Origin of the sequence: Allobosea spartocytisi (assembly GCF_014764685.1) — a bacterium.
Lineage (GTDB): Bacteria > Pseudomonadota > Alphaproteobacteria > Rhizobiales > Beijerinckiaceae > Allobosea > Allobosea spartocytisi.
In genome coordinates this window covers 55,170-110,825 of the sequence record NZ_JACXWY010000005.1, presented here as the reverse complement: position 1 = coordinate 110,825, position 55,656 = coordinate 55,170, and the positions used below count along the sequence as shown (strand labels likewise).

The following is a 55,656-nucleotide window of genomic DNA, read 5'->3' as shown; positions in this document are numbered from 1 at the left end:
TGATGAAGGTGAAGAACGGCACATCCGCCGCGCGCGGCATGGCGTAGTCCATGAAGGAGCCGGTCATGAGCTGGCCGGCCTCGTCATAAGCGGTCATCTCGTAGATCGCCTGCCCGATGCCCTGCACGACCCCGCCATGCAACTGCCCCTCGACGATCATCGGGTTCACCAGCGTGCCGAAATCGTTGACCATGACATAGCCGGCAATCTCGACCTGCCCGGTGTCCGGATCGATCTCGACCTCGGCGATATGGCAGCCATTGGGATAGGCCGAAGGCGCGGCCTTGAAGACATGGTCGACATCCAGCGTCCCGGGGAGATCATCGGGCAGGGATGCTGCCGTCCTCACCCTTGCGGCCAGCTCCATGATGCCGATCGAGCGGTCGGTTCCGGCGATGCCGAAGCGGCCCTCGGCGAATTCGATGTCGGGGAGGCCGGCCTCCAGGAAATGGGCGGCCAGCAGCTTGCCCTTCTCGACGACCTTCTCGCTCGCCTCGATGATCGCCGAGCCGCTCGCCATGATCGATTTCGAGCCGCCGGTGCCGCCGCCGGCGATCAGCCTGTCGCTGTCGCCCTGTACGAGGCGGATCTTGTCGAAGGGCACGCCGAGCTCGCTCGTCAGCACCTGGGCGAAGGGCGTCCAATGGCCCTGGCCGTAATCGAGCGTGCCGGTGACGATGGTGACGGTTCCGTCCGGCTCGAAATGGATGCCGCCCATCTCGTTGCTTGGCGGTGCGGTGACCTCGAGATAGCAGCCGATGCCGCGACCGCGCAGTTTCCCGGCCTTGCGGCTGGCGCGTTCGCGGGCCCGGTAGCCCTTCCAGTCGGCCGCCTCCAGCGCCCGGGCGAAGAGCGCCGGGAAATCGCCGCTGTCATATTGCGTCCCGATCGGCGTGGTCCAGGGCAGCTTGTCCGTGGGGATCAGGTTGCGCTGCCGGAGCACGGCCTTGTCGATCTTCATCTCGCGGGCGGCGGCATCGATCAGCCGCTCCATGAAATAATTGCCCTCGGGGCGCCCGGCGCCGCGATAGGCCGCGATCGGCACGGTATTGGTGACGGCGCAGCGGGTCGCGACCTCGACAAGCGGCGTGCGGTACATGCCGACGCTGTTCTTGCCGATGTTGAGCGTCGCCATCATCGGCCCGACCGAGGAGAGATAGCCGCCCATATTGCCGAAGCCGGTGAAGCGCGTCGCCAGGAAGCGGCCGCGCGCATCGAGCGCAAGCTCGGCCGCGAAGGCCATGTCCCGGCCGTGATGGTCGGAGACGAAGCTCTCCGCGCGCTGGTCGGTCCATTTCACCGGCTTCTTCAGCAGCCGCGCCGCGTGCAGCAGCACGACATATTCGGGAAACACCGAGGCCTTCATGCCGAAGGAGCCGCCGACATGGCCGGTGACGAGCCGCATCCACCCTGCGGGAACACCCATCGCCGCGGCGAGGTTGTTGCGCATGCCGAAGGCACCCTGGCTCGGGGCATGAAGCGTGTAGCGGCCGGTCTTGCGATCATAGGCGCCGATCGCGGCACGGGGCTCGATCGGGTTCACCACGATGCGGTTGTTGACGATCCGCAGCTTCGTGACATGCGCGGCCTTGGCGAAGGCCTCGGCGACCTTGGCGGCGTCGCCGAAATGATAGTCGAGGACGAGGTTGCCGGGGACGTCGTCGAAGAGCTGCGGCGCGCCGGGCTCAAGCGCCTCCTCTGCCGAGGTGACGGCCGGGAGGATGTCGATATCGAGTGCCACCGCCTCGGCCGCGTCGCGGGCCTGCGCGGGCGTGCGGGCCACGACCATCGCCACGGGGTCGCCGACATAGCGGACCTTGTCGATGGCCAGCGCCTTCCGCACCGGCTTCCTCAACGGCGTTCCGTCGCGGCTGGTCATGTCGAGCTGGCATTTCAGCGTGCCGTAGCCCTGGCCTTCGAGATCATCGGCCGTGTAGACCGCGACGACGCCCTTCATGGCCCGCGCCGCCGAGACGTCGATCTCGCGGATGATGCCATGGGCATGCGGGCTGCGAACGAAGGCGGCGTGAAGCTGCCCCTCCAGAGAGAGGTCGTCGGTGTAGCGCCCCTCGCCCCGGACGAGGACCGCATCCTCGTTGCGCGGCAGCGACTGGCCGATTCCGACCGGGGTGGCGGAGTGGGCGGCTTGGGACACGCGCATGTTCATGACTGGGTACCGCGATCGAAACAGAACGCGGCTACACTGGCGCAAAAGCGCGGCGCGCGCTTTGCAGATGCGGCATGGCCGATACCCGCTCGCGGATCGCGGCGCCGTGCTTCGAGGTGCCCGGCTGGGGCTTATTTCTCGACGAAGGCCTTTTCGATGACGTAGTCGCCGGCCTCGCCGTGATTGCCTTCCTCAAGGCCGCGCTCGGCGAAGATCGTCTTGAGGTCGGCCAGCATCTGCGGCGAGCCGCAGAGCATGAAGCGGTCGCCCTCAGGATCGAAGCCGGGCTGGCCGATATCGGTATAGAGCTGGCCCGAAGTCATCAGGTCGGTGATGCGGCCGCGGTTGCGGAAGGGCTCACGCGTCACCGTCGGGTAATAGATCAGCTGCCCGCGGATCATCTCGCCGAGGAACTCGTCCTGCGGCAGATGCTGGGTGATGCGCTCGCCATAGGCCAGCTCCGCGACCTGACGGCAACCATGGACCAGCACGACCTTCTCATAGCGCTCATAGGTCTCGGGGTCGCGGATCAGCGACAGGAACGGCGCCAGCCCGGTGCCGGTGCCGAGCAGGAAGAGCCGCTTGCCGTCCTTGAGGTTGTCGAGCACCAGCGTGCCCGTCGCCTTCTTGCCGACGATGATGGGATCGCCGACCTTGAGGTTCTGCAGGCGCGAGGTCAGCGGGCCGTCCGCCACCTTGATCGAGAAAAACTCCAGCGTCTCGTCGTAATTCGTGCTGGCGACGCTGTAGGCCCGCAGCAGCGGACGCTCGCCTACCTTCAGCCCGATCATCGTGAACTGCCCGTTCTTGAACCGGAACGTCGTGTCGCGCGTCGTCGTGAAGCTGAACAGCGTATCCGTCCAGTGATGCACGCTCAGGACCTGTTCCTCGTAGAAATGGCTCATCGCATCGTCCTTGAAAGTCCGGCGGCGGGCTGTTTAGCGGGTTTGAGCGCCGGCCGCCAGCAGCGGATAAGCAGAAAACGCGAGCGAAATCAAAATCTTCTCTTTCTTTCTAGCCGGCGGCCCCTGATCGGAACAATCTGGCGCGCGCAGAGCTTTCCGGAGAATTTTCTTCTTGCCCGAAAAGCCCTCGGTCGGCACGGGCAGCGAGACGGCCATCCATCACGGCCGAGGCCTGAGCGGCGGCAGGGGCAAAGCCCGGCGCCGGCAGCGCCGAGACAGGCGCGGGTTTCGCCATGCGGCCGGTGCAGGATCCTTTTCCGGAAAGCCGGGTGGACGTTCGCCCGGACTCAGGCTCAATTGCGGCCATGAATGCTCCCGTCTCCGTTCCCCGCATCGCCGATTTCACCTGCGAGAAAAGGCCCGCCACCGGCTCGCGCGGCATGGTCGTCACCAACCATCCGCTGGCCTCGGCGGCGGGCTCGCAGATGCTGCTGGCGGGCGGCAATGCCGTCGATGCGGCGGTCGCGGCGCTCTTCGCGCTGACCGTGGCCGAGCCGATGATGGTCGGCATCCTCGGCGGGGGCTTGAGCCATATCCGGCTCGCCGATGGCAGCCATCGCGTCATCGACAACCTCTCGACCGCGCCGGGCCGCGCCACGCCCGACATGTATGACTGCCTCTCCGACGAGATCGGCAAGCAGCGCGATACGCGCGACCGCGAGAACGTCGTCGGTGCGAAGGCGGTCGCGGTTCCCGGCGCGCTCAAGGGCTGGTGCGAGGCGTTGGAGCGCTTCGGCAGCCTGCCGCTGGCGGATGTATTGCAGCCGGCGATCGCGCTCGCCGCGCGCGGCTTCACCGTCACGCCCTATCTCTCGAACTGCATCACGGACAATGCCGGCGACCTCGCCCGCGATCCCGGCCTCGCCGCGATGCTGCTGCCGGGCGGAACTCCGCTCCAGCCCGGCGCGAAGCTGGTCCAGGGCGATTATGCGGAAAGCCTGCGGCTCATCGCCAAGGAAGGGCCGGCGGCGCTCTATGGTGGCGCGCTGGGAGAGGCGCTGACCGGCTACATGGCTGAGCAGGGCGGCCTGATCGATGCGGACGACCTCGCCGGCTACAGGACGCAGACGCGCGAGCCGATCCGGGGCTCCTATCGCGGCTACGAGATCATCGGCCCGCCGCCGCCTTCCTCGTCGGGCGTGCATATCGCCGAGATGCTCAACATCCTCGAGGGCTACGACATCGGCGCGCTCGGCTTCGGCTCGACCGACGCGGTGCATCTGCTGGCGGAGGCGCTGAAGATCGCCTTCGCCGACCGTGCCGTGGCGACGGCCGATCCCGCCTTCGTCAAGGTTCCCGTCGAGAGGCTGATCGACAAGGGCTATGCGGCCGAACGGCGCGCGCTGGTCGAGATGGACCGGGCGAAAAGCTGGACGGCGGGACTTTCAGGCGGGGAATCCGCCGACACCACCCATGTCACCGTGGCGGATGCGCAGGGCAATGTCGTCAGCGCGACGCAGACGATCAACGGTTTGTTCGGCGCCTGCGTCCAGATCCCCGGCACGGGGATGATCGCCAACAACTACATGTACAATTTCGATCCCCATCCCGGCCGGGCGCTCTCGATCGCGCCGGGCAAGCGCGTCTTCACCTCGATGGCGCCGATGATGGTGCTGCGGGAGGGCCGGATCGCCTATGCGCTCGGCTTGCCCGGCGCGCTGCGCATCTTCCCCTCGGCCCTGCAGGCGATCGTCAACCTGATCGACCATCGCATGAGCCTGCAGGAGGCGGTCGAGGCGCCGCGCGTCTGGACCGAAGGCGGCGTGCTCGAACTGGAAGAAGCGATCCCCGAAGCGGTGGCGCAGGCGCTGATCGCGCGCGGCCACAAGGTCGTGCGTTCGCCGCGCGTCGCCGGCGGCATGAACGCCATCGCCTTCAATGCGGACGGCACGCTGACCGGCGCCGCCTGCTGGCGGGCCGACGGCACGCCGGTCGCGATCTCGGGCGGGCTGGCGCGCGCAGGAGCGCGTTTCAGTATCTAGAATTTCTGCTTTGGGAGCAGGTCATCCCGGGTGAAGCCCGGGATGACGGCGCGGTTCCGCGCGAAATCTACACGGTCAGTGCAGCCCGCCGACGCCGACATAGCGTTCGAGGACATCGCCATCGGCGCGCAGGGCCGCCGAGGTGCCGGACCAGACGATCCGGCCGCGTTCGAGGATGATGACGTCCTCGGCAAAGTCGAGCGCGCTTTCGAGCCGTTGCTCGACGAAGAGGATCGTCATCGCGCCGCTGGCCGCGAGCTGCGTGAAGGCCGCCATCAGCATGTCGCAAATCACCGGGGCGAGGCCCTCAAGCGGCTCGTCGAGCAGCAGGATCGAGGGCTGGCCGAGGATGGTGCGGGCCGTCGCCAGCATCTGCTGCTCGCCGCCGGAGAGTTGCGAGCCGAGATTGCGGCGGCGCTCCTGCAGGCGCGGGAACAGCGCATAGGCTTCCTCGATCGCCTGTCGCGGGCGGCCCTTGAGGCCGACGAAGAGGTTCTCCTCGACGGTGAGGCCCTTGAAGATCTCGCGGGTCTGCGGCACCAGCCCGATGCCGCCGAGCGCGCGCCCGGTGGTGCGCAGGGCCGTCACGTCCTGGCCCGCCAGGCTGATGCTGCCGGCGTAGTGGCGGGTCAGCCCCATCAGCGTCGCCAGCAGCGTGGTCTTGCCCATGCCGTTGCGCCCGAGGATCGAGAGGCGCCCGCCGGCCGGCACGGAGAAGGACACATCCTCCAGCACATGGGTCTGGCCGTAGCCGGCGCTGAGATTCCGGACCTCAAGCTCAGCGGCCGGCATGGGCGTAGCTCCCCAGATAGGCTTCGCGGACTTTCTCGTCCCTGGCGACATCGGCCGGCAGGCCCTGGAAGATCAATTCGCCGGCCGCCAGCACCACCACGCGCCGGGCGAAGCGGAAGACCAGATCCATGTCGTGCTCGATCATCAATACGGCAAGCGAGGCCGGCAGCCGCTCCAGCGCCCGCTCGATCAATGGCGTGTCGGAGGAGGGCACGCCGGCAGCCGGCTCGTCGAGCAGCAGCACCTTCGGGCGCTGCGCCATGGCGATGGCGATCTCGAGCAGGCGCTGCTGGCCATAGGCGATCTCGACAACCTTGCGGCGCGCGACATCGGTCAGGCCGAGCGTGGCGAGGATGTCGGCGGCTTCGTCCATGGCCGCGCCGTTGCCGTGGAAGCGCGCGAGGATGCGGGTCGCATGTCCCTGCCTTTGCAGGATCGCCATGACGACATGCTCTTCCGGGGTCATGTCGGGGAAGAGACGCGTCACCTGGAAGGTGCGCACCAGCCCGCGCCTGACCCGTGCGACGGCGCCGAGGCGCGTGATGTCCTCGCCCATCAGATGGACCGTGCCGGCACTCGGAGGGATGCGCCCGGTGACGAGGTTGACGAAGGTCGTCTTGCCGGCGCCGTTCGGGCCGATCAAGGCGAGCCGCTCGCCCTCGGTCATGGCGATGGAGAGGTCGTGATTGACCTTGAGCCCGCCAAAGGATTTCGACAGATGGTCGACCGCGAAGACCGTGCTCATGGCCCGGCCCTCCGCTGGCCACGCGTCAGGATGCGGGCGGCCTCGTCGAGCGTGCCGGAGAGGCCGCGGGGGGCGAAGAGCACGATGGCGATCAGCAGTGCGCCGACCAGCGTCATCCAGTGGAACGGATTGATCGCCGCGACGACATGCTCGACCGCCATGAAGACGACGGTGCCGATCAGCGCGCCATAGAGATTGCCGAGCCCGCCGAGCACCAGCATGACCAGCGCATTGGCGGATAATTCGAAGCTCAGGCTGTCCAACCCCACCACCTGGGTCGCGATGGCGCCGAGCGCGCCGCCCATGCCGGCGACGGCGCCGGAGATCACGAACATCCTGAGCAGCACCGGGAAGGCGGAGATGCCGAGCGCGCTGATCCGCAGCGGATCTTCCTTGAGGCCGCGGCAGACCATGCCGAAGGGCGAGCGGACGATGAGCTTCAGCGCAACGAAGACGACGAGCAGCAGGCCGAGCCCGAAGAGATAGGCGGCGCGGCCCCAGAGATCGAATTCGAACAGGCCGAAGAGCGGGGCGGGGACCATGCCGGCGAGGCCGTCGCTGCCGCCGGTCAGCCAAGCGAGCTTGTTCGCCGCCTCGTGCAGGAGCTGGACGATGGCGATGGAGAGGACGAGCTGCGGCAGGCCGTGCGCCCGCAGCATCACCGCGCCCATGAGCAGGCCGGTGACGGCGCCGGCCGCGGCCCCGACCAGGATCAGCAGGAAAGGCTCGGTCACGCCGTTGAGGCAGGCGATGCCGGCGGCATAGGCGCCGGCGCCGTAGAGCGCGGCCTGGCCGAGCGAGGCGATGCCGCAATAGCCGACGATCAGGTCGAGCGAGAGCACGAGCAGGGCGACCGAGATGACGCGGGTCAGGAAGGCGAGATTGTCGGGGAAGAGCCAGTAGCCCGCGAGCCCGGCAAGCGCGATCAGGGCGAAGCCGGCGAGATCGCGGCCGAGGCTGCGGACAGGCGTTGCGGCAGCGGATGGGGCGGGAGCCTGTGCCATCACTGGGCCCGTCCCATCAGGCCGCGCGGGAAGGCACAGACCACGAGGATCACCGCGAGATAGAAGAAGAAATTGCCGAAATCCGGCATGAGATAGCGCCCGGTGACGTCGATGGCGCCGAGCAGCAGGCAGGCGACGAGCGCGCCGGGAATCGAGCCGGCGCCGCCGACGGAGACCACGACCAGGAAGGTCACCATGTAGCGCAGGGCGTAATAGGGCTCGATCGGCAGGAATTCGGCGCCGACCACCCCGCCGAAGGCGGCAAGCCCGATGGCGAGCGCGAAACTCGCCGCATAGATCAATTCGGTGCGCACGCCGAGCGCGCGCGACATCGGCGCGTTCTCGACGGCGGCGCGCAGGTGGATGCCGAAGCCGGTGCGCTCGATCAGGAACCAGAGCCCGCCCGCGACGACAAGCCCGCTCGCGATGACGAAGAGCCGGTGGCCGGCGATGCTGCGGAAGCCGAGATCGATCGGTTGCGCCAGTTCCGCCGGCAGGGGAATCGTCTTCAGCGTCGGGCCGAAGAAGTAATTGGTGATGCCGATGACGCAGAAGGTGATGCCGATGGTCATCAGCACCTGCGAGAGCTCGCTGCGGTCATAGATGCGGCGGAAGAGCAGCCGTTCGAGCGGCACCGCGATCAGCACCGTGCCGACGACGGCCAGCACGATGCCGAAGCCGTAGCCCAGGCCGAGATTGCGCACGGCATAGGAGGCGATGTAGCCGCCGATCATGGCGAAGGCGCCATGGGCGAGATTGACCAGCCGCATCAGCCCCATCGTCAGCGACAGGCCGATGCAGATGATGAACAGCGCCATGCCATAGGCGAAGGCGTCCAGGGCGATGCTCAGCGCGGTCTGCATGCGGGTTGCGGGCCTCGTCGGAGTTCAGTCGGAAACGCGCCGTCATTCCGGACAAGCCGCAAAGCGGCGCCGATCCGGAATCCATCATAGCGCTCAGCGCCCTCCGATGGATTCCGGGTCTCCGCTTCGCTGCGCCCGGAATGACGGCGCAGCAGACGAGGAGACTGGCTCTACTTCGCCAGCCCGGGGTCCTTCTGCTCGGGGAAGCTCTGGATCTCCTTGTTGATCCAGTTGCCCTTGGCGTCCTTGGCGACCTCGCGCAGATAGATCGTCTGGGTGATGTGGCGGGTCTCGGGGTCGATCTTGACCGGCCCGCGCGGGCTTTCCCAGGCGAGGCCCTTGACCGCCTCGACCGCCTTCTCGGCATCCTGCTTGCCGGCGGTGGCGGCGATCATCTTCGCGATGACATACATGCCGTCATAGGCGCCGACCGCCGGGAAGGTGAGCTGCCCGGGGCCGCCGATCGCCTTTTCGCCGGCCTCCACGAACTTCCGGTTGGCCTCGGAATCGTGCGAGGTGGCGTAGTGGAAACCGGTGATCATGCCGGCGGCGGCTTCGCCCAGTGCCGGCAGATCGGATTCCTGCGTCAGGTCGCCGGTGGCGAAGAGCTTGACGCCGGCCTGCTTCAGCCCGGTGTCGTTGAAGGACTTGACGAAGCCGAGCGTCGGCGGGCCCGAGGGCAGGAAGGCGAAGACGCCCTGCGCGCCGGCATCGCGGATGCGCTGCATGATCGGGCTGAACTCGGTGGTGTTGAGCGGCATGCGGATGGTCTCGACGACCTGCCCGCCAGCCGCCTCGACCGCCTTCTTGAACGCTCCCTCGGCATCGACGCCGGGGCCGTAATCGGTGACGGCGGAGACGAATTTCTTGATGCCGCGATCGACGGCGGCCTTGCCCAGCGGCGTCGTGGTCTGCCCGGTGGTGAAGGAGGTCCGCACGACCAGCGGCGAGGAGGTCATGATCGCAGAGGTCGCGGCGTTGAAGATCACCAGCGGCACATTGCCCTGCTTCAGCAACGGCGTGATCGCCAGCGCGTCCGGCGTGAAATAGACGCCGCCGAGATATTGCACCTTGTCCTTGACGATCAGCTCCTGCGCCAGCGCGCGAGCCTGCTGCGGGTTGGCGGTGGGCAGGTCGCGATAGACGATCTCGATCTCGTTGCCGGCGACCGACTTGCCGTTCTGGGCGAGCCAGGCCTCGACGCCGGCCTGGAAGTTCTTGCCCTGCAGGGCGAAGGGGCCGGAGAACGGCCCGATGATCCCGATCTTGATCGTTTCGGCAGCGGCCGCGCCGCCAAGGCCGAACGTACCGGCCAGTGCCAGCGCGCCCGCCAGCCCGGTGAAATTCCGTCTGCTGATCTTCATCGTCATCCCTCCCGTATCCGTCCCCTGAACTTGACTGTCTCGATCGCCCCGGTTGGCTCCGGTGTCTTTCGTCTTGGCGGCCTTATCGGCGGTGGCCCTGTGGGCTAGGCCATGCCCGCTTCGGCCTAGTAAGGCAAGCCGACATAATTCTCCGCCATCGCCGTCGCAGCAGCGGGCGAACTCACGAGATAGTCGAGCTCCGCCTGCTGCATGCGTTCCTCGAAAGCGCTGCGCTCCGGAAAGCGATGCAGCAGCCCGGTCATCCACCAGGAGAAGCGCTCGGCCTTCCAGATGCGGGCGAGGGCACGGGCGGAATAGGCTTCGATCCCGGCGTCCGAACCGTCATTGTAATGCTCGCGCAGGGCATCGAAGAGATAGCGCACGTCGCTGGCCGCGAGGTTGAGGCCCTTGGCGCCGGTCGGCGGGACGATATGGGCGGCATCGCCCGCGAGGAACAGGCGGCCGAAGCGCATGGGCTCGGCGACGAAGCTGCGCAGCGGCGCGATGCTCTTTTCCAGCGAGGGGCCGGTCTGCACGGCGTCTGCGACCTCGGCGGGAAGCCTGCGGCGCAATTCGTCGAAGAAGGCCTCGTCCGACCAGTTCTCGACACGCTCCTCCAGCGGCACCTGGACATAGTAGCGGCTGCGCTGCGCCGAGCGCATCGAGCAGAGCGCGAAGCCGCGCTCGTGGCGGGCATAGACCAATTCATGCGCCGCCGGCGGGCGGTCGACGAGCAGGCCGAGCCAGCCGAAGGGATAGACGCGCTCGAAGCTGGTCAGTGCGCCCTCTGGAATCGAGCGGCGGGAGACGCCGTGATAGCCATCGCAGCCGGCGATGAAGTCGCAACGTAATTCCTGCACCTCGCCATTCACCCGGAAGGTCACGCGGGGCGCGGCCGTGTCGATATCGTGCAGCGCGACGTCCTCGGCCTCGTAGATCGTCGTGCGGCCGAGGGCCTGGCGCGCCTCGGCGAGATCATGCGTGACCTCGGTCTGGCCATAGACCGTCACGGTCTTGCCGCCGCTCAGATGCTTCAGGTCGATGCGGTGGAGCGTGCCGTCGAAGGCGAAATTGACGCCGTCATGCACCTGCCCCTCGCGGTCGAGGCGCCCGGCGACGCCGGCCTCGCGCAGCATGTCGACCATGCCCTGTTCGAGGACGCCGGCGCGGATGCGGGAGAGCACATAGTCGAGGCTGCGGCGTTCCAGGATGACATTATCGATCCCGGCGCGCGACAGGAGCTGGCCGAGGAGAAGCCCGGCCGGGCCGGCGCCGATGATGGCGACCTGCGTGCGCATTTCCGCGTCCTCCCAAGGCGATGACGGTCTTGAGCCGACATTCCGCGCCCCAAGCTATGCGCCATGACGACACTTGACGGAATGGAGGATTCGCGCAGTGTCTTGGACAAATCGATCACGAGGACGCATGCCGGCCACGGTCCCCGCCTACTGGCTCTATGCCGAACGCCTGACGGATCGCTTTCCCGATGCGCTTCATATCGAGCCGATCGTCGCCCGCAGCGCGCTGCATGGCTGGACGATCCAGCCGCATTTCCACCACCAGCTCTTCCAGTTCTTCCTCGTCGTCGGCGGGGGCGGGCGGACCCGAATCGATGGGCGCGACCGCGAGCTCAAGCCGGGCTCGGCGCTGCTGCTGCCGCCGGCGACGATCCACGAGTTCCATTTCGTCGTCGACACGGAGGGTTTCGTCGCCAGCGTCGCCGAGACATCGCTGAAGCGGCTCTTCGACGCCGAGCCCGAGGCGCGCTCCCTCCTCGCCACGCCGGCCTTGCTGCAGGCCGAGCCGGAGAGCGTGGAGGCGCAGTCGCTGGAGACGCTGATGCGGCTGGCGATGAGCGAGTTCGGCGCCAACCGGCCGAACCGGGAGTTCGCGCTGGCGGCCTATGCCGATCTGCTCGCCTCCTGGTTCTCGCGCGCGGCGCGCGGCCTGCGGGCCGGCGGAGAGCCGGCGAAGGATCTGCGCGCCGGGCTGGTGCGGCGCTTCATCGAGCGGGTCGAAATCCGCTTCCAGAGCCATGAGCCGCTGACGGAACATGCCCGCGCGCTGGGCGTCTCCGTGCCGCATCTGTCGCGCAGCTGCCGCGAGGTGCTCGGCCATTCGGCGGCCCGCGTCATCCAGGACCGATTGATGATCGAGGCGCGGCGCGACCTCGTCTACACCTCGCTGACGGTCGCCCAGATCTCGTTCCGGCTGGGGTTCTCCGACCCGGCCTATTTCTCGCGCTTCTTCGCCAAGCGGGCGGGGATTTCGCCGTCGGATTATCGGGCCAACGCTTAGCCCTGGGCTTACCCGCCGCGGTGCAGCAGCGCCGCGACCAAGTTCTCGCTCTCGCCGATATCGCCGCCGAGCGCGGCGGCCTCGAGATTGCGGGCGATGGCGGCCTCGTCGATCTCCAGCCCTTCCGCGACCGTGGCCATGGCTTCCGTGGCGCCGGCCGCCAGCAGGAAGAGTTCGGCCAGGGCCGGCCCCTCGGCCTGCCAGCCGCCCAGCCCGCGTTCCTCTTCGGCCGGCAGCCCCGCGAGGATGCCGGCGACGAGGCCGGGCGCACGCAGGCAAGCGGAGAGCACGATCTGGCAGCCGGTCGGGTTGCGCTTGTGAGCCATGGCGGAGGAGCCGCCGCGGCCGGGAACGGCCGGCTCGCGCGCTTCGCCGACGCCGTTCTGCGCCAGCAGGGAGACATCGCGCGCCATCTTGCCGAGCGCGCCGACGAGGATCGCCAGCGCTGCCGCGATCCCGGCGATGCCGCCGCGGCGCGCCTGCCAGGGGGGCGCATCGGGCAGGCTGAGCGCCGCGGCGAGACGTGCCGAGACCGCCGCGCCCTTGCCGGCGAGACCGGCGCGCGTGCCGGCGGCGCCACCGAACTGAAGGACGGCGCCTTGCTCGACCTCGTCTTGCAGCCGCGCCACCGCCGCGACGATGCCGGCCTGCCATTGCGCGATGCGCAGGCCGAAGCCGATCGGCAAGGCATCCTGCAACAGGGTGCGGCCGATGGCGGGGGTTCCGGCATGGCGGCGCGCCAGGGCGGCGAGGGCGTTCGCGGTTCTCCCGAGATCGGCTTGCAGCAGGGCATGGCCGTCGCGGATCTGGCGGACCAGGACGATATCGGCGACGTCCTGGCTGGTGGCACCTTTGTGCAGGGCCTTGGCCGCGGCTTCGGGCAATTCCTTGCGCAGGCGCGCCACGAGCGGGATGGCGAGCGTGCCGGCGAGGGCGGCCTCGGTGGCGAGCGCGGCAGGGTCGATGGCGATGCTGCCGCACAGCATCGCGATGGCTTCCGCCTCGGCCTTGCCGATCAGCCCTTCGGCCGCCTCGGCGCGGGCAAGCTCGGCCTCGAAGGCCAGCGCGTGCCGCAGCGTCGCGGCATCCTCGAAGACGGCGAGCATCGCGTCGGTGGTCGCGGGCCGGGTGCGCAGCAAATGACTCATGCGAGGCTTTTCCCTTTCGCGCGGCCATCGCGACCCGCGGCGGCCTTCTTGGCAGGGAGCGGCCGTTCGCTCAAGCGCCGGCATCTGCCGGCGTCCGCGTCCACCTGCTCGCGTTGGAAGACAGCTATTCGAAGAGATCGGGATTGAGCTGCTCGATCTCGGGCAGCGCCCGCAGCAATTCGTTGAGATGATGCCGCATCGCGGCCTCGCCCGCCGCAGCGTCGCGGTTGTCGATCGCGGCGACGATGGCCTGATGCTGCGCGATCAGCTCCTGCATCGCGTTGGGGCTCTGCAGGCTGAGATGGCAGGCGCGGTCCATATGGGCCTTGAGGTTGGAAACCAGCGTCCAGGCCATCGGGCAGCCGGCGCCTTCGGCGAGCGCCACGTGGAAACGCTCGTCGAAGCGCTGAAAGGCGGTGTGGTCGCCATTGGCCACCGCCCGCTGCTGCGCCTCCAGGCAATGATCGACGATCTGCCGGCTCGTCAGGTTGAAGCTGTCGCAGGCGCGCCGGACCACGGCGGTCTCGATCGCCTCGCGCAGGAAGCGGGCCTCCATCATCTTCTGGACCGAGATCTTGACGACGACCGTGCCGCGCTGCGGCAGGACCTCGACGAATTTCTGCCGGCTGAGCGCGATCAGCGCCTCGCGGACCGGCTGGCGCGAGACGCCGTAGCGGGTGGCGATCTCCTGCTCCGAGAGGCGCGAGCCCGGCTTCAGCTCGAGCGCGACGATGGCGCGCAGAAGCTCCTTCTCGAGCCGGTTGGCGCTCGACCCTGTCTGACCCTCGGCGAAACTCACGAAAGCAGCCTCCAAATCGCTTGCAATCGAAGCGGTATGGGATAATCTACCATACCAGTGTCGGTAACGGTATCCCAAAGTATGAATTTTACCGCGACGATCGCACGATCATTCCACGAAGCGCGCCGCGAGGCACGGCCTCTCGCGGCTTTTCCCGGCGAATTGCCTAGCAATCTCGCGGAAGCCTATGCCGTGCAGGAGGCGGCGATCGCGCTGTGGCCCGAGCCCGTGCGCGGCTGGAAGGTCGCGGCGATCCATCCCGATTTGCGCGCCCGCTTGGGCGCCGCACGGATGGCGGGGCCGGCTTTTGGCGCTGGCGTCCGCCGCGTCGCGCCGGGGGAGACGGCCGAGGTCGGCGTGATCCGCGGCGGCTTCATCGCGGTCGAGACCGAGATCGGCATCGTCCTCGGGGCGGATATCGCGCCGCGCCCGCAAACCTGGACAGCGGAAGAGCTGATGCCCTTCATCGGCGGGGTGCATGTCGCGATGGAGATCGCCGGCTCGCCGCTGCCGAGCATCAACGAGATCGGGCCGCAGGCCATCATCTCCGATTTCGGCAACAATACCGGCATCGCCGTCGGCGCTTCGCTGGGGATCGAGCAGGGTCTTTCCGATTTCGAGACGCAGATGCGGATCGATGGCGAGGTCATCGGCCGCGGCCGCAGCCACGGCCCGAATGGTGGGCCGCTCGATGCCTTGCTCTTCCTCGTCAACCATCTGGCGAGCCGTGGACGCGGCCTCGCCAAGGGCGATGTCGTCTCCGCCGGGGCGACGACGGGCGTCCATCCCATCGCCATCGGCCAGGTCGCGGAAGCGATCTGCGCCGGGGCTCCACCCCTGTCCGTCAGGCTGATCGAAAGGCAACCGGCCAGCTAGCGGCAGTCCGCCTCAACCAAAGAAGAACCGGCCCGAAAACGGGCCTTGCCAGGGAGAGAACATCATGATTGCACGTCGCATCTTACTTGCCGGCGCCGCCGCGCTGGCGGTTTCGGTCGCAACCGCCACGGCGGCGCTCGCCCAGGGCGTGACGCTTCGTTCCGCCGACATCCATCCGACCGACTACCCGACCGTCGAGGCGGTCCGCTACATGGGCAAGCTGCTCGAGGACCGCACCCAGGGGCGCATCAAGATCAACGTCTTCCACTCGGCCCAGCTCGGCCAGGAGAAGGACACGATCGACCAGACCCGCTTCGGCGTCATCGACATCAACCGCATCAACATGGCGCCGTTCAACAACCTGATCCCGGCGACCAACATTCCCTCCCTGCCCTTCATCTTCCGTTCGGTCGACCATATGCGGAAGGCGATGGACGGACCGATCGGCGACAACCTGCTGAAGGAGTTCGAGAAGCACGACTTGATCGGGCTCGCGCTCTACGATTCCGGCTCCCGCTCGTTCTATAATTCCAAGCGCCCGATCAACACGCCGGCTGACATGAAGGGCATGAAGATCCGCGTCCAGCAATCCGACATGTTCGTCGCGCTGGTCTCGGCGCTCGGGGCCAACGCCACGCCGATGCCCTTCGGCGAGGTCTATTCCGCGCTCCAGACCGGCGTCATCGACGGCGCCGAGAACAACTGGCCGTCCTATGAATCGACCCGCCATTTCGAGGTCTCGAAGTTCTATTCCGTGACCGAGCACTCGCTCTCGCCGGAAGCGCTGGTGATGTCGAAGAAGAGCTTCGACAAGTTCAACGCGGCCGATCAGGCGATCATCAAGGCCGCCGCCAAGGAATCGGTGCTCAAAATGCGCGAGCTCTGGGATGCGCGGGAGAAGGCGTCCGAGACCAAGGTCAAGGCCGGCGGCGCCCAGATCAATCAGGTCGAGAAGAAGCCCTTCATCGACGCGATGAAGCCGGTCTACGACAAGTTCGTCACCGATCCGAAGCTGAAGGAGATGGTGGCCGCGATCCAGGCGGTGAACTGAGCCTCGTTCAGACGGGGCGGCTTTCGGGCCGCTCCGTCTTCGGCCCCTTGCCAGCAGCCCGGGCAGATTCCATGCGCGCTTTCACCGCTTTCCTGACACGCCTCGACGCCAAGCTCAGCCTGTTCGCGCTGATCGCGGCCGGGGCCGGGCTCGTCCTGATGACCGTGATGGTCGCCTGGGGCGTGTTCGGCCGCTATGTGCTCAACGACACGCCGATCTGGGTCGAGGCCGGATCGCTGTTCCTGATGTCCTGGTTCATCCTGCTCGGCGCCGCGGTCGGCGTGCGCGAGAGCGACCATCTCGGCTTCGAGGTCGGGCTGGTGATGTCGCCGCCGCCCTTGCGCGCCGCGCTGATCGTGCTGGGCGAGGGGTTGGTCTGCGCCTTCGGGCTCGCCATGCTCGGCTATGGCTGGCAGCTCGCGGCCGGCACCTGGGCCGACCGCATGCCGATCATCGGCATATCCCGCGGCTGGGACTATGTGCCGATCGCGGCAGGCGGCGCCCTGATCACGCTGTTCGCGCTGGAGAAGCTCCTGCTCTTCACCACCGGCGAGGAACAGGCCCCGCTCGGCTTCGTCCATTTCGGCGAAAGCCAGGAGGCCTGAGCCATGGAACTCTGGATTCTCTTCGGCGTCTTCGCGGTTCTGCTGCTGATCGGCGTACCCGTGGCCTTCTGCCTCGGCATCGCCTCGGTCGCGACCGTCGCCTATATGGGCCTGCCGCCGGTCGTCGTCTTCCAGCAGATGAATTCCGGCATGAACGCCTTCGCCATGATGGCGATCCCGTTCTTCATCTATGCCGGCGATTTGATGATCCGCGGCGGCATCGCCGAGCGGCTGATCCAGATGGCAGCGAGCCTCGTTGGCCATTTGCGCGGCGGTCTGGGCCAGGTGAACGTGGTGACCTGCACGCTGTTCGGCGGCATCTCCGGCTCGGCCGTGGCCGATGCTTCCGCCGTCGGCGGGCTGATGATCCCGCAGATGAAGAAGCGCGGCTATGACGCCGACTATGCCGTCAACGTCACCGCCAACGCGGCGATAATCGCGCTCCTGATCCCGCCTTCGCACAACATGATCATCTATTCGCTCTCGGCGGGCGGCAATCTCTCGATCGCGGACCTGTTCACGGCCGGCGTCGTGCCGGGCCTCTTGCTCTGCGCCGCGCTGATGGTCGCGGCCTGGGCGGTCGCGGTGAGGCGCGGCTATCCGCGCGAGCCCTTTCCGGGCTTTGCGACCGTCGGCCGCTATGTCGTGCTGGCGCTGCCCGGCATCCTGCTGATCGGCATTATCTTCGGCGGCGTCCGCTCAGGCGTCTTCACGGCGACGGAATCCTCCTGCGTCGCCGTCGTCTACGCGATCCTCGTCACCATCTTCGTCTATCGCCAGCTCACCTGGACCGCCTTCGTCGAAGCGACTTTGGGCGCGGTGCGCACCACGGCGATGGTATTGCTGGTGATCGGCACGGCCGGCGCCTTCGGCTGGCTGATGGCCTTCCTGCAGGTGCCGCAGGCGACCATCGCCGCGATGAAGGCGGTCTCGGACAACCCGATCACGATCCTGCTGATGGTCAACCTGATCCTGCTGGTGCTCGGCACTTTCATGGACATGGCGCCGATGATCATCATCTGCACGCCGATCTTCCTGCCGGTGGTGAAGGCCTTCGGCGTCGATCCCGTGCATTTCGGCGTGATCCTGATCCTCAACGCCGGCATCGGCCTCAACACGCCGCCGGTCGGCTCGGTGCAGTTCGTCGCCTGCGCCATCGGCCGCATTTCCATCGGCGAGTCCATGCGCACGATCTGGCCGTTCTACGGCGCCAGCATCGCCGTGCTCCTGCTCGTCACCTATGTGCCCGGCCTGTCGCTCTGGCTGCCGCGCCTGTTCCACTGAAGGACCGACCATGACCATCGAGATTCGCCAGGTTTCCCACCCCGAGGCCGTCAAGGGCTTCGACACGGCGGAGCTGCGGCGCCACTTCCTGATCGAGACGCTGTTCGTTCCCGGCGAGACCAAGCTAACCTACAGCCATCTCGACCGCGTCATCGTCGGCGGCGCCATGCCGACGAACAAGCCCGTCGTGCTGCCGACGCCCAAGGCGGTCGGCACCGATGCCTTCCTGAAGCGGCGCGAGCTCGGCATCGTCAATGTCGGCGGCCCCGGCAAGGTCTCCGTCGGCGGGAAGGACTACCCGCTCGCCAAACGCGATGCGCTCTATGTCGGCAAGGAAGCGGGCGAGGTCGCCTTCGCCAGCGACGATGCCGGCAACCCCGCCAAGTTCTACCTGCTTTCGACCCCGGCCCATGCCGTGCACCCGACCAAGGTGATCCGGGAGGCCGATGCCAAGACGATCGCGCTCGGCGAGCAGGCCACGGCCAACAAGCGTGTCATCCGCCAGTACATCATCCCCGGTGTCTGCGAGACCTGCCAGCTCGTCATGGGCGTGACCACGCTCGACGAAGGCAGCATCTGGAACACCATGCCGGCGCATGTCCATGACCGGCGCTGCGAGATCTATCTCTATTTCGACGTTCCCACGGATGCCCGCGTCTTCCATCTGATGGGCGAGCCGCAGGAGACACGCCATCTCGTCGTCGCCAACGAGCAGGCGATCCTGTCGCCCGGCTGGTCGATCCATTCGGGCGTGGCTACCCGGGCCTATTCCTTCATCTGGGGCATGGGCGGCGACAATGTTGACTATACCGACATGGACATGGTCGCCACCGGGGATCTGCGCTGATGCGCTCACCGTTTGATTTGGGCGGCCGGACCGCGATCGTCACCGGGGCCAATACGGGCCTCGGCCAGGCGATCGCGGTCGCGCTCGCCCAGGCCGGCGCCGGTATCGTCGCGGTCGGCCGCTCGAGCATGGCGGAGACGAAGGTGCTGGTCGGGGCGACCGGTCAGCCCTTCCACGAGATCGCTGCCGACCTCGCGACGCTGGAGCCGATTGCGCGGATCGTGGAAGAGGCCGAGGCGGCGGCGAAGGCCAACGGCTCGCGCCTCGACATCCTCGTCAACAATGCCGGCATCATCCGCCGTGCGGACGCGCTCGATTTCACCGAGGCCGATTGGGATGCGGTGATGGATGTGAACCTCAAGTCGACCTTCTTCCTGACTCAAGGGGTGGCGAAACGCATGCTCGCCGACGGCAAGGGCGGCAAGGTCATCAACATCGCCTCGCTGCTCTCCTTCCAGGGTGGCATCCGCATCCCCTCCTATACGGCGTCGAAGAGCGGGCTTGCGGGGCTGACGCGGTTGCTCGCCTGCGAATGGGCGGGCAAGGGCATCAACGTCAACGCCATCGCGCCGGGCTATTTCGTGACGAACAACACGGAGGCGCTGCGGGCCGATCCGGTACGCAACGAGGCGATCCTCGCGCGTATCCCGGCCGGACACTGGGGCCAGCCGCAGGAACTCGGCGGAGCGGCGGTGTTCCTCGCCTCGGACGCTGCGGCCTATGTCCATGGCGTCGTCCTGCCCGTCGATGGCGGCTGGCTGGCGCGCTGACGCGATGCGCGGATGCCGCGGATCGCTCAACGCGTTCCGCGGAACCCGCGTCCGTCTTGATCGATGACGGGCATGGCGACATGCTCCGCCTCCTTGTCCCATCGCATTGTCTTGACGCGAGCCGGTGTCCGCTTCGCCGCGACGATGCTTCGGGATCGGTTGGCGGGGCTCCGGAGATGGCGATGAGAGGGACAACGATGCGCGGGCTGGTGCTGGCCGCGATCCTGGCAGCGAGCGCGCCATCGCCCGCATGGCCGGCCGAGCCGGGCAAGGGCGAGTTCCTGCAGGACTACATCACCTGCGAGCTCTGGATGAAGCGGGAGGCGACGGATGCGGAGATGCATGCCGCCATCGGCCGCTGGCTGGTCGATGCCTTGCGCCAGCAATCACCCAGGCGGCTGCCTCATCTCTCGGACGAGGTCATCATCGACGCCGTCGAGCGGCACTGCGCCGCCCAGCCCGGTCACAAGCTGAGCGTCGCCGCCTTCCTGGCAGGCCACCGCCTGCCCGACTAGATCGCCGCGCGTCCTGACGGGCGTGACGCGGCGATCGATCTTCTCGTCATCGCACCGGATTCTGCCGGAGAGCGGACACCGCTTTCCGGCCCGGTGCGACAGAGGCCGTGACGAAGGGCCTCTGCGGGCATCTCACCAGCGATCGTCGTAATAATGACGGCGATAGCCATAGGCGGGCGCCCAGGGCGGCGGGCCGCCATAGCGTCGACCATAGCCATAGCCGCGGCCATAGCCATAGCCGTCGCCACGGCCATAATAGCGCTGGCGCGCCATGGTCTCCTGCATGATCATCAACCGCTCGCGCTTCGCCTCGGTCATCGCGAAGTGAAGCGGCTGCCGGTCGAGCTGCTGGGCCAGGACCTGCGGCAGCGCTTCGTCTGCCCGGGCCATCGGCGCCGCCGCCATGACCGAAGCGGCGCCAAGGATGGCCGCTGCCAAAACTGAATACCGACGCATGGGAATCTCCCTTTCTGCTGTCGGGCATTAAAGCCCTTGGTATTGGAACGCAGGCTGAACGAAATCGTTCGCCTTCGTTCATCTGCCATGATGCGACGCCAGGGCGCTCGGCGCCGCGTGGAGGGGTGAGGGCAGGGCTTCCCGGAGCGCGGCAAACGCCTTCAGCCGCTGTTGTCGGTCCCGCCGGTGCGGCTGGTGGCGGACTGGCTTCTGGCGGCGTTGTCGAGGCACTGCGCCATCTCGGAGGTGCCCCATTTGAACTTCGAGCACTGGGCGGTTCCCACGGTGAGGTCGCGGGCGGGGTGATCGGACTGGGGCGTGCTGTTGCAGCCGGTCAGAGCCAAGGTGATGATGGCGAGCGCCAGTCGCATTGGATTCCTCCTTGCCGTTAGGGCCGGCGATTAGGCCGCCTGCGCCGGATCGATTCAACCCCCGTCGATTGTCGCAGGGGTGCGCTGGCTTCGATCTCTGTCGCGATCTAGGCCGCCGAGCGCCTCCGCCCGTCCCTGAGCAGCGCCAGCGCGGCATCGACCAGCGCGTCGCCATATCCGGCGCGGGCGTGGTCCTCGGTCATGATCTCGTTGAGCAGATCGGTCGCGATCAGGGCGGCCGGCCGCTGCGCCGGATCGCCGAAGCCGCCGCCGCCGGGCGTCGCGATGCGAATGGTCTCGCCGGCATCGACGAGAAGCTGGGCGATCTTCGAGGGCAGCGCCTGCTGGCGCCCGGTTCCGGGGTTGCGGGTGACGCGGCCCTTTCCACCGGTCAGGCCGCCTTCCGCGCCGGGCGCCCCGGCCTTGTGCCGGTCGGAGCGGGCTTCGAGATTCGTCCTGTCGTGCAGAGCGCGCACGGTGCGGGCGATACCCATGCCGCCACGCCACCGGCCGCAGCCGGCCGAGTCCTGGACGAAGGCGTATTCCTCGACATGGAGCGGGAATTCGTTCTCCAGCGCCTCGGTCGGGAGGTTGAGCGAATTGGTCACATGGACATGGATTCCGTCCATGCCGTCGCCGTCGCAGCGGGCGCCGCCGCCGCCGCCGACCGTCTCGCCGCAGATGTAGAAGCTGCCATTCTCCGGGCGGTGGCCGGAGACGCTGAAGGAGGGCAGCACGTCATAGGCCGAGGCGATGCGCGTGGCGGGATCCACCAGCGGCTGGAAGGCGCCGAAGATCGCGCCGGCCAGGCGCTGGCAGGCGATGGTGCGCGAGCCCACCGGGGCGGGCGAGCGCGGATTGACGATGCTGCCTTCCGGCGCGCGCAGGACGATCGAATCCATCATGCCGGAATTCGCCATCAGCTCGGGATCGAGCAGCGCCTTGACGCAGTAATAGGCCGTGGCCCGCAGGGCGTTCGGGGCAATGTTGATCGCTCCGCGCGCCTCCGGCCCGCTGCCGGCGAAGTCGATCACCAGCTTGCCGTTCTCGACGCTGACGGCGGCGCAAAGCGGCACCATCTCGCCATCGGGCAGGCCGTCATCGTCGAGCCAGGCGGTGAAGCGGCTGGGCGGGCCTTCCGCGAGGCCGGCGATGCGCAGGTCCAGCCGCCGCTTGGTATAGGCGAGCAGGTCGCGGATGCGCGCCTTGAAACCGTCGACGCCCATGCGGCGCACCAGTTCCAGCGCGGCGTCGCAGCCGCGCTCATTGGTGGCGACCTGGACGCGCAGGTCGAGCAGGCGCTCCTCCGGCAGGCGCGAATTCAGCGCGATCAGGTTGAGGAGGTCCTCGTCGACCTCGCCCTGGCGGCTGACCCGCATCGCCGGGATGCGCAGGCCCTCCTCGAAGATCGAGCGCGCCGTCGGCGAGACCGAGCCGGGCACGGCGCCGCCGACATCGGTATGGTGGCCGATATTGACCACGAAGGCGATCAGCTCCTCGCCGTGGAACACCGGCGTCGCGATGGCGATGTCGGGGAGATGCGTGCCGCCGGCCGCGTAGGGGTCGTTCGAGATGAAGGCGTCGCCCGGGCGGATTTCGGCGCGCGGATAGCGTGCCAGCAAGGCTTCGACGACGCCCATCAGCGAGCCGAGATGGACCGGGATATGCGTCCCCTGTGCGACCAGCCGGCCCTGCCCGTCGAACAGCCCGACGGAGAAGTCGCGGCGTTCCTTGATCTGCGCCGAGAAGGACGAGCGCATCATGTTGATCGCCATGGTCTCGGTGATCGAGAGCAGGCGATTGGCGAAGACCTCCATCGCGATCGCATCGAAACCTGCGATCGACGGGGCGGCTTTGACGGGCATCGGCATGGTCGGATCCTCAACGCTCGAGCGCGATATGGATATTGCCGAGGCCGTCGACCTCGGCTCTCTGGCTGGGGAGGATGACCGTCGTGCCGCTCATCTCCTCGACGATCGCCGGCCCCGCGAACGGGATGCCGGCGGGCAGGAGTGCGCGCCGGTAGATCGGCGTCTCGACCCAGCCGCGATCAGGACCGAAATAGACCTGGCGCGTCTCGATCCGCGCGGCGTCGAGCGAGGTGCCGGTCGCTGGTGCCGCGCTTTCGCCCTTTCTGACATGGCAGACCGCCTTGAGCCGGACATTGACCACCTCGATGTCGCGCCCGTCCAGGCTGTAGCCGAACTGGTCGGCATGGGCGCGGTGGAACCGGCCGACGAAATCGTCGAGCAGGTCGCTCCGCAGATCGTCGAGCGGCACGGGGATGTAGTGGCTCTGGCCGCGATAGCGCGCATCGAGCGTGAAGAGCAGCTCCTGGCCGGAATGCGGGATCGCCTCCGTTGCCAGCCAGGCGCGGCCGGCCTCGGAGAGTTCGGCGCCGAGCGCGACGAGGTCGGCCCAGCTCTCCGAGTTCACGCGGATCAGGGCCGTGCGCACATAGTCGCGGCTGAGATCGGAGAGCAGGACGCCGCGCGCGCAAAGCGTGCCGGGCTCCTGCGGAACGACGATCTTGTCGAGGCCGCATTCCTCCGCGACGTCGGCGGCATGCAAGGGGCCGGCGCCGCCGAAGGCGAAGAGCGTGAAGGCGCCGAGATCATGCCCGTGTTCGATCGACACGGAGCGGATCGCCCGGCTCATATTGGCGGTGGCGATGCTGACGATGCCGTAGGCGGCTTCCTCGACCGAAAGCCCGAGCGGGTCGGCGATCTGGCTGCGGATCGCCGCATAGGCGAGGCCGCGATCGACCTTCATCCGCCCTTCGAGCAGGGCCACCGGGTTCAGCCGGCCGAGCACGATATTGGCGTCGGTCAGCGTGATCTCGGTGCCCCCACGCAGATAGGAGATCGGCCCCGGCATGGCGCCCGCGCTCATCGGCCCGACCTTCAACGCCCCGGCATCGTCCAGCCGCGCGATGCTGCCGCCGCCGGCGCCGATGACATGGATGTCGACCATCGGCATCCGCACCGGGTGGCCGGCGACCAGCCGGCTCGAGGTGAACTGCGCCCGGCCGCCGGTGATCAGCGAGACGTCGGTGCTGGTGCCGCCGACATCGAAGGTGATGATCTCGCTCTCGCCGATCTCGGCGCCGATCCGGGCCGAGCCGATCACGCCTGCCGCCGGCCCCGACAGGCAGGTGAGCACCGGCAATTCCTCGACGGTCTGCACCGGCAGGAGCCCGCCATTGGAATGGAAGGTCAGCGGCTCGACGCGGATGCCGCAGGCCGCGATCTTCTCGCGCAGGCGATGCAGGTATTTCTGGGTGCGCGGGCCGACATAGGCGTTCAGGACCGTGGTCGAGAAGCGCTCATATTCGCGGAACTCGGCGACGACCTCGGAGGAGATGCTGACATAGAGATCCGGCGCGACGCGTGCGATCAGGTCGCGGACCGCGCGCTCATGCGCCGGGTTGCGGTAGGAGTGCAGAAAGCCGACGGCGATGGCCTTCACGCCGCTGTCCCGCAGCTGGACGACGAGTGTCTCCACCGCCTCGAGATCGGGCGCGGTCAGTGGCGTTCCGGTCTTGTCGAGGCGTTCCTCGACCTCGACCCGGCGATGCCTCTCGACCAGCTCCTCGGGCTTGCGCACCGACCAGTCGAAGAGCGAGGGCCGGGTCTGGCGCCCGATGGCGAGGACGTCGCGGAAACCCCGGGTGGTCAGGAGCCCGGTCGGCACGCCGCGGCGCTCGATCACCATGTTCGTGGCGACGGTCGTGCCATGGCCGACATAGCCGACATCGTCCGGCGAGACCGCGTTGAGCTCCAACATCTCGACGATGCCCGAGGCGATGGCGCGCGAAGGATCGTCCGGCGTCGAAGGCACCTTGTGGAAGGCGGTCGGGCCGCCTTCGGTATCGACCATCACGAAGTCGGTGAAGGTTCCGCCCACATCCACGCCGATGCGATACATGCCGCCATTACCCTTCATGGTCATCCGGTCGGCCCGACGGTGTCGCGGGCCGGAGCGCTTTCGCGCCGAGATCGGCGATTGCGGCGTCGAGCGAGAGGCGGCCGCCAAGGGGCCGATCTTTCCGGAATTGGCCCTGCAACGTCCCAGCCATCTGTTCCGCCGTGTTGACGACGCTAGGGACGGGTATGGTATTATGTCCAATAGAAATTCGGCAGCACTCTATTCCTAAGGTTATAGTATGCCGCGTGCGATCAATCTTCGTCAGATCGAGATCTTCAAGGCGCTGATCGAGCACGGCACGGTCAGCCGGGCCGCCGAGGCGCTCTATATCTCGCAGCCGGCTGCCAGCAAGCTCCTGATGCAGCTCGAAAAAGACAACGGCCTCAAGCTCTTCGACCGTTACAAGGGGCGGCTGTTCCCGACGGCGCAGGGCTTGCGCCTGCATGAGGAGGTCGCGCGGATCTTCGTCGGGATGCGCCAGGTCGAAAGCGCGATCGGTCTGATCAAGCGCGAGGATCAGGGGCGGCTGGTGATCGGGGCCATCCCCGCTTTGAGCGGCGCCTATATGCAGCGCACGACGATGAGCTTCCTCAAGCGCAATCCCAATGTCTATTGCATGGTCAAGTCGCCGAGCTCGCAATGGATTCCCGAATACGTGCTGACGCGCGTGCTGGACATCGGGATCGTCACGGCCCGCGCCGCGAACCCCTACATCGTCACCGAACCGCTCTTCGAGCATCCGCTGCTCTGCATCATGCCGATGGACCATCCGCTCGCGGCGCTGAAGGTCATCCGGCCGGAGAACCTGCACGACGTTCCCTTCGTCGCCTTCAACACCGAGACCTATACCGGGCAGAAGGTCGCGAGCATGTTCGAGAGCTACAATGTCCGGACCCATGTCGTCCTGACCGCCGACTCCAATTCGACCCTCTGCCATTTCGTCGCGGCGGGGCTCGGGGTCTCGCTGGTGCATCCGCTCTTCATCGCGGGCGTGGAGAAGCAGGTCGTGGTGCGCCCGTTCGAGCCGACCATCCCGCTGGATTTTCTGGTCTGCTTCGCGCGCGACGCCCGCAACGTCCCGCTGATCGCGGACTTCGCCAACGAAGCCAAGGCGACGGCGACGAGCTTCATCGACGATCTGGCGAAGAGCTGGGCCTGACGCCGGCCTTCGGTTGCCGCGGCGGCGCGCGCCGCATGCGGTCAGTGCCGGTCGGCGCGCGGATCGAGCCAGTCGCGCAGCCAGTCGCCCAAGAGATTGACGCTGAGCACGGTGAGCATCAGGGCGAGGCCGGGCAGGGTGATGATCCACCAGGCGCTGGCGATATAGGTGCGCCCGTCGGCGAGCATCCGGCCCCAGCTCGGCGAGGGCGGCTGGATGCCGAGGCCGAGGAAGCTCAGGCCGGCTTCGAGCACGATGGTGCGCGCGAGTTCCAGCGTCGCGACGACGAAGACCGGCGTCAGGACGTTGGGCAGGATGTGGCGCAGCAGCAGGCGGGCATGGCCTGCGCCCATGGCGAGCGCCGCCTGGACGAATTCGCGTTCCCGGACCGTCAGGACTTGCGCCCGGACGATGCGGGCATAGCGGACCCAGCTGGTCAGGGCGAGCACGGCGATCAGGTTGTGCAGGCTGGGGCCGAGCGCGGCGACGACCAGAAGTGCCAGCAACATCAGCGGGAAGGCGAGCTGAATGTCGACCAGCCGCATCAGGATGCGGTCGTACCAGCCGCCGAAATAGCCGGCGACGAGGCCCAGAAACACGCCGACCATGCCGCCGAGGATCACGGCCGAGCCCGCGATCGTCAGGGTGACGCGGCTGCCGGCGATGATGCGGCTCAGGATGTCGCGGCCGAGCTGGTCGGTGCCGAAGGGGTGGGCGCCCAGCCCGGCCCAGGAGAGCGTCGGCGCCATCATCCGGGCCTTCAGGTCGCCGCGCGTCGGGTCGGGCAGGCCGAGCCAGGGCCCGGCGAGCGCCAGCACAAGCAGGAGCACCAGCAAGGCGGCGCCGAGCAGGCCCAGCCAGTTCGCGCGCTGGCGATGCAGGAACGAGAGCAGCCTCATGATTCCTGCCGGATGCGCGGGTCGATCAGGGTGTAGAGCAGGTCGACCAGGAGATTGACCAGGACGAAGATGGTGGCGACCACGGCGACGCCGGCCTGGACGACCGGGAAATCCTTGGTCTCGATCGCCTGCACGATCAATCGCCCGACGCCCGGCCAGGCGAAGACGGTCTCGGTCACGGCGGCGCCGCCGAGAAGCTCGCCTGCGAGGATCCCGGTCATGGTGATGACCGGGATCAGCGAGTTGCGGCCGACATGCCAGATATAGACGCGGCGGGGGCTAAGGCCCTTCGCATAGGCCGTGCGGACATAGTCGTCGCGCATCACGTCGAGCATGGAGGAGCGCAGCAGGCGCGCGATGCTGGCCGTGGTGAAGCAGGCCAATGTCACCGAGGGCAGGACAAGGTTCTGCCATTCGCCGTAGCCGCCTGTCGGGAACCAGCCGAGCTGCACCGCGAAGAGCAGGATCAGCATGATGCCGAGCCAGAAGGAGGGCGTCGCCTGGCCGAGCAGCGCCACGAGCAGGACCAGCCCCTCGATCGCGGATCCCCGATAGATCGCGGCGAGCGCGCCGGCCATGCCGCCGATCAGCACGCCGATCGCCAGCGCGCAGCCGGCGAGCAGGGCCGTGGCCGGCAGCCTTTCGAGCACGACGTCGAGCGCCGGGCGCGCGAACTGGAAGGACTGGCCGAAATCGCCCTTCAGCGCATGGAGGAGGAAGGTCAGATATTGCTGCAGCAGCGACTGGTCGAGCCCGAGCTGCGTGCGCAGCTCGTGCATTTGCGCTTCCGTCGCGCCGATCGGCAGCAGCAGCACGGCGGGGTCGCCGAGCAGCCGCGAGACGACGAAGACGATCGTGACCACGCCCCAGATCGCGATCAGGCCTTCGCCGAGGCGGGAGGTCAGGTGGCGCGGCATCCGGCGGCCTCCATCGTCAGACGATCCTCAGAGCTTCAGCCCGTAGATTTCCACGGCCGCCTCGCGCGAGATCCGCTCCTCGCGCAGATCGCGCTCGACCAGCGCGCGGTCGCGCTTTTTCGGATCGCCGAAGCCGCCGCCGCCGGCCGCGACCATGCCGACCCATTCGCCCGGCTGCAGGATGCCGGCGCGGCGGTCGAGCGGCTTGGCGCCGGGCGAGAGCTCGACGCGCGCGGTCAGGCCGTCCTGGCCACCCTTGAGGCCGAAGGGCGGCACGATGCTGTTGGTGCCGCCGGCCGAGATGCGGGCGGTGTGGTCGAGCATCTCGACGCGCCGCCTGAGCGTCATGCCGCCGCGATACTCGCCCGCGCCGCCGGAATCCTGCACCAGCTCGTAGCACTTCACCATGACGGGGTGCTCGATCTCGAGCGCCTCGATCGGCAGGTTGGCCGTGTTGGTCGTGTTCACCTGCACGCCGTCGAGCCCGTCCTTGTTGGCGCGCGCGCCCATGCCGCCGCCATGCATCTCGTTATAGACGTAGAAGCGGCCGGTGCGCGGATGGATTCCGCTGGTGGTCAGGAGCGTGCCGCCGGTCGAGGCGGCGGCGATGCGCTCTGGCACGACATCGGCGAGCGCGGCGAAGATCATGTCGACGAGGCGCTGGCCGATATCGGTGCGGCTGTAGACGGCGGCCGGCGGCGTCGAGTTCAGCACGGAGCCCAGCGGCGCGGAGACATGGATCGGCCGGTGGAAGCCGGAATTGGCCGGCAGATCGGGATCGACGATCGCCTTCACGGCGAAATACACCGTCGCCAGCAGCGCCGTATAGACCATGTTGATGGGCGCGCGGACCTGTTCGGGCGCATCGGGGAAGTCGATGAAGATCTCGTCGCCCTTGACCTCGATCACCACCTTCAGGTCCATCACGCCATCGATCAGGTTGCTGTCGAAGTCGTGGCGGAAGCTGTAGGTGCCGTCCGGAATCTGGGCGATGCCGGCGCGGGTGCGCCGCTCGGTATAGTCCAGCACCTGCGCGCCGGCGGCGCGCACCGTCTCGGCGCCGTATTTGTCGCAGAGCGCCTGGTAGCGCTGCACGCCGAGGCGATTGGCCGCCATCTGGGCGCGGAAGTCGTTGATGCGCTCGCGCGGCACCTGGCAGTTCAGCAGGATGAGCTGCATCAGGTCTTCCTGGAGCACGCCCTCGCGATAGAGCCTGACCGGCGGGATGCGCAGGCCCTCCTGGAAGATATGGGCGTGGCCGCGATCGACGAAGTCGGAATGGTGGGCGAGGTTCGTCACCCAGGCGACGAGCCTGTCGCCATGGAAGATCGGCTCGAGGAAGACGATGTCGTTGAGATGCGTGCCGCCGCCGGTATAGGCGTCGTTGCCGACGAAGACGTCTCCCGGACGCACGGTCGAGAGATCGTGGTTCTTGAAGACGTGCTCGGCGATGCCGAGCAGCGAGCCGAGATGCACCGGGATATGCTCGGCCTGGGCGATGGTGCGTCCGGCGGCGTCGAACAGCGCGGTCGAGCAGTCCTGCCGCTCCTTGATGTTGGTCGAGTAGGCCGCGCGGATGATCGCCTTGCCCATCTCCTCGACGATGGTGGTGAGCGCGCTGCCGATGACCTCGACGGTGATCGGGTCGAGCTGCGTCTTGGCTTTGTCCAGCATGGTCAGCCCTCGATGATGAGGTTGAGATGGGCATCGACCGTCGCGACCTGTCCGGGCAGGACGAGCGTGGTCGAATCCATCTGGTCGATGATGGCGGGGCCGGTCACCTCATGGCCCGGGCCGAGCAAGGCGCGGTCATAGATCGGGCAGTTGGTAAAGCCGCCGGTTTCCGGCAGCCAGACCTCGCGCCAGCCGGTGATCGCGACATTGCTCGTGCCGGAGGCCGGGGGATAGGCCTTGAGGTCGGCCTTGGGCACGAGGCCAACCGCCTCGATGCGCAGCGTCGTGACCTGCACCGGCTCCTCGGCGGCGACATAGCCATAGACCTGCTTGTGGATGCGCTCGAACTCCGCGCGCAGCATGACGAGGGCGGCCGCGTCGATCGGGCCGGCGGGGCAGGGCACGGTGAGCTCGTAGCCCTGGCCGCCATAGCGCATGTCGACCGAGCGGATCAGCGAGCGGCGCTCCTCGGGGATCGCCTCCTGCGCGAACCAGTCCTGCCCGCGCTCCTCGAGGCCGGCGAAGCCGCTCTCCATGCCCGGCGCGCCGGCCTCGCTCAGGGGCAGGAGCCGCGTCAGCGAGAGGTTGGTGCGCAGATCGGTGAGCAGCAGGCCGAGCGCGCACATGATGCCCGGATATTTCGGGACGACGAGGCGCGGGATCTCCAGCTCGCGGGCGAGCCGGGCGGCATGGATCGGGCCGGCGCCGCCGAAGCCGAGCATGACATAGTCGCGCGGATCGTAGCCTCGCTCGACCGAGATCACGCGGATGGCCTTGGCCATATTGGCGATGACGACGCTGATGATGCCCTGCGCCGTCTCCATGACGCCGAGGCCAAGCTGGTCGGCCAGGCGCCCGATCGCCGCCTTGGCGCGGGCCTGGTCGATCTTCATGCGGCCGTTCAGGAGATGCGTCGGGTTCAGCACCTGCAGCACGACATTGGCGTCGGTGACCGTCGGCTCCTCGTTGCCGCGCCCGTAGCAGACCGGGCCGGGATCGGCGGCGGCCGAGCGCGGGCCGACCTTGAGCAGGCCGCCGGCATCGATATGGGCGATCGAGCCGCCGCCGGCGCCGACGGTGTGGATGTCGAGCATCGGCAGCTTCAGCGGATAGCCGTGAACGACGGCATCGTTCGACATTTGCGGCCGGCCGCGGTCGATCAGCGAGACGTCGGTCGAGGTGCCGCCCATGTCGAAGGTGATGATGTTGTCGAAGCCGGAAAGGCCGCCAACGGACAACGCGCCGATGACGCCGGCCGCCGGCCCCGAGAGCACGGTGCGCGCCGGGAAGTTCTGCGCCACCTCCGACGAGATCACGCCGCCATTCGACTGGGTCAGATGCGGATGGGCATCGATGCCGATCTCGGCCAGCCGCGGCTGCAGCTTCGAGAGATAGGATTTCATGATCGGGCCGAGATAGGCGTTCACGACCGTGGTCGAGAGCCGCTCGTACTCGCGGAACTCGGGGGCGACCTCATGCGAGATCGAGACGAAGGCGCCCGGCATCTCCTCGGCCAGGATCTCCTTGACGCGCTTCTCATGCGCCGGCTCGACGAAGGAGAACAGGAAGCAGACGGCGACCGTGGTGATGCCATCGGCCTTCAGCTTGCGGGCGGCGGCACGGACCTCATCCTCGTCGAGGGCCGTGTGGATGCTGCCGTCGAAGCGCACGCGCTCGCTGACCTCGAGACGCTTGTCGCGCGTCACCAGGATGCGCGGCTTCTGCGTCTGGATGTCGTAGAGGGAATCGCGCTTCTGCCGGCGCAGTTCCAGCACGTCGCGAAAGCCCTTGGTGGTGATGAGGCCCGTCTCGGCGCCGCGCCCGACGATCAGCGCATTGGTCGCGACCGTGGTGCCATGGCCGAAATAGACGACGTCGACCTTCTGCCCCGTCGCCTTGGCGACCTCTGCGACGCCCTGCTCGATGCCGCCGGCGATGCCCAGCGAAGGGTCCTGTGGCGTGCTCGACACCTTCCAGACATGGATCTCGCCATGCGTCTCGTCGAACATGCAGACATCGGTGAAGGTGCCGCCGGAATCGACGCCGACGCGCAGCTTCAGGGTGGTTTCGTCTTGAACGGTCATGACTTTGTCGCGATCCGGTTGATCGGAAATTCAGGCAAGGCTCCGCCGCCGGCGAGCCGATGAGGCCCGCCGCTCGGGTCGTTCGAGGGGCGCTCAGCGCGTCTTGATGTCGATCGCGCGGACCCAGTCGTCGCCGCGCGCCTGCCAGGTGATGGTCTTGGACTGGGCGTAGGTGATCGGCGTGAAGAACATGAAGATCGAGGGTGAATCCTCGCAGAGCTGCTTGGTCAGCTTGCGATAGAGCCCCAGACGCCTGATCGGATTATTGGTCGAACGGGCCGCCTTCGCGTCCTCGTTGAAGCTGTCGTTCTCCCAGTAGGATTGCGGGTTCTCCTTCTCCCAGAAGTTCAGGAGCCCGCCCGCGTCGAGCGTTGGCCACCCCAGGCCGAAATAGGCGGAGTCGCCGAGATTCTTGCCGACGATGTACTTGTTCATGAAGGCGCCGAATTCCATCTCGCGCAGCTTCACGGTGACGCCGATCTCGCCGAGCTGGGAGGCGACGACTTGGGCGATGTCGGAAGCCTGGATGTAGCGCCCGGTCGGCACTTCCAGATCCATGGTCAGGCCGTTGGCGAAGCCGGCCTCGGCCAAGAGCTTCTTGGCCTCGGCGGGATCGTAGGGGACGGGCTTCAGATCGGGGTTGTAGCCGAAATAGACCGAGGACAACGGCTGGCAGGCGCTGATCTGGGCCAGGCCGTCGAGCAGCCCGTCATTGATCGCCTTGCGGTCGATGCCGAGATTGAGCGCGCGCCAGAGCTTCGGGTTGTCCTTGAACGGCGCCTTCAGCCCGTTGAGCTTGATGAACATGCCGCGCGTGCCGGCGACCGAGGAGGCCTCGGCCTTGCCGCCTGCCTTGATGCGCGCGATCTCGGAGGTCGGGAAGCCGGTGATGAGATCGACATCGCCGGCCTGGAGCGCGGCGATGCGCGAGGAATCCTCGGGGATGATGCGGAAGGTGACGTTGTCGAAGGCCGGCTTCTCGCCCCAGTAGTCCTGGCGCGCCTTCAGCACGATGCGGTCGCCGCTGGCGAAACGGACGAGCTCATAGGGGCCGCTGCCGAGCGCCGCCACGGAGGGGTTGTTCTGCTGCGTCCATTTCGGCGGCATCAGCAGGAACATCGACATCTGGTCGGGCAGGTCGGGATAGGCGCCCTTGGTGACGAACTCGACGGTGGTCGGAGAAATCACCCGGACCTCGTTGATCGCGGCGAACCAGGGCTTGTTGCGCGCGCCGGTCTTGGGGTCGAGCACGCGCTCGACATTCCATTTCACGGCCTCCGCATCGAGCTTCTCGCCGTTCGAGAAGGTCACGCCCTCGCGCAAGGTAAACTGCCAGGCGGTGTCGCCGATCGCCTGCCATTTGGTGGCGAGGCCCGGCCGCAGCTTCAGGTCGGGGCCGCGATCGACCAGCGGGGTGTAGATATGGGCGGCGACGCTGAGGTCGGTACCGACCGTCGTCGACTTGTCGGGATCGAGCGTGTTGACGTTGCTCGACAGCGCGATCGTCAGGTCGCGCGCCAAGGCGGGAGAGAGGAGGGCGGTTGAGCTCATCGCGAAAGCGAGAGCGGCGGCGAGGCTGTGGGCCCGGTTGCGCATGACGATCCCCTGTGCTTGACTTTGGCGCCAATCTTGAATTCACGATTGGCATCTGTCAATCTCGGTCTATGGATGTTTTTGCTCAATCGGCGGGCGCGGGCAGTGAGCTTCACCTCCGGATGCCTGCAGGCGAATTGCGGTCGGGCGGCAAAGCGGGTGATGATGGCCGGGGGAACATGCTCGGATTCGTCTTTTGGAACACGGCGCGATGGTTTTGGTGACTGAGCAGGGCGGCAGGACGGCTGGCGAGGCGGGCGGCAAGCGCGCCGCCGGCGGCAGCGCCTCGCGGGCGCGCGAACTCGCAAAGCTGATCGAGAAGGACATCAGCACGGGCCGGCTCAGCGCCGGCTCCTGGCTGAAGCAGGTCGATCTCGAAGCGCAGTACGGCGCCTCGCGGCTCGACATCCGCCAGGCGCTGGACCGGCTCGAGGAGAAGGGCTTCGTCAAGCTGGAGGCCAATCGCGGCTATCGCGTCGAAACCTTCGACAAGGAGCGCTTCCGCAATGTCGTGACGATCCGCGCCATCCTGGAAGTCGCGGCCGCCGCGGAGGTGCTGAAGCATATCGACGAGGCGGGGCTGCAACGCTTGCTGCTGCGCGCCGACGCCTTCGCCGAAGCCGTCAATGCCGGGACCGTGGTCGCGCAGGAGGAGGCGAACTACGCCTTCCATGCCGTGATGCTGGAATTCTGCCCGAACCGCGACCTCGTCTCGATGATCTTCGATTTGCGCAGCCGGGTGCCCGTCACGTTGACGCGCGAGAAGAACACCGCCGCCCTGCTCGCCAATACGGTGAGCGAGCACTACGAGATCGTCGAACGCCTGCGCGAGCGCGACAAGCCCGGGCTGGAGGCCGTCGTCCACAAGCATGTGATGGGCGGTCTCGAAGTCGTCTGACATCACTCAAGGGAATTGAGCCATGCGCGTCGCCATCATCGGCTTCGGCGGGATCGGGCGCGGCTATGCCGCCTACCTGACCGTCCAGGGGCATGAGCCCGTGATCTGGTCGCCGAGCGGAGCGGCCCTGGCCGATTTCGCCGAGGACGCATCGCTGACCGTCACCGGCAAGCTCGAAACCGCCGTGCCGTTGCGCATCGCCCGCGATTGCGCCGAGGCCGTCGCGGGGGCCGAGGCGGTCATCGTCACGGTGCAGGCGAATGGCTTCAAGACGGCGCTCGATGCGCTCGCACCGCATCTCGTTGCCGGACAGAGCGTCATCATCAGCGCCCATTGCTCCTTCGCGGCGCTCCATCTGCACCGTCTGCTGCAGGAGCGGGGCGTCGACGTCCCGATCGCGGCCTGGGCGACGACGGCGCTGACTGCGCGCAAGAGCGGGCCGCGCAGCGTCCATGTCTCGGGCATCCGGGCGAAGCTCGACGTCGCCACCTTGCCGGTTCGCCATGCGCAGGCGGGCCTCGATGCCTGCCGCGCCCTGTTCGGCGATCGCTTCGAGCCGCGCGAGGATGTGCTCGCGATCATGCTCAGCAACCTCAACCCGCCGGCCCATGTCGCGAACATGCTGGGCAACCTGACCCGTGCCGAGCGCGGCGAGGATTGGCCCAATTACGGCTCGATCACCCAGGGCGTCGGCCGCATCGTCGATGCCATGGATGTCGAGCGCCTGGCGCTGGCCGGGGCCTTCGGCCTGTCGGTCCGCAGCGTGCAGGACCACTATGTGCATTCCTTCGGCGTGGCGCCGGGCCCGGTCGGCGAGATGGCGGCGGCCGTCTACAGGAACCGCCCGGAGCTGCTCGGCCCCAAGACGCTGGACACCCGCTTCATCACCGAGGACGTGCCCTTTGGCCTGGTGCCGCTCGAGGCCTTGGGGCAGGTCACCGGCGTGGCGCTGCCGCTGCATCAGGCCGGTATCGCCCTGTTCGACGCAATCTGCGCCCGGAACTTCCGCGCCGAGAACGATCTGCTGCCGGCGCTCGACCTTGGCCGGTTTTCCGCCGCGCAGCTCCACCGGGAGCTGCGCGGGGACTGATCCGGCTCTAGTCCGCCACCGGCTCCCCGAGCGTGTGCATCAGCCGGTTGGCCCAGCCGAAGATCGAGGCGGAGAGGATGAGGTCGAGGATCTCGACCTCGGACAGGCCGACCTCGCGCAATGCCGAAAGCTCCGCCGGGCCGGCGGCGGGCGGCGATTGCGAGAGCTTCACGGCGAAGTCGAAGATCGCCTGATGCTGTTCCTCGAGCTCGGCCTGCGTGCCCGCCGCGAAGATCGTCTCCATCACCTCCGGTCGCTTGGTGAGCTGGTTGAAGCGCGAGGCGTGAACCGCGGCGCAGTAGACGCAGGCATTGACGATCGAGGCCGCCACGGCGCCGAGCTCGCGCTCCGCCGAGGACAGGCCGCCCTTGCCGTACATGATCGCGTTGAAGAGCGGCGAGCGCACCTTGAGCGATTCCGGATCATGCGCCAGCGTCAGCACATAGGCCGAGATCTTCTTGTTCGACGGCGTCACCTGCATCGCCTCGAGCTGCTCGGGCGTCGCCTTGTCGATCTCGACGGGCGTGACATAGGGCTGCCAGCGCGGAACCGTCGCGGTGAATTCGTGCACGACCTTGCTCATCGGGAGGCTCCCAGCAGGCGCAGCCCGGCGATGACGCGGGCCTGATAGTTGACGAAGGCGGCAAGCTCCGCCAGCCGGACGACATCGGGTTCAGTGATGCCGGCGGCGACGAGCGCGGCGACATCCCCCTTCGTCGCCTCCCGCGTCCGGGCGGTGAGGATGTCGATGTGGCGGACCAAAGCGGCGAGCCGGGCATCGGCGCCGGCCCGGCTCGCGTCCTCGCCGGCAGCGATCGCGGCGAGGACCGGCGTTTCGCCGGCATCCGCCAGCAAGGCGCGGTAATGCGCGGCCAGGGCGTCGTCGCGATTGACGGAGGCCATGCGCGTCGCCAGCGCGGCCCGCTCGGCATGGCTGAGGCCGCCCGGCTCGCGCGGCAGCAGCACCGCATCGTGGCTGGCCTGACTCAATTCCATGATTTGCGCCCGCTGTGCCAGCGCCTCGGCGAGGGGGGAGCCTGCCCCGACGCCGGCCAGGGTCTCGATCAAAGTCATTCCATCCTCCGCGCAAGGCGGGCGTCTCGTCGCCCGATCGAATAATGCTTGACGCGTATCATGATGTCCATATCATTCGGATTTGGAATTATGGATGCCATGGATCTGCGCCAGCTCGAAGCCTTCGCCGCCGTCATGTCCGCCGGGAGCATCACCGGCGCGGCGCGGCTGCTCGGGCGCTCGCAACCGGCTCTGACCCGCCTGATCCAGGATCTCGAAGCCTCCCTCGGCTTCGGCCTGCTGCATCGCGCCGGGCCGCGCGTCACCCCGACCGGGCAGGGCCTGCGCTTCTACCAGGAGGTCGAGCCGGTGATCGCCTGGCTGCGGCTGCTGCGCGAGCGGGCCGACGCCATCGCGCAGGAGCGGCCGCCTTCGCTGTCCGTCGCCGCCATCGCCGCCTTCTCCGGCATGCTGCCGGCTGCGCTTGCGCGGCTGGACGGAGACAGCCTTCCCGACCGGATCCATGTCCGGACCGCCATTGCCGAGCAGGTCGTGGAGGCCGTCGCCACGCAGGGCTGCGAAATCGGCATCGCCAGCCTGCCGGTCGAGCATCCGGCGATCGACATCCACTGGATCGGCGAGGCGCCCTGCGTCGCTGTCGTCGCGGCGGATGACCCGCTCGCCGGCAGCGACCGCATTCCGCTCGCGAGCCTGGCGGGTCGCCGGCTGATCACCATGGCGAATCCGTTCCGCTGGCGCCGCCGTCTCGATATGGCGCTGGCGGAGCGCGGCATCGTGCCGGCCGCCATCCTCGACAGCAACACCGCGCAGACCGCCATCATGTCGGCGCGCGCGGGCCTGGGTATTGCGGTCGTCGAACCGGTCATGGCCCATGGCATGCCGGTGGAAGGGGTGGCGATCCGCCCGCTCGACCTGTCGATCCCCTTCTTTTGGGCGGTTTTCTCGCCTTATGGCCGGCCGTTGAGCGGCCTGGCCTCGGGCCTTGTCGAGGCGCTCGAGACGATTTCACGCGAGACGCTGCCGGGCTTCGTCCGGCACGCCGCGACGGCCCGCGACCGGCTGATGGCCGACGCCCTGGGCTCTTCTCCCCATCCGAAAGACCTTGCGCCATGAACGCCAACACGCCGCCGGCCATCGGCCTGCGCCAGCTCGAAATCCGGTTGCGACAGGATCTCTCCTGGCTGGAATGGCCCGCCAAGAGCTGGGTGCCGCCGCGTACCTTTGCCGGAGAGCCCGTCACCGACGTCGTGATCGTCGGGGCCGGGATGTGCGGGCTCGCCGCGGCGGCGGCGCTGAAGGGGCTCGGCATCGCGAATCTGCTGGTGCTCGACAAGGCGCCGGCCGGCCGCGAAGGGCCCTGGGTGACCTTCGCGCGCATGGAAACGCTGCGCTCGCCCAAGCAGCTCACGGGCCCGGCCCTCGGCCTGCCGGCCCTGACCTTCCGCGCCTGGTACGAGGCACAGTTCGGCCAGGACGCCTGGAACGCGCTGGGCAAGATCCCGCGGCGGCAATGGATGGAATACCTCACCTGGTATCGCCGCGTGCTCGACCTGCCGGTCCGCAACGATGTCGAGCTTCTCGCCGTCGAACCCGGCCCCGAGGAGCTGCTGACGCTGCGCCTGCGCGAAGCCGGCGCCGAGCGCGTCATCCGCGCCCGCCATCTCGTGCTGGCGACCGGCCGCGACGGGCTCGGCGGCCCCTTCGTGCCGGAAATTGTCTCCGGTATCGACCGCAAGCTCTGGGCCCATAGCTCGGAGGCTCTCGATTTCGAGGCTCTCAGGGGCAAGCGCATCGGGGTCGTCGGCGCCGGCGCCTCCGCCATGGACAATGCGGCCGAGGCTCTCGAACAGGGCGCGGGCAGCCTCGATCTCTTCGTCCGCCGCAAGGACCTGCCGCGCGTCAACAAGTTCACGGGCATCGGCAGCCAGGGCGTGGTCCATGGTTTCGCTGCCCTGCCGGATGAGTGGAAATGGCGCTTTCTCGACCATGCGATGAAGGCGCAGACGCCGCCGCCGCGCGATTCGACGCTGCGCGTCTCGCGGCATCCGCAGGCGCGCTTTCATCTCGGCAGCCCGATCCTGAGCCTGGAGGAGCGTGACGGCCATCTCGTCCTGACCACGCCGAGCGGTGCCTATCCGCTCGATTTCCTGATCCTGGCGACGGGTTTCCAGGTCGATCTCGGCCTGCGGCCGGAGCTTGCGGCCTTCGCGCCCTTCATCCGCTTCTGGAAGCACCGCTATACGCCGCCGACCGGCCTCGACAATGCGGAGCTTGCCAATGCCCCGGATCTCGGGCCCGGCTTCGAGTTCCAGGAACGCGAGCCCGGCTCCTGCCCGGCGCTGTCGCGGATCCACTGCTTCAACTATCCGGCGATGCTCTCCCACGGGAAGCTCTCGGGCGACATCCCGGCCGTCAGCGACGGCGCGGATCGCCTTGCGCGCAGCATCACCGCCGGGCTGTTCAGCGAGGATCGCGAGACGCATTACGCCGCGCTCGTCGCCTATGACACGCCGGAGCTGCTGGGTGACGAGTGGACGGTCGCGCCGCACTCGGCGGCTTCGGGCTGACAATTTAGATGGTGCTCTTCATTTTGCTTTAGCTGGATAACCAATGCGTCGGGGCGACCTCGGGACAGGTAGGGACGGATGAATTACCGCTGGGACTGGTCGGTCCTGATCAGGGAGCCCTATATCGACTGGCTGTGGAGCGGCCTGCTCCTGACGCTGGCGATCAGCATCCTGAGCTGGGCCGTCGCGCTGACGATCGGCATCGTCGTCGGCGTCGCCCGCAGCGCCCCGTCTCGCGTGGCGCGCCTGCTGGCCGGCATCTATATCGACGTGTTCCGCAGCGTGCCGCCGCTCGTCCAGCTGTTCCTCTGGTATTTCGTCCTGCCCGAGATCGTTCCCGACGGGGTCGGCCTCTGGCTGAAGCGGGACCTGCCTTATCCGGAAATCGTCACCGCGGTGGTCGCCATCGGCCTGTTCGCCGGGGCGCGCGTCGCCGAGCAGGTTCGCGCCGGCATCGAGGCCGTCGGCGCGCCATTGCTGCCGGCGGCGCTCGCCACGGGCCTGCGCCCGCTGCAGGCCTTCCGGCTGATCGCCCTGCCGCTGGGCCTGCGCGCCATCGTCGGGCCGCTGACCTCGGAATTCCTGATCACGATCAAACTGTCCTCGCTCAGCCTGACGATCGGCGTGCTCGAACTGACCGCGCAAAGCCGGCATGTCGAGAACTACACCTTCCAGGGCTTCGAGGCCTTCACCTTCGCGACGGTGGGCTATCTGGTGATCGGCCTGTGCGCGACGGGGCTGATGCGCCTCATCGATGGCCGGATCGGCGGAGCCTCGCTGCGAAAGGCCACGACGTGAGCGATTTCGACTGGGGCGTGATCGCCCGCTCGTATGGATTCCTCGCCGAAGGGATGGCGCTCAGCGCGCTGCTGGTTCTGGTCGCGACGCTGGGCGGCCTCGTCGTCGGCTTCGGGCTAGCGTTGATGCGGCTGTCCACGCACCGGCTGATCTCGGTTCCGGCGGCGGCTTACGTCACGGTGATGCGCTCGCTGCCGCTGGTGCTGGTGCTGTTCTGGTTCTATTTCCTGATGCCGCTCGCCATCGGGCGGCCGGTCGGCTCGCTGACCTCGGCCCTGATCGCCTTCGTCCTGTTCGAGGCGGCGTTCTATTGCGAGATCATCCGCGCCGGCATCGGCAGCGTCCGCTCCGGGCAGAGCGATGCCGGGCTGGCGACGGGCCTGCGCCGCTGGCAGGTGCTGCGGCTGATCGTGATGCCGCAGGCGATGCGGGCGATGGGGCCGCTGATCCTCAACCAGGTCGTGATCGTGTTCCAGGACACCTCGCTGGTCTATGTCGTGTCGCTGCACGACTTCCTCACCGCCGCGAGCGTGGTCGCCGCCCGCGACGGGCGTTCCACCGAAATGTATACGCTGGTCGCCGTCGTCTATCTGGTGATCTGCCTCTCCGTCACGAAGCTTGCCGAATTCTACAGGAAGGGGCGCCCGTCATGATCGTTCTGGACGACGTGCACAAATCCTACGGCCCCCAGCACATCCTGCGCGGCTGCTCGGCCGAGATCCGTCTCGGCGAGGTCGTGGTGGTCTGCGGGCCGTCGGGCTCCGGCAAGAGCACGCTGATCAAATGCATCAACGGGCTGGTGCCGTTCGAGCGGGGCACGATCACGGTCGACGGCGTCTCGGTCTCGTCGCCGAAGACCGACCTGCCGGCGCTGCGCTCGCGCATCGGCATGGTCTTCCAGAGTTTCGAGCTCTACCCGCACATGACCGCGCTGCAGAATGTCAGCCTGGCGCAGATCCATGTGCTCAGACGCTCGCAGAAGGAGGCCGATGAGCGCTCGGCGAAGATCCTGACGCGGGTCGGGCTTGGCGACAAGCTGGGACAACGCCCGTCGCAACTCTCCGGCGGGCAGCAGCAGCGCGTGTCGATCGCACGCGCCCTGGCGATGAACCCGCAGGCGATGCTGTTCGACGAGCCGACCTCGGCGCTCGACCCCGAGATGATCAACGAGGTGCTCGAGGTGATGCAGGAGCTCGCCCTCGAAGGCATGACCATGATCGTCGTCACCCATGAGATGGGCTTCGCCCAACGCGTTGCGGATCGCGTCCTGTTCATGGATCGTGGCGAGATCGTCGAGGACACGCCCAAGGAGCAGTTCTTCACAGCCCCTGCCTCGGAGAGGGCGCGGCAATTCCTGAAGCAGGTCCTGACGCATTGAGCGGTCATGGGCGTTTCCAGCGGCCAGCCATGGTCATGCGAGCGACAACAAGCCGGCGGTTCCGTCGGGAGAGGCGATTCCACGATGCGCGTTAGCATTCTCGGTGCAGGAGCGGCGGCCTGCGGCGCCGCGGCTCAATTGTCGGCCATGGGGCATGACCCGATGCTGTGGTCGCCCTCCGGCCGGAGCACGGAGCAGCTTGCTGCGGGAGCGCCGCTGCGCGCGACGGGAGCGATCGAAGCCAGCTTCCACCCGCGTATCGCGGGAAGCGCCGCGGAAGCCGTCGCCAGCGCCGACGTCGTGATGCTGGCGATGCCGGGCTACGCCCACAAGATGGCGTTCGATGCGATCGCCCCTCATCTGAGGGAGGGGCAATCCGTCATCGTCAGCTCGCATGCCTCCTTCGGCGCGCTCTACCTTTCGCAGCTGCTGGCGGCGCGGAAGCTGTCTGTGCCCATCGTCGTATGGGGGACGACCCTGACGACCGGCCGCAAGGCATCGCCGACCGAGGTCGCGGTGAATTCGCTGCGCTCCAAGATCGACATCGCGTCCTTGCCGCAGGAAGCTGCGGCCGAAGCGCTGGCGCTGTGCAACGCCCTGTTCGGCGAGCGCTTCGTCGTCCGCGAGGGGCTGCTGGCGATCGCTCTGAGCAATCTCAACCCGCAGAACCATCTCGCCATCGCCCTGTTCAACCTGACGCGGATGGAGCGGGGCGAAAGCTGGGGCCAGGCCGAGAACGTCACCACCGCCGTCGGGCGCGTGATGGAGGCGCTCGATGCGGAGCGGCTCGCCATCGCCGAGGCCTTCGGCGTCTCGGTCCGGACGATCCGCGAGCATTATGCCTATTCCTACCAGCTTCCGGTCGCCAGCATCGCGGAGATGAATGCCGAACTGCATGGCCGCGGCAAGGGCGGTTTCGGCCCGACGACGCTGGAGAGCCGCTACGTTCTCGAAGATGCACCTTACGGATTATGGCCCACCGTGCTGCTCGGCCGGCTCGCCGGGAAACCGGCGACCTTGCACGAGGCGGGGCTGACGATGCTGTCGGCCGCCTATGGGCGGGATTTCGCGGGCGAGAACGAGTTGCTGCCGGCGCTCGGCTTCGCGGCGATGGCGCGCGACGAGCTGGAGGCGCGGGCGCGGGATGGATTTTAGACACCGTCCTCCGGCGAGGGCGGCCATGCGAGCGATCGCGATAACCGGGAGAGAGCCATGAGATTCCATCTTGCTGCAGCCGCAGGCGCCATTCTGGCGCTGAACCTGGCGAGCTCGGCCGCCGGAGCCCAGGAGGTCGACGGCATCGTCAAGAAGCTGAAAGAGACGCAGACCATCACCATGGGCGTCCGCGAGGCGCTGTTTCCGTTCAGCTATCTCGACGACAACAAGAATCCGACGGGCTATGCGGTCGAGTTCTGCAAGCGCATCATCGAGGACATCAAGACCGAGCTGAACCTGCCCGAGATCAAGATCAAATACGTGCCGATGACGATCCAGAACCGGCAGGCGCTCGTCGCCAACGGGACGATCGACCTCGAATGCGAGGGGACGGTCAACACCTTCGGTCGCAACAAGCAGGTCGATTTCTCGTCGGTCAGCCACGTCTCGGCGAGCCAGCTCCTGGTCCTCAAGAGCACCGGCATCAAGAATTACGACGACCTCAACGGCAAGATCGTGGCGGTGGCGACGGGCGGCACCAGCGAGCCCGACCTCAAGAAGCTCGTGGCCGAGCGCAAGCTCAATCTGCGCGTCATCAATGTCGACGACCACGCCGCCGCCCTGATCGCGGTCGAGACCCGGCGCGCCGATGCCTATTTCAGCGACAACGGCGCCTTCTACGGGCTGATCAAGCAGTCGAAGAAGCCCGACGCGCTGGAGATCGTCGGCGACGAATACGGCTATGCGCCGCAAGGCTTCATGGTGCCCAAGCTCAACCCGACCATCCTCTGGATCGTCAATCACACGATGGGCAAGATGTTCAAATCGGGCGAGGCCGAGGCCTTGTACATGAAGTGGTTCGGGCCGCTCGGTGCCCATGTCGGGCCGAAGCTGCGGGCCGCCTGGGCGACGCAATCCTACGCCGAATGAGCCTTCGCCGCCGTCACGGCGCCTGAGAACCGGACCCGCCGCGCACCGCGCGGCGGCAGGGCCTGTCGGTCGCTTGCGGTCAGGCGCCTGAGGGGGCGAGCCGGAGATCGCGGAGCGCGGGAGCGCCCAGCATGCCCATCGTGATCCTGAGTTCGTTGGCGAGGATGTCGAGGATGCGGCCAGCGCCTTCCGCGCCGCCGATCGCCACACCATAGAGCGGCGCGCGGCCGATCAGGACGCCGTTCGCGCCCAAAGCGAGAAAGCGGGCGATGTCGGCGCCGCGGCGCACGCCGCTATCGGCCAGGATCTCGAGACGGCCGGCGATGGCGTCGGCGATCGCCGGCAGCACCTGGGTCGGGCCCGGCGCGCAGTCGAGGTTGCGCGCGCCATGGTTCGACACGACGATGGCGTCGACGCCGTGCGATAAAGCCGCCTGCGCATCCTCCACCCGCAGGACGCCCTTGAGCACGAGCTTGCCGCGCCAGTGCCGGCGCAGCAGCTTCACATCCTCCCAGGTCACGTCCGCCGCCAGGCTGAGCTCGTCGGAGAGCGCGGCGCGGCCGAGCTTGGTGCGGAACCCGTCGGGGTAATGCGCATAGGTCGGCACGCCGCCCGTCGCCAGCGCCCGCAGCATGACGGAGGCCGTCCAGCGGGGATGCAGCGCCACATCGAGCCCCGCCCGCCACGAGGCCTTCAGCGGAATGCCGAAGCCGTTGCGGAGATTATATTCGCGGTTGGGGCCGACGGCGGTGTCGACGGTCAGGACGAGGGTTTCGGCCCCGGCCGCCCAGGCGCGGTCGAGCAGGGCGAGCATGCGCTGGCGGTTCTTCCAGACATAGAGCTGGAACCAGAGCCGCGCGCCGGATTCCGCCGCGATGCGCTCGATGGCGGTGATCGACTGCGTCGAGACGCAGAAGGGAATGCCGGCGGCCGCCGCCGCTTTGGCGATGGCGATCTCGCCATCGTGCCAGACGAGGCCGGCGACGGCGGTGGGCGCGATCACCAGCGGGAGCGGCTGGCGCTGGCCGAGGATCTCGGCCTCGGTCGAACGCCGGGAGACATCGACCAGCACAGCCGGCGAAAGCCGGATCGCGTCGAGCTCACTGCGGTTGGTGGCGATGGAGACTTCGTCCTCGCTGCCGCGATCGACATATTCGAACAGGCCGTGCGGCAGACGGCGCGAAGCGGCGCGGCGCGCATCGGCGACGTTGAGGATATGGGAGAAGGCGGTCATCGCGGCAGCGTCATCGTGGCAGGTCGATGCCGATGCCGCGTTCGCGGGCGCGGCCGATGACGAGATGCGCCAGCGCGAGATCTGCGAGGGCAAAGCCCCGGAAGCAGAAGAAGGAGCGGGCGCCCGGCGCGGTCGGGTGGGCGTCGTTCGCCATCTCGACGAGATCATGGCCGAAGCGGACCGTCGTCACCGGGTTGCCGTCGATGTCGTAGGGCGCCTGCGACTGTTCGAGGCTGTCGGTCGCCAGCACGTCGAAGGCCGGCAAGCTCTCGGGGATCCAGCTTCGGCCGATATCGACGGCGGCAGCGAAGGCGTTCGGCTTCATCAGCCGCGCATCGAGGAACGGCTTCAGCCCCGGCGCGCCCGGCACCATCGAGATGACGATGTCGCTGCGCGCCAGCAGGGCGTCGGCATCGGCGACGATCTCGGTCGCAAGTCCGTGCTTCGAAGCGGCCTGCGCGAGACGCTCCGCCGAGGAGCGGCTGCGGCTCAAGGCCAGCGCCGTGGCCAGGCCGGGATAGAGGGCGAGGAAGGCGTCGAGATGGGCATGGGCCTGGAGGCCGCAGCCGACGAAACCGATGGTCCTGGGGGCCGGCGGCGCCATCCGCGCGGCGGCGGCGGCCGAGAGCGCGGCGGTGCGGATCAGCGTGATCTCGTCACCGTCGAGCACGGCCAGCGGCGCGCCGCTGGCATAGTCGCTGACGCAGATCAGGGCGTTGATCCCGGGCACCGGGCTGTCGGGGCCGACGGGCGCCATCGAGACCCATTTCAGCGTCGCGACCCCCTGCGCCTGCGAGGCTGCCGTCATGGCCTGGAAGCCATGGCCGGGACCGAGCGTGAGCGCGCTTTTCGGCAGGCTGCGGTTGAGGCCGGCGGCATGGTCGCGGAAGGCCTGGAGCACGGCCTCGCGCGCCTCGCCGGGCGGGATGGCGAGGGCCTTGACGTCGCTGCGCGAGAGATAGAGCAGGCGCTCGCTCATCGGGCGAACCTCCGGGCGGAATAGGGGGTGGGATCGAAGGGCGGCTCGCGCCCGTCGATCAGCGCGGCGACGAGCCTGCCCGTCGCCGGCGCCTGGGTCAGCCCGGTATGGGCATGGCCGAAAGCATGCACGATATCGGCCGAGCCGGAAGCGATGCCGATGCAGGGCAGGCCATCCGGCGTCGAGGGGCGGTTGCCCATCCAGCGGTCGATCCGGGCGGTCTCGAAGCGCTTCGCCTGCCCGGGAAACATCTTGCGGGCATAGCCGAGCAGGATGTCGGCGCGGCGCCAGTCAGGATCTGCGTCGGGATCGGCGAGCTCGACCTGCCCGGCGAGCCTCAGCCCTTGCGGCGTCGAGACGACGCCCATCTGCCCGTCCGAGGGCATCAGCCCGGCGCCGAGCTCGACGCCCGGCTCGGGGATGACGACATGGTAGCCGCGCTCGGAGATCAGGGGCACGCGGTCTCCGGCAAGCTTCGCCAGCCCGGCCGAGCCGATGCCCGCCGCGATGACGGCGCGGTCGCAGGCGAGGGGGCCCCGGTCGGTCACGACGGCGCTCAGCCTGCCGCCGTCGATGACGAACCCCGTGGCGCGCGCCGTGATGCGTTGCGCGCCGCGCGCCTCCAGCAGCCGGGCAAGCGCCGCGCAATAGGCGCCGGGATCGGCGATCTGGCCGGCATCGTCGAGCCGGGCGCCGAAGCGGTAGGCCGGCGACAGCTCCGGCTGCAGGCGGCGCAATTCGGGCTCCTCGATCTCGCTGAAGCGGATTCCGAGCTCGCGGCGCATCGCCCAGATGCGGCTTTCGGCGGCGAAGGCGGTGCGGTCCGGATAGACATAGACCAGCCCTTCCTGCCGGATCAGGTGGCCGACGCCAGCCTCGTCGGCATAGGCGCGGTGATCGGTCACTGTGTGCTTGCAGAGCGGGTAGCGCTGGCGTGCGCAGATCCCGATGCGCTCCCAGTCGCGGCCGGCGGCAATGAAGCGGGCGAGCCAGCCGGCATGGCGGGGCAGGTCGCGCCAGCGCAACGTGAACGGCCCGGTCCGGTCGAGCAGGAAGCCCGGCACCTTGCGCCAGAGACCCGGCAGGGAGATCGGCATGATCGCGCCGGGGTTGATCCAGGTCGCATTGCCGTAGGAGGCGGCCTGACGGCCGCCGGGCTCGCCCGGCTCGACCAGCAGGACATGGTGGCCGGCGCGCTGGACCTCGAGGGCTGCACACAGGCCGACGATTCCGGCGCCGATCACGGCGACGGTCAATGGCGCGTCCCCCGGCATCGCCCGGCCTCAGCCGCGATTGTGGAAGTGGCTGAGGAAAGCCCGGGTCGCTTCCTGCTTGGGTTCGCCGATCACCTCGCGCGCCGGCCCCTCCTCGACGATGACGCCGTCGCGCATGAAGACGACGCGGTCGGCGACCTCGCGGGCGAAGCCGATCTCATGGGTGACGATGATCATCGTCATGCCCTCGGCGGCGAGGTCGCGCATGACGCCGAGCACCTCCCCGACGAGTTCGGGGTCGAGCGCGGAAGTCGCCTCGTCAAAGAGCATCACCTCCGGCTCCATCGCCAGCGCGCGTGCGATGGCGACGCGCTGCTTCTGCCCGCCCGAGAGCTTGTTGGGGAAGACGTCGACCTTGTCGCTGAGGCCGACCTTGGCGAGGAGCTTGCGGGCGAGCGCCTCCGCCTGCGGCTTCGGCATCGCCTTCACCGAGACCGGGCCCTCCATGACGTTCTGGACCACCGTCATGTGCGGGAACAGGTTGAAGTGCTGGAAGACCATGCCGGTGTTCGAGCGGAAGCGCGCCTGCTCGCGGGTGGCCGGCAGCTTTGAGCCGTCGCCGAAGGAGAAGCTGTCCTCGCCGATGCGGATGCGGCCGCCCTCGGGCATGACGAGCAGGTTGAGGCAGCGCAGCAGGGTCGACTTGCCGGAGCCGGACGGGCCGATCAGCGCGACGACCTGGCCGGTCTCGACCTTGAGATTGATGTCCTTCAGCACGACCAGCGCGCCGAAGCTCTTGCGAAGGCCGGAGACCTCGATCCTGTAGCTCATCGCCCGGCCCTCAATTGCTGTGCGCCAGCCGCTTTTCGGCCAGCTTGACGATCGCGGTCAGCGGCAGCAGCACGACCACGTAGATCGCGGCGACCACCGTGTAGACCTCGAGCGCGCGGTAGGTGTCCATGGCGGCAACCTGGCCCTGATAGAGCAGGTCGGGCACGGCGAGGACGGAGACGAGCGAGGTGTTCTTGAACTGGATGATCGACTGGTTCATCAGCGGCGGGATCATCCGCTTGATCGCCTGCGGCAGCACGATCCGGCGCATCACCCGCGCCGGGGTCATGCCCAGCGCCAGCCCGGCCTCGCTTTGCCCCGGCTCGATCGAGATGATGCCGCCGCGGATCACCTCCGCATAGAATGAGCCGCCATAGAGCGTCAGCGTCACGACCGAGGCGGTGATCGCATCAAGCTTGATGCCGGTCAGGATCGGCAGCGCGTAATAGAACCACAGCAGCAGCACGAGCAGCGGCGTCAGCCGGAACATCTCGATATAGGCCCAGGACAGCCAGCGCAGGGCCGGCGAGCGCGAGAGCTGGGCGATGCCGGCGATGAGGCCGACGACCAGGCCGAGCAGGACGACGGCGATGGTGATGCCGATCGTCACGCCGGTTCCGGTCAGGAAGATCCAGCGATAGCTCCAGACGATGTCGAAATTCCAAGTGTAGGACATGTCCAACCCTGCCCGCGCGCGGCGCAGCCCTCGCGCATGAGAGCGTGTTGCCGGAGGCGGCCCGCAAAAAGCGATCTGCACGAAAGAGCGTGCAGGAAACGAAGCGGCTTCCCGCGATGGACGCGGGAAGCCGGAGAACCCTCAGAGGGTTATGCCCGCCGGAATGTCCTCGGAGGTGACGCCGACCTGCTCCAGGCTTTCGACGACGGCGCTGCGGACGAGGCCGAGGCCGCGCGCATAGACGATCCAGGTGTTGACGAAATCGCGCCAGGTCTTGTCCGATTCGCGGCGGAAGGCCGCGTTCGAGGTCGAGCCGAAGAAGGGCTGGGGCACGACGACCTTGCCGAGGCTGGGGTCGGCCTTCACGGCGCGCACGCCGCCCATCCAGAAGATGCACTGCGCATCGACGCGGCCGGTGCGCAGCGCCAGCATCGCCTCGTTGATGGTCTTGAAGCGCGTGATCTGGGCCTTCGGGCACAAAAGCGTGGCGATCTGGTCATGGGCCGAGCCGACATCGACCGAGATCTTGACCTCGGGCTTGTTCATGTCGGCCCAGCTCTTGGGCTCGAAGCCCGGCTTGGCGATGACGACCAGCGCGCTGTCATAGGCGCCGACCGAGAAATCGACCGCCATCGCGCGCTTCGGCGTCGGGTTGAGCCCGAACATGATGTCGATCTTGTCGGCCTGGAGATCGAGCACCGCATTGCCCCAGGTCGTCTCGACCAGCTCGAGCTCGACCTCCATGTCCTTCGCGAGCGCGGCGCCGATCGTGTAGAAATGGCCGCTCCACTTGCCGCTGGCCGGGTCCTTGACGAACCAGGGCGCGCTCGAGGTCACGGCGCCGAGCCTGAGCTTCTTGCTGGCGATGATGCGGTCGAAGGTGTTCTTCGCCGCGCTCTGCGCGCTCGCTCCGTTGGAGGCCAGCGTGAGCGCGCCGGCTGCCACCGCGCCCGCGCCGATGAGGCCTGCCAGATCCCTGCGTGTCGTCATGTTCATTCTCCCGGCGTTATGAGGCGAACCCCGTCATGGCTGGTGAGGCAGGCTCCCGCTTCCCCTGCGGGCTTCCGTGACCTGCGCCCCCTCACCGAAGGCCGCAGCGGATTTTTCGGTCGTCTTCAGGCCGTGCCCGGCGCCAGCAGAACGCCCGGATTCATCAGGTTCTGCGGATCGAACAGCGTCTTGACCTTGTTCATCAGCTCGTAGCGCAGCGGATCGGCGAGGCGCGCGAGCTCTTCGGTCAGCTTGCGCCCCACGCCGTGCTCGGCGCTGAAGGTTCCGCCGAAGCGGGCGGCGACGTCGTGGATGGCTCGCTCGACTTCGAGCGCGAAGGCTTCCGCATCGGGCAGGGCCGCCCAGAATTCGTGCGTGAACATCAGGATGTAGTGCACATTGCCGTCGCCGAGATGGCAGACCACTTCCGTGATCGCCTGCGGGTAGCGCTCGGCCGCGACCTTGTCGGCCGCCGCGATGAAGGGGGCGACGTGGGAGGAGCGCACGGCGACATCATGCGTGATGCTCATGCCTTCCTTCCTGTTGGCCTCGGAGACCGAATGGCGCAGGTGCCAGAACTCGGCCGCCTGCTGCTCGGAGGTCGCGATGACGGCATCGAGCACCTCGCCGGCTTCGAGCGCGGCGCCGACGACCTCCTCGAGGATCGCGGGGAGGGCGGTGGTCGCGTCCTCGCTGCCGAGCTCGATCAGGACGGACCAGGCCGGAATTTCGGGGAAGGGGAAGCGGGCCCGCTCGGCATGCTTGCGCACCAGCTCGAATTGCGAGGCGGAGACCATCTCGAAGGCCTGGATATAGGAGCCGGCGCGGTCCTGCAGCGCGGCCAGCAGCGCGACTGCGGCCGCGGGTTCGGCGACGGCGACCCAGGCATGGGCGGTGTTCGGCGTCTGCGGATGCAGCCGCAGCGCCGCGCCCGTGACGATGCCGAGCGTCCCTTCCGCGCCGATGAAGAGATGGCGCAGCATGTAGCCGGTATTGTCCTTGCGCAGCGCCGCGAGGTCCGAGAGCACGCGCCCGTCCGGCAGCACGACTTCCAGGCCGGCGACGAGATCGCGCATCGGCCCGTAGCGGACGACGCCGGTGCCGCCGGCATTGGTCGAGATCAGCCCGCCGATCTGGGCGCTGCCCTCGCTGCCGAGATGGAGCGGAAACTGCCGCCCGGCCTCGATGGCGGCGTTGTGCAGATCGCCGAGCACGACGCCGGCATCGACGGTCGCGACGCCGGTGGCCCGGTCGACGGAGCGGATGCGGTTCATGCGGCGCAGCGACAGCACGATGCCGGGCTTGTCGCTCCGGCCGCTGTCCGGCACGGCGCCGAAGCACAGGCCGGTATTGCCGCCGACCGGGAAGACCGGCTGGCCTTCGGCCGCGCAGAGCGCGACCACGGCGGACACCTCCGCCGTGGAAGCCGGCTGGACGATGGCGAGCGCCCGTCCGCGCCGGCGCTGGCGCCAGTCGACGAGCCAGGGCTCCATCTCGGCCGGATCGGTGATCAGGCCCTTGTCGCCGACGATGCCGCGAAGCCGCTCGATCACGATCCGCTCTCCGCTCAGGCCAGGCTGATGGCTTTGGCCTGCGCCGCGGCGACCTTGAGCCCGGCCAGCGTCTGGTCGCTCGGTCCGAGCAGCGGCAGACGCACGCCGCCGACCGGCATGCCGGCAAGTGCCATATACTCCTTCAGCGGTCCCGGATTCGTCTCGACATAGATGGCGTCGACCACCGGATCGATCTTGTCCTGCAGCTTCAGCGCCTCCTTGAGCTTGCCCTGGCGGGCAAGCGCGAAGATCTCGAGCCAGATCTTCGGATAGATGGTCGCCGACGCCAGCACGCCGCCCCGCGCGCCGAGCGCGACATGGGTGGCGAAGAGCGGCTCCTCGCCCGACAGGATCGCGATCTTGTCGCCGGCATATTTCACCGTGCGGATGAAATCGGGCATGTCGTAGGACGAGTACTTCATGCCGATGATCGAACCGTCCTCGGCCATGGCCTGCACCGTGTCGGCGAAGGCGGAGACCGTCGTGCGGCGCGGAATCTGGTAGAGCATGACCGGCAGGTCGAGCGCATCGCGGTAGCGCCGGAAATAGGCGCGCATGCCGTCCTGCGTGCCGGGGGCGTAATAGGGCGTGACGGTCATGACCGCGGCGGCGCCGGCAGCGGCGAAGTCGCGGCCGGCTTCGAGCGCATCCTCGAAACCGGTGGAGAGCACGCCGGGAATGACCGGCTTGCCGTCGGCGGCCTCGACGCAGGCGGCGACGATGGCGCGGCGCTCGTCGCGGGAGAAGGCCGGATATTCGCCCGTGCCGCCGATCGGCACGATGCCGGCCGCGCCGGCCGCGAGCTGGAAACGCACCAAAGCCTGGAGGCCCTTGATGTCGACCGCGCCGTCGGCGGCGAGCGGCGTGACGATCGCGGTGTAGAGGCCGCCAAGTGTGTCGTGCGTGAGTGTCATGCGAAACGTCCCTGCCGCGATGTCGCCTGGCCGCGCCGGCCCCTCGCCGAACGCCTCCGGACCGGTTGCCGGCACATCATTTGCGGAAAATTGTTGCAGCCGGGACCAACTGTCAACACAAAAATATAAAAATGTCGGATACGAAATTTATTCGCCCATGAGCGGTGACGTTCCCTTTTCTTCCCTGCGGCTGGCGATTATGACAGGAGGCGCCATTGGGCTGGAACGAGGAGAATGGGCATGCCGGAAATCTCGCTGGCGGAACGGGGGGAATCGCCCGAGCCGCCTGAGGCCTGGCAGTCCGGCGACGAGGCGCGCGGCGGGATCGATATCGGCGCGCGGCTGCTCAAGCTGCGCAAGAGTCGCGGCCTGACCCTGCAGGACGTCAGCGCGATGACGGGCGTATCGGCCTCGGCCTTCTCCAAGATCGAGCGCAACGAGCTTTCGCCGACGATCTCGACGATGCAGCGCATCGCCCATGGGCTCGAGGTCGAGCTGGTGACGCTGTTGTCGAGCGGCGAGCAAGGCGGCGCGGTGAGCTTCGCCGGGCGCCGCAGCATCAGCCGGGCGGGCGGCGGCAGCAAGCACACCACCGGGACCTGCAACAACGTCCTGCTCTGCGCCGATCTCAAGAACAAGCGCGCCACGCCGATCCTGACCACGGTGACGGCACGCTCGCCGGACGAATACGCGGCCTGGGCCAAATCCGAGGCGGAGATCTTCGTGATGGTGATGGACGGCACGCTCATCGTGCATAGCCGCCTCTACGAGCCGCTCGAGCTCAACAAGGGCGATTCCGTCTATTACGACGCCACCACCGAGCATACCTGGACCTCGAAGGGGCCGACCGATGCGGTCGTGCTCTGGGTGCTCGTCGACCTCTGACGGCGCCGCTGCCGCGACAGCGCCCGATTCCGCCTCGGAGCAGGGCGCGGTTGCGGTCCCGGCACGATCGTTGCACGATCCCGGCTTGTCCGACGACCGGATCGCATCTTGGCCCGCACCGACCTGCGCAACTCGTCCCGCTACTGGCACGACCCTCGGGTTCCGGGCCTGAGCTGCCTCGTCGCCGATTTCACCAGCCACGATTACGCCCCTCACAGCCACGAGGCCTTCGTCGTTGCGGTGACGGAGGCCGGCGGCGCCGAGTTCAAGAGCCGGGGGCGGACCGACGAGGCGGGAACCTCGACCCTGCTCGTGTTCAATCCCGACGAGCCGCATTCCGGACGCATGGGCTGGAGCCCGCGCTGGCGCTATCGCGGGCTCTATCTGACCCGCCCGGCGATCGAGACGCTCAATGCCGCGCTCGGGCTGGATGCGACGGCCTATTTCTGCCGGAACAGCTTTCACGACGCCGATCTGATCGAGGCCTTCCTCGGGCTGCACCGCATTCTCGACGATGGCAACGATCCGTTCGAGGAGCGCGAATTGCTGCTGCGCAGCTTCGGCGCCCTGATCCGGCGCCATGCCGCGGGTGAGCCCAGGCTGTCGCCGCCGGCGCGCGACGCGCAGCGGGCGGCCCGCGTCCGCGAGATCATGCGCGAACGCCATGCGGAGGAGCTGACGCTGGAGGAGCTCGGCGCCGCCGTCGGGCTCACGCCGTTCCAGTTGATCGCGCTGTTCAAGCGCAGCACGGGGCTCACCCCGCATGCCTATCTCACGCAATTGCGCCTGAAGGCCGCGATCACCGCGCTCGGTCGCGGCACGAGCATTGCCGCCGCTGCCTTGGACGCGGGCTTCTACGACCAGAGCGCGCTGACGCGGCATTTCAAGCGCAGCTACGGCATCACCCCGCTGCAATGGGTGCAGGCGACCGCCGGCTGAGCGGTTTTCTCAATTTCCGCCAATAGCGGCGCGGCAAGGCGCGCCAATCTCGTCTCCATGCGGATGCCCTGTCGGCACTGCGGAAAGGATGAGATTCATGTCCCGCTATTTCTGCCTCGACAATCCGGAGGTCCCGACGCTCGCGACTGAGGTCGTCGAGGCGGGGCCGGGCTGGGTCGTTCTCGCGGAAAGCCCGTTCTATCCGGGCGGCGGCGGACAATTGCCCGATCGCGGCTCCCTGGAATGGGCCGGCGGCGAGGTCGCGGTCGCCGGTTTCGAGAATGAGGGGGGCCGGCTCCGGCATCTGCTCGCCGACCCCATCGAACTCCCGGCCGGCACCGTGGAAGCGAGGGTCGACCCGGCGTTTCGCGGGCTGATGCGCGCGCTCCACACTGATCTGCACATCGTCAACGCCGTCGTCTTCCAGGGCTTCGACGGCGCGCTCGTCACCGGCGTGCAGATGAACGAGGACGGCACCGCGCGCATCGATTTCGACCTGCCGGACGCCGATAATGACCGCCTGCGCGCGATCGAGGAACCGGTCAACGCGCTCATCCGGCAAGACCTCGCCGTCCGGCAGGACTATCTCCCCGAGGCGGTGGCCTTCGCGGAGCCGGGGCTGATCCGCTCGCGCTCGGTCGCCCCACCGCCGACCGCGGACGGGCAGGTGCGCGTCGTCGAGATCGTCGGCCTCGACCGTCAGGCCTGCGGCGGCACCCATCTCGCCTCGACCGGCGGCTCGCCGCCGATCCGCATCCTGAAGATCGACAACAAGGGCCGGCACAACCGCCGCCTGCGGATCGGCCTCGCGGGCGCGCTGTGAGGCCGGCAATGTCGATCGTCCGGCGCCTCTGGGACCAGCCGCTGCTGCTGCTCCCCCTGCCGCCTCTGTTCTGGGCCGGCAACCTCGTGCTCGGACGGGCGCTTGCCGACACGTTTCCGCCGGTCTCGCTCGCGGTCGGGCGCTGGCTCGTCGCGCTCGCCTGCCTGGCGCCCTTCGTGCTCGGCGCGCTCAGTGCGCAGCGGCAGGCGCTGTTTCGCGCCCGCTGGATCGTCCTGGCCTGCGGCGCCTTCGGCATCGCCGGCTATAATGCGCTCGGCTATCTCGCCTTGCAGAGCGCGCCCGCCGCCAGCGTCGCCTTCCTCAACTCGACCCTGCCGCTGATGGTGCCGCTCGCGGCTTTCGCGCTCGGGGTCGAGCGCGTCTCGGCTCGCACGCTTGCCGGCATCGCCATCTCCTTCGTGGGCGTGGCCTGGATCGTCGCGCGCGGTGAGCCCGCGAGCCTGTCGCGGCTGGGCATCGGCGGCGGCGAGCCGCTGGTCCTGCTCGCGGTCGCCAATTACGCGGTTTATTCGGTGCTGCTGCGCCGCCGGCCCGCCGATCTCGATCCGCTCCTCTTCCTGGCGGCGACGATGGTGGCGGGGCTCTTCGTGCTGCTGCCGTTCTGGATCTGGGAACTGGCGCGCGGCGCGGAGATCCCGACCGCGCCCGGCCCGCTCGTGGCCGTGCTCTATATCGGCGTCTTCGCCTCGCTGCTCGCCTTCGTCATCTGGAACCGCTGCGTCGCGACACTGGGGCCGAGCGTCACCGGGGCCTCCTTCCATCTCGTCGCCCTGTTCACCGCCGTGCTCGCCTTCCTGCTGCTGGGCGAGCCGGTGCGCCCGTTCCACCTCGTCGGCGCCGCGCTGATCCTGTGTGGCTTCGGCCTCGCGGCGAGCAGCGGCCGCCCCTCTCCATCCCGAGCCGCGGGAGCGCTCAAGCCATGACCGTGTTTTCCCACGCCTTCGCGGCGTCGCGGGCATCAGCGACACGCTGCGGGCGATCTTCGAGAGCGCGGAGGCGGATGGCGTGCCGACCCAGACGGCCGCGCTGCGCCTCGCCCAGGCGCGGCTCGCCGGTGCCCGCGCCGGTCGGCACGCGCTGGCGGCCTGAGCGATGAGCGCGACGGTCTCCCTGCTCGAGGAACTCGTCGGCTTCGACACCACGTCGAGCCGTTCGAACCTGGCGCTCGTCGGCCGCGTCGCCGACCGGCTCGACAGCCTCGGTGCCCGCATCCGGCTGAGCTATGACGACGACCGCGCCAAGGCGAACCTGCTCGCCAGCTTCGGGCCGTGTGCGCCGGGCGGCGTCGTCCTGTCGGGGCATACAGACGTCGTCCCGGTCGCCGACCAGGACTGGACCTCCGATCCGTTTCGCCTGGCCGAGCGCGACGGCAAGCTGCATGGCCGCGGCGCCGTCGATATGAAGGGCTTCGTCGCGGCCTGTCTTTCGGCGGCCGAGGGCTTTGCCGGCGCCGGTCTCGCCCGGCCGGTCCATCTCGCGCTGTCCTATGACGAGGAGGTCGGCTGCCTCGGGGTTCCCCGCCTCATCGACGACCTGCTCGCCCATGAGGAGAAGCCGGAGCTTGCGATCATCGGCGAGCCGACCGGCATGC

The 55,656-nt window shown here is 68.0% G+C and carries 54 protein-coding genes (2 of these 54 running past the window's edge); 24 read left to right on the top strand and 30 right to left on the bottom strand.

The features are described 5' to 3' along the window. From IED13_RS10165 to IED13_RS10155, 3 genes are all read right to left on the bottom strand, one after another. Positions 1-2,155 carry the 5' portion of a xanthine dehydrogenase family protein molybdopterin-binding subunit gene (locus tag IED13_RS10165; protein WP_260368413.1) on the bottom strand. Its footprint begins 194 nt before the window's first position, so only the first 2,155 of its 2,349 coding nucleotides appear in the window; it begins with the start codon at positions 2,153-2,155; its stop codon lies off the left edge, out of view. 143 nt (positions 2,156-2,298) lie between these two features. Further along, on the bottom strand, positions 2,299-3,072 hold the full coding sequence (locus tag IED13_RS10160; RefSeq protein ID WP_191124110.1) for a ferredoxin--NADP reductase: 774 nt from the start codon (positions 3,070-3,072) through the stop codon (positions 2,299-2,301). Positions 3,073-3,105: 33 nt separating this feature from the next. After that, positions 3,106-3,288 carry a hypothetical protein gene (locus IED13_RS10155; protein ID WP_191124109.1) on the bottom strand — a complete coding sequence of 61 codons (183 nt, stop codon included), beginning with the start codon at positions 3,286-3,288 and terminating at the stop codon, positions 3,106-3,108. A 149-nt stretch (positions 3,289-3,437) separates the two neighbouring features. Between IED13_RS10155 and ggt the strand changes: the two genes are divergently transcribed. Beyond that, positions 3,438-5,114, top strand: coding sequence for a gamma-glutamyltransferase (ggt, locus tag IED13_RS10150; RefSeq protein ID WP_191124108.1), 1,677 nt, complete (start codon positions 3,438-3,440; stop codon positions 5,112-5,114). A gap of 75 nt (positions 5,115-5,189) precedes the next feature. On the opposite strand, the gene IED13_RS10145 is transcribed toward ggt, so the two are convergent. The 6 genes from IED13_RS10145 to pobA form a co-directional block, all read right to left on the bottom strand. Further along, positions 5,190-5,906: an ABC transporter ATP-binding protein gene (locus IED13_RS10145; protein ID WP_133565398.1), complete on the bottom strand. Its 717-nt coding sequence runs from the start codon at positions 5,904-5,906 to the stop codon at positions 5,190-5,192. After that, entirely contained in the window at positions 5,893-6,651 is a 759-nt protein-coding gene (locus tag IED13_RS10140) for an ABC transporter ATP-binding protein (protein ID WP_038362928.1), read from the bottom strand. The genes IED13_RS10145 and IED13_RS10140 overlap by 14 nt, the downstream gene beginning before the upstream one ends. Further along, positions 6,648-7,655 carry a branched-chain amino acid ABC transporter permease gene (locus tag IED13_RS10135; protein ID WP_191124107.1) on the bottom strand — a complete coding sequence of 336 codons (1,008 nt, stop codon included), beginning with the start codon at positions 7,653-7,655 and terminating at the stop codon, positions 6,648-6,650. Before IED13_RS10135 ends, IED13_RS10140 begins: the two co-directional genes overlap by 4 nt. Beyond that, entirely contained in the window at positions 7,655-8,518 is an 864-nt protein-coding gene (locus IED13_RS10130) for a branched-chain amino acid ABC transporter permease (protein ID WP_191124106.1), read from the bottom strand. Before IED13_RS10130 ends, IED13_RS10135 begins: the two co-directional genes overlap by 1 nt. 170 nt (positions 8,519-8,688) lie before the next feature. Next, positions 8,689-9,882, bottom strand: a complete 1,194-nt coding sequence (locus tag IED13_RS10125; protein ID WP_112764952.1) for an ABC transporter substrate-binding protein — start codon at positions 9,880-9,882, stop codon at positions 8,689-8,691. A 125-nt stretch (positions 9,883-10,007) separates the two neighbouring features. After that, a complete protein-coding gene (gene pobA, locus IED13_RS10120; protein ID WP_191124105.1) occupies positions 10,008-11,180 on the bottom strand; it encodes a 4-hydroxybenzoate 3-monooxygenase in 1,173 nt (390 codons plus the stop codon). 127 nt (positions 11,181-11,307) lie between these two features. Here pobA and IED13_RS10115 point away from each other — a divergent pair, with 127 nt between their 5' ends. Then, entirely contained in the window at positions 11,308-12,180 is an 873-nt protein-coding gene (locus IED13_RS10115; RefSeq protein ID WP_051987951.1) for a helix-turn-helix domain-containing protein, read from the top strand. 8 nt (positions 12,181-12,188) lie between these two features. On the opposite strand, the gene IED13_RS10110 is transcribed toward IED13_RS10115, so the two are convergent. Next, positions 12,189-13,328: a lyase family protein gene (locus tag IED13_RS10110; RefSeq protein ID WP_191124104.1), complete on the bottom strand. Its 1,140-nt coding sequence runs from the start codon at positions 13,326-13,328 to the stop codon at positions 12,189-12,191. Between the two features lie 124 nt (positions 13,329-13,452). Beyond that, positions 13,453-14,127: a GntR family transcriptional regulator gene (locus IED13_RS10105; protein WP_260368412.1), complete on the bottom strand. Its 675-nt coding sequence runs from the start codon at positions 14,125-14,127 to the stop codon at positions 13,453-13,455. 81 nt (positions 14,128-14,208) lie between these two features. Between IED13_RS10105 and IED13_RS10100 the strand changes: the two genes are divergently transcribed. The 7 genes from IED13_RS10100 (at position 14,209) to IED13_RS10070 (ending at position 20,075) form a co-directional block, all read left to right on the top strand. Beyond that, positions 14,209-15,003, top strand: a complete 795-nt coding sequence (locus IED13_RS10100; protein WP_191124103.1) for a 2-keto-4-pentenoate hydratase — start codon at positions 14,209-14,211, stop codon at positions 15,001-15,003. A gap of 64 nt (positions 15,004-15,067) precedes the next feature. After that, on the top strand, positions 15,068-16,054 hold the full coding sequence (locus IED13_RS10095) for a TRAP transporter substrate-binding protein (protein WP_191124102.1): 987 nt from the start codon (positions 15,068-15,070) through the stop codon (positions 16,052-16,054). Positions 16,055-16,125: 71 nt separating this feature from the next. After that, positions 16,126-16,659 (top strand): TRAP transporter small permease, encoded by a 534-nt coding sequence (locus IED13_RS10090; protein WP_191124101.1) that lies wholly within the window; start codon positions 16,126-16,128, stop codon positions 16,657-16,659. 3 nt (positions 16,660-16,662) lie between these two features. Then, positions 16,663-17,943 carry a TRAP transporter large permease gene (locus IED13_RS10085; RefSeq protein WP_191124100.1) on the top strand — a complete coding sequence of 427 codons (1,281 nt, stop codon included), beginning with the start codon at positions 16,663-16,665 and terminating at the stop codon, positions 17,941-17,943. A 10-nt stretch (positions 17,944-17,953) separates the two neighbouring features. Then, positions 17,954-18,790 carry a 5-dehydro-4-deoxy-D-glucuronate isomerase gene (gene kduI / locus IED13_RS10080; protein ID WP_191124099.1) on the top strand — a complete coding sequence of 279 codons (837 nt, stop codon included), beginning with the start codon at positions 17,954-17,956 and terminating at the stop codon, positions 18,788-18,790. Then, a complete protein-coding gene (gene kduD / locus IED13_RS10075) occupies positions 18,790-19,560 on the top strand; it encodes a 2-dehydro-3-deoxy-D-gluconate 5-dehydrogenase KduD (protein WP_191124098.1) in 771 nt (256 codons plus the stop codon). The genes kduI and kduD overlap by 1 nt, the downstream gene beginning before the upstream one ends. A gap of 182 nt (positions 19,561-19,742) precedes the next feature. After that, on the top strand, positions 19,743-20,075 hold the full coding sequence (locus IED13_RS10070; RefSeq protein WP_156115943.1) for a hypothetical protein: 333 nt from the start codon (positions 19,743-19,745) through the stop codon (positions 20,073-20,075). A gap of 132 nt (positions 20,076-20,207) precedes the next feature. Here IED13_RS10070 and IED13_RS10065 read toward each other — a convergent pair whose 3' ends face one another. From IED13_RS10065 to IED13_RS10050, 4 genes are all read right to left on the bottom strand, one after another. Beyond that, positions 20,208-20,531: a hypothetical protein gene (locus IED13_RS10065; protein ID WP_191124097.1), complete on the bottom strand. Its 324-nt coding sequence runs from the start codon at positions 20,529-20,531 to the stop codon at positions 20,208-20,210. Between the two features lie 161 nt (positions 20,532-20,692). After that, entirely contained in the window at positions 20,693-20,902 is a 210-nt protein-coding gene (locus IED13_RS10060; RefSeq protein ID WP_112764930.1) for a hypothetical protein, read from the bottom strand. 107 nt (positions 20,903-21,009) lie between these two features. Then, positions 21,010-22,773 carry a hydantoinase B/oxoprolinase family protein gene (locus IED13_RS10055; protein WP_191124096.1) on the bottom strand — a complete coding sequence of 588 codons (1,764 nt, stop codon included), beginning with the start codon at positions 22,771-22,773 and terminating at the stop codon, positions 21,010-21,012. A gap of 10 nt (positions 22,774-22,783) precedes the next feature. Continuing rightward, positions 22,784-24,853: a hydantoinase/oxoprolinase family protein gene (locus IED13_RS10050; RefSeq protein WP_248312533.1), complete on the bottom strand. Its 2,070-nt coding sequence runs from the start codon at positions 24,851-24,853 to the stop codon at positions 22,784-22,786. Positions 24,854-25,067: 214 nt separating this feature from the next. Between IED13_RS10050 and IED13_RS10045 the strand changes: the two genes are divergently transcribed. Further along, positions 25,068-25,988, top strand: coding sequence for a LysR substrate-binding domain-containing protein (locus IED13_RS10045; RefSeq protein WP_038362954.1), 921 nt, complete (start codon positions 25,068-25,070; stop codon positions 25,986-25,988). Between the two features lie 41 nt (positions 25,989-26,029). Here the strand turns inward: IED13_RS10045 and IED13_RS10040 are convergent, their stop codons facing one another. The 5 genes from IED13_RS10040 to IED13_RS10020 all read right to left on the bottom strand — a co-directional run bounded on the left by IED13_RS10040 (position 26,030) and on the right by IED13_RS10020 (position 33,158). After that, entirely contained in the window at positions 26,030-26,887 is an 858-nt protein-coding gene (locus tag IED13_RS10040; protein ID WP_191124095.1) for an ABC transporter permease, read from the bottom strand. Then, positions 26,884-27,804, bottom strand: a complete 921-nt coding sequence (locus tag IED13_RS10035) for an ABC transporter permease (RefSeq protein ID WP_191124094.1) — start codon at positions 27,802-27,804, stop codon at positions 26,884-26,886. The genes IED13_RS10040 and IED13_RS10035 overlap by 4 nt, the downstream gene beginning before the upstream one ends. Positions 27,805-27,831: 27 nt before the next feature. Next, the gene (locus IED13_RS10030; protein WP_191124093.1) at positions 27,832-29,478 is read right to left on the bottom strand and encodes a hydantoinase B/oxoprolinase family protein; all 1,647 of its coding nucleotides are present in this window, start codon (positions 29,476-29,478) and stop codon (positions 27,832-27,834) included. A 2-nt stretch (positions 29,479-29,480) separates the two neighbouring features. Then, the gene (locus tag IED13_RS10025) at positions 29,481-31,562 is read right to left on the bottom strand and encodes a hydantoinase/oxoprolinase family protein (protein WP_191124092.1); all 2,082 of its coding nucleotides are present in this window, start codon (positions 31,560-31,562) and stop codon (positions 29,481-29,483) included. A 93-nt stretch (positions 31,563-31,655) separates the two neighbouring features. Then, positions 31,656-33,158 (bottom strand): ABC transporter substrate-binding protein, encoded by a 1,503-nt coding sequence (locus IED13_RS10020; protein ID WP_191124091.1) that lies wholly within the window; start codon positions 33,156-33,158, stop codon positions 31,656-31,658. Between the two features lie 208 nt (positions 33,159-33,366). Here IED13_RS10020 and IED13_RS10015 point away from each other — a divergent pair, with 208 nt between their 5' ends. Continuing rightward, positions 33,367-34,053 (top strand): GntR family transcriptional regulator, encoded by a 687-nt coding sequence (locus IED13_RS10015; RefSeq protein ID WP_191124090.1) that lies wholly within the window; start codon positions 33,367-33,369, stop codon positions 34,051-34,053. A 22-nt stretch (positions 34,054-34,075) separates the two neighbouring features. Next, positions 34,076-35,143, top strand: coding sequence for an NAD/NADP octopine/nopaline dehydrogenase family protein (locus tag IED13_RS10010; protein WP_113251904.1), 1,068 nt, complete (start codon positions 34,076-34,078; stop codon positions 35,141-35,143). 7 nt (positions 35,144-35,150) lie between these two features. Here IED13_RS10010 and IED13_RS10005 read toward each other — a convergent pair whose 3' ends face one another. Both IED13_RS10005 and IED13_RS10000 read right to left on the bottom strand, forming a co-directional pair. Further along, on the bottom strand, positions 35,151-35,726 hold the full coding sequence (locus tag IED13_RS10005; protein WP_113251905.1) for a peroxidase-related enzyme: 576 nt from the start codon (positions 35,724-35,726) through the stop codon (positions 35,151-35,153). Further along, positions 35,723-36,217, bottom strand: a complete 495-nt coding sequence (locus IED13_RS10000) for a CMD domain protein (protein ID WP_113251906.1) — start codon at positions 36,215-36,217, stop codon at positions 35,723-35,725. The genes IED13_RS10005 and IED13_RS10000 overlap by 4 nt, the downstream gene beginning before the upstream one ends. A 90-nt stretch (positions 36,218-36,307) precedes the next feature. On the opposite strand from IED13_RS10000, the gene IED13_RS09995 reads away from it, so the two are divergent. The 7 genes from IED13_RS09995 to IED13_RS09965 all read left to right on the top strand — a co-directional run bounded on the left by IED13_RS09995 (position 36,308) and on the right by IED13_RS09965 (position 43,006). Next, complete coding sequence (locus IED13_RS09995) at positions 36,308-37,291, top strand: LysR family transcriptional regulator (protein ID WP_248312532.1); 984 nt, start codon at positions 36,308-36,310, stop codon at positions 37,289-37,291. Continuing rightward, positions 37,288-38,745 carry an NAD(P)-binding domain-containing protein gene (locus IED13_RS09990; RefSeq protein ID WP_191124089.1) on the top strand — a complete coding sequence of 486 codons (1,458 nt, stop codon included), beginning with the start codon at positions 37,288-37,290 and terminating at the stop codon, positions 38,743-38,745. Before IED13_RS09995 ends, IED13_RS09990 begins: the two co-directional genes overlap by 4 nt. A 78-nt stretch (positions 38,746-38,823) precedes the next feature. Further along, positions 38,824-39,543, top strand: coding sequence for an amino acid ABC transporter permease (locus IED13_RS09985; protein ID WP_038362972.1), 720 nt, complete (start codon positions 38,824-38,826; stop codon positions 39,541-39,543). Next, positions 39,540-40,196 carry an amino acid ABC transporter permease gene (locus IED13_RS09980; RefSeq protein WP_113251909.1) on the top strand — a complete coding sequence of 219 codons (657 nt, stop codon included), beginning with the start codon at positions 39,540-39,542 and terminating at the stop codon, positions 40,194-40,196. Before IED13_RS09985 ends, IED13_RS09980 begins: the two co-directional genes overlap by 4 nt. Beyond that, positions 40,193-40,921: an amino acid ABC transporter ATP-binding protein gene (locus IED13_RS09975; protein ID WP_038362977.1), complete on the top strand. Its 729-nt coding sequence runs from the start codon at positions 40,193-40,195 to the stop codon at positions 40,919-40,921. The genes IED13_RS09980 and IED13_RS09975 overlap by 4 nt, the downstream gene beginning before the upstream one ends. 84 nt (positions 40,922-41,005) lie before the next feature. Next, positions 41,006-42,076, top strand: coding sequence for an NAD/NADP octopine/nopaline dehydrogenase family protein (locus IED13_RS09970; protein WP_191124088.1), 1,071 nt, complete (start codon positions 41,006-41,008; stop codon positions 42,074-42,076). Positions 42,077-42,133: 57 nt separating this feature from the next. Further along, positions 42,134-43,006: an amino acid ABC transporter substrate-binding protein gene (locus tag IED13_RS09965; RefSeq protein ID WP_038362981.1), complete on the top strand. Its 873-nt coding sequence runs from the start codon at positions 42,134-42,136 to the stop codon at positions 43,004-43,006. A gap of 79 nt (positions 43,007-43,085) precedes the next feature. On the opposite strand, the gene IED13_RS09960 is transcribed toward IED13_RS09965, so the two are convergent. The 8 genes from IED13_RS09960 to dapA all read right to left on the bottom strand — a co-directional run bounded on the left by IED13_RS09960 (position 43,086) and on the right by dapA (position 51,397). Next, complete coding sequence (locus IED13_RS09960) at positions 43,086-44,240, bottom strand: alpha-hydroxy acid oxidase (RefSeq protein WP_191124087.1); 1,155 nt, start codon at positions 44,238-44,240, stop codon at positions 43,086-43,088. 10 nt (positions 44,241-44,250) lie between these two features. Continuing rightward, positions 44,251-45,219, bottom strand: a complete 969-nt coding sequence (locus tag IED13_RS09955; RefSeq protein WP_191124086.1) for an ornithine cyclodeaminase family protein — start codon at positions 45,217-45,219, stop codon at positions 44,251-44,253. Continuing rightward, the gene (locus IED13_RS09950; protein ID WP_248312531.1) at positions 45,216-46,475 is read right to left on the bottom strand and encodes an NAD(P)/FAD-dependent oxidoreductase; all 1,260 of its coding nucleotides are present in this window, start codon (positions 46,473-46,475) and stop codon (positions 45,216-45,218) included. Before IED13_RS09950 ends, IED13_RS09955 begins: the two co-directional genes overlap by 4 nt. Before the next feature lie 27 nt (positions 46,476-46,502). Continuing rightward, complete coding sequence (locus tag IED13_RS09945) at positions 46,503-47,264, bottom strand: amino acid ABC transporter ATP-binding protein (protein ID WP_113251914.1); 762 nt, start codon at positions 47,262-47,264, stop codon at positions 46,503-46,505. A 10-nt stretch (positions 47,265-47,274) separates the two neighbouring features. Next, positions 47,275-47,940, bottom strand: a complete 666-nt coding sequence (locus IED13_RS09940; RefSeq protein WP_038362992.1) for an amino acid ABC transporter permease — start codon at positions 47,938-47,940, stop codon at positions 47,275-47,277. A 141-nt stretch (positions 47,941-48,081) separates the two neighbouring features. Next, entirely contained in the window at positions 48,082-48,930 is an 849-nt protein-coding gene (locus IED13_RS09935; RefSeq protein WP_038362993.1) for a transporter substrate-binding domain-containing protein, read from the bottom strand. Positions 48,931-49,055: 125 nt separating this feature from the next. Continuing rightward, positions 49,056-50,483 (bottom strand): FAD-binding oxidoreductase, encoded by a 1,428-nt coding sequence (locus IED13_RS09930; RefSeq protein ID WP_112764912.1) that lies wholly within the window; start codon positions 50,481-50,483, stop codon positions 49,056-49,058. 14 nt (positions 50,484-50,497) lie between these two features. Further along, the gene (dapA, locus tag IED13_RS09925) at positions 50,498-51,397 is read right to left on the bottom strand and encodes a 4-hydroxy-tetrahydrodipicolinate synthase (RefSeq protein WP_112764911.1); all 900 of its coding nucleotides are present in this window, start codon (positions 51,395-51,397) and stop codon (positions 50,498-50,500) included. 240 nt (positions 51,398-51,637) lie between these two features. On the opposite strand from dapA, the gene IED13_RS09920 reads away from it, so the two are divergent. The 5 genes from IED13_RS09920 to argE all read left to right on the top strand — a co-directional run. Further along, positions 51,638-52,282: a helix-turn-helix domain-containing protein gene (locus IED13_RS09920; RefSeq protein WP_038364086.1), complete on the top strand. Its 645-nt coding sequence runs from the start codon at positions 51,638-51,640 to the stop codon at positions 52,280-52,282. A gap of 108 nt (positions 52,283-52,390) precedes the next feature. Then, positions 52,391-53,221: an AraC family transcriptional regulator gene (locus tag IED13_RS09915; RefSeq protein WP_191124084.1), complete on the top strand. Its 831-nt coding sequence runs from the start codon at positions 52,391-52,393 to the stop codon at positions 53,219-53,221. A 97-nt stretch (positions 53,222-53,318) separates the two neighbouring features. Further along, entirely contained in the window at positions 53,319-54,044 is a 726-nt protein-coding gene (locus tag IED13_RS09910; RefSeq protein ID WP_191124083.1) for an alanyl-tRNA editing protein, read from the top strand. Between the two features lie 8 nt (positions 54,045-54,052). Continuing rightward, positions 54,053-54,988, top strand: a complete 936-nt coding sequence (locus IED13_RS09905; protein WP_191124082.1) for a DMT family transporter — start codon at positions 54,053-54,055, stop codon at positions 54,986-54,988. A 169-nt stretch (positions 54,989-55,157) separates the two neighbouring features. Then, positions 55,158-55,656, top strand: partial view of an acetylornithine deacetylase gene (argE, locus tag IED13_RS09900; protein ID WP_191124081.1) — the 5' end (the start) only. Its footprint extends 617 nt past the window's final position; the window shows 499 of its 1,116 coding nt (coding positions 1-499); it begins with the start codon at positions 55,158-55,160; its stop codon lies beyond the right edge, outside the window.

Excerpts from the sequence above, each read along its gene's own strand:
- IED13_RS10160 (WP_191124110.1), bottom strand. The coding sequence starts at position 3,072 with ATGAGCCATTTCTACGAGGAACAGGTCCTGAGCGTGCATCACTGGACG.
- IED13_RS10155 (WP_191124109.1), bottom strand. The coding sequence starts at position 3,288 with ATGGCCGTCTCGCTGCCCGTGCCGACCGAGGGCTTTTCGGGCAAGAAG.
- ggt (WP_191124108.1), top strand. The coding sequence starts at position 3,438 with ATGAATGCTCCCGTCTCCGTTCCCCGCATCGCCGATTTCACCTGCGAG.
- IED13_RS10145 (WP_133565398.1), bottom strand. The coding sequence starts at position 5,906 with ATGCCGGCCGCTGAGCTTGAGGTCCGGAATCTCAGCGCCGGCTACGGC.
- IED13_RS10140 (WP_038362928.1), bottom strand. The coding sequence starts at position 6,651 with ATGAGCACGGTCTTCGCGGTCGACCATCTGTCGAAATCCTTTGGCGGG.
- IED13_RS10135 (WP_191124107.1), bottom strand. The coding sequence starts at position 7,655 with ATGGCACAGGCTCCCGCCCCATCCGCTGCCGCAACGCCTGTCCGCAGC.
- IED13_RS10130 (WP_191124106.1), bottom strand. The coding sequence starts at position 8,518 with ATGCAGACCGCGCTGAGCATCGCCCTGGACGCCTTCGCCTATGGCATG.
- IED13_RS10125 (WP_112764952.1), bottom strand. The coding sequence starts at position 9,882 with ATGAAGATCAGCAGACGGAATTTCACCGGGCTGGCGGGCGCGCTGGCA.
- pobA (WP_191124105.1), bottom strand. The coding sequence starts at position 11,180 with ATGCGCACGCAGGTCGCCATCATCGGCGCCGGCCCGGCCGGGCTTCTC.
- IED13_RS10115 (WP_051987951.1), top strand. The coding sequence starts at position 11,308 with ATGCCGGCCACGGTCCCCGCCTACTGGCTCTATGCCGAACGCCTGACG.
- IED13_RS10110 (WP_191124104.1), bottom strand. The coding sequence starts at position 13,328 with ATGAGTCATTTGCTGCGCACCCGGCCCGCGACCACCGACGCGATGCTC.
- IED13_RS10100 (WP_191124103.1), top strand. The coding sequence starts at position 14,209 with ATGAATTTTACCGCGACGATCGCACGATCATTCCACGAAGCGCGCCGC.
- IED13_RS10095 (WP_191124102.1), top strand. The coding sequence starts at position 15,068 with ATGATTGCACGTCGCATCTTACTTGCCGGCGCCGCCGCGCTGGCGGTT.
- IED13_RS10090 (WP_191124101.1), top strand. The coding sequence starts at position 16,126 with ATGCGCGCTTTCACCGCTTTCCTGACACGCCTCGACGCCAAGCTCAGC.
- IED13_RS10085 (WP_191124100.1), top strand. The coding sequence starts at position 16,663 with ATGGAACTCTGGATTCTCTTCGGCGTCTTCGCGGTTCTGCTGCTGATC.
- kduI (WP_191124099.1), top strand. The coding sequence starts at position 17,954 with ATGACCATCGAGATTCGCCAGGTTTCCCACCCCGAGGCCGTCAAGGGC.
- kduD (WP_191124098.1), top strand. The coding sequence starts at position 18,790 with ATGCGCTCACCGTTTGATTTGGGCGGCCGGACCGCGATCGTCACCGGG.
- IED13_RS10070 (WP_156115943.1), top strand. The coding sequence starts at position 19,743 with ATGAGAGGGACAACGATGCGCGGGCTGGTGCTGGCCGCGATCCTGGCA.
- IED13_RS10065 (WP_191124097.1), bottom strand. The coding sequence starts at position 20,531 with ATGCGTCGGTATTCAGTTTTGGCAGCGGCCATCCTTGGCGCCGCTTCG.
- IED13_RS10060 (WP_112764930.1), bottom strand. The coding sequence starts at position 20,902 with ATGCGACTGGCGCTCGCCATCATCACCTTGGCTCTGACCGGCTGCAAC.
- IED13_RS10055 (WP_191124096.1), bottom strand. The coding sequence starts at position 22,773 with ATGCCGATGCCCGTCAAAGCCGCCCCGTCGATCGCAGGTTTCGATGCG.
- IED13_RS10050 (WP_248312533.1), bottom strand. The coding sequence starts at position 24,853 with ATGACCATGAAGGGTAATGGCGGCATGTATCGCATCGGCGTGGATGTG.
- IED13_RS10045 (WP_038362954.1), top strand. The coding sequence starts at position 25,068 with ATGCCGCGTGCGATCAATCTTCGTCAGATCGAGATCTTCAAGGCGCTG.
- IED13_RS10040 (WP_191124095.1), bottom strand. The coding sequence starts at position 26,887 with ATGAGGCTGCTCTCGTTCCTGCATCGCCAGCGCGCGAACTGGCTGGGC.
- IED13_RS10035 (WP_191124094.1), bottom strand. The coding sequence starts at position 27,804 with ATGCCGCGCCACCTGACCTCCCGCCTCGGCGAAGGCCTGATCGCGATC.
- IED13_RS10030 (WP_191124093.1), bottom strand. The coding sequence starts at position 29,478 with ATGCTGGACAAAGCCAAGACGCAGCTCGACCCGATCACCGTCGAGGTC.
- IED13_RS10025 (WP_191124092.1), bottom strand. The coding sequence starts at position 31,562 with ATGACCGTTCAAGACGAAACCACCCTGAAGCTGCGCGTCGGCGTCGAT.
- IED13_RS10020 (WP_191124091.1), bottom strand. The coding sequence starts at position 33,158 with ATGCGCAACCGGGCCCACAGCCTCGCCGCCGCTCTCGCTTTCGCGATG.
- IED13_RS10015 (WP_191124090.1), top strand. The coding sequence starts at position 33,367 with ATGGTTTTGGTGACTGAGCAGGGCGGCAGGACGGCTGGCGAGGCGGGC.
- IED13_RS10010 (WP_113251904.1), top strand. The coding sequence starts at position 34,076 with ATGCGCGTCGCCATCATCGGCTTCGGCGGGATCGGGCGCGGCTATGCC.
- IED13_RS10005 (WP_113251905.1), bottom strand. The coding sequence starts at position 35,726 with ATGAGCAAGGTCGTGCACGAATTCACCGCGACGGTTCCGCGCTGGCAG.
- IED13_RS10000 (WP_113251906.1), bottom strand. The coding sequence starts at position 36,217 with ATGACTTTGATCGAGACCCTGGCCGGCGTCGGGGCAGGCTCCCCCCTC.
- IED13_RS09995 (WP_248312532.1), top strand. The coding sequence starts at position 36,308 with ATGGATGCCATGGATCTGCGCCAGCTCGAAGCCTTCGCCGCCGTCATG.
- IED13_RS09990 (WP_191124089.1), top strand. The coding sequence starts at position 37,288 with ATGAACGCCAACACGCCGCCGGCCATCGGCCTGCGCCAGCTCGAAATC.
- IED13_RS09985 (WP_038362972.1), top strand. The coding sequence starts at position 38,824 with ATGAATTACCGCTGGGACTGGTCGGTCCTGATCAGGGAGCCCTATATC.
- IED13_RS09975 (WP_038362977.1), top strand. The coding sequence starts at position 40,193 with ATGATCGTTCTGGACGACGTGCACAAATCCTACGGCCCCCAGCACATC.
- IED13_RS09970 (WP_191124088.1), top strand. The coding sequence starts at position 41,006 with ATGCGCGTTAGCATTCTCGGTGCAGGAGCGGCGGCCTGCGGCGCCGCG.
- IED13_RS09965 (WP_038362981.1), top strand. The coding sequence starts at position 42,134 with ATGAGATTCCATCTTGCTGCAGCCGCAGGCGCCATTCTGGCGCTGAAC.
- IED13_RS09960 (WP_191124087.1), bottom strand. The coding sequence starts at position 44,240 with ATGACCGCCTTCTCCCATATCCTCAACGTCGCCGATGCGCGCCGCGCC.
- IED13_RS09955 (WP_191124086.1), bottom strand. The coding sequence starts at position 45,219 with ATGAGCGAGCGCCTGCTCTATCTCTCGCGCAGCGACGTCAAGGCCCTC.
- IED13_RS09945 (WP_113251914.1), bottom strand. The coding sequence starts at position 47,264 with ATGAGCTACAGGATCGAGGTCTCCGGCCTTCGCAAGAGCTTCGGCGCG.
- IED13_RS09940 (WP_038362992.1), bottom strand. The coding sequence starts at position 47,940 with ATGTCCTACACTTGGAATTTCGACATCGTCTGGAGCTATCGCTGGATC.
- IED13_RS09935 (WP_038362993.1), bottom strand. The coding sequence starts at position 48,930 with ATGACGACACGCAGGGATCTGGCAGGCCTCATCGGCGCGGGCGCGGTG.
- dapA (WP_112764911.1), bottom strand. The coding sequence starts at position 51,397 with ATGACACTCACGCACGACACACTTGGCGGCCTCTACACCGCGATCGTC.
- IED13_RS09920 (WP_038364086.1), top strand. The coding sequence starts at position 51,638 with ATGCCGGAAATCTCGCTGGCGGAACGGGGGGAATCGCCCGAGCCGCCT.
- IED13_RS09910 (WP_191124083.1), top strand. The coding sequence starts at position 53,319 with ATGTCCCGCTATTTCTGCCTCGACAATCCGGAGGTCCCGACGCTCGCG.
- IED13_RS09905 (WP_191124082.1), top strand. The coding sequence starts at position 54,053 with ATGTCGATCGTCCGGCGCCTCTGGGACCAGCCGCTGCTGCTGCTCCCC.